The 47,775-nt window shown below is 68.9% G+C and carries 45 protein-coding genes (1 of these 45 only partly in view); 18 read left to right on the top strand and 27 right to left on the bottom strand.

All coding sequences use genetic code 11. The features are described from left to right. The 3 genes from AC1RDS_RS14005 to fahA all read left to right on the top strand — a co-directional run. Positions 1–810 carry the 3' portion of a porin gene (locus tag AC1RDS_RS14005; RefSeq protein ID WP_017404929.1) on the top strand. 327 nt of this gene lie to the left of the window's left edge, so only the last 810 of its 1,137 coding nucleotides appear in the window; its start codon lies beyond the left edge, outside the window; the stop codon is at positions 808–810. A gap of 95 nt (positions 811–905) precedes the next feature. Beyond that, entirely contained in the window at positions 906–2,192 is a 1,287-nt protein-coding gene (hmgA, locus tag AC1RDS_RS14010; protein ID WP_026062256.1) for a homogentisate 1,2-dioxygenase, read from the top strand. Next, complete coding sequence (gene fahA / locus AC1RDS_RS14015; RefSeq protein ID WP_017404927.1) at positions 2,189–3,511, top strand: fumarylacetoacetase; 1,323 nt, start codon at positions 2,189–2,191, stop codon at positions 3,509–3,511. Before hmgA ends, fahA begins: the two co-directional genes overlap by 4 nt. A 55-nt stretch (positions 3,512–3,566) precedes the next feature. Here the strand turns inward: fahA and AC1RDS_RS14020 are convergent, their stop codons facing one another. The 3 genes from AC1RDS_RS14020 to AC1RDS_RS14030 all read right to left on the bottom strand — a co-directional run bounded on the left by AC1RDS_RS14020 (position 3,567) and on the right by AC1RDS_RS14030 (position 6,678). Further along, a complete protein-coding gene (locus AC1RDS_RS14020) occupies positions 3,567–3,863 on the bottom strand; it encodes a hypothetical protein (RefSeq protein WP_017404926.1) in 297 nt (98 codons plus the stop codon). A 405-nt stretch (positions 3,864–4,268) separates the two neighbouring features. Then, the gene (locus AC1RDS_RS14025; protein WP_026062255.1) at positions 4,269–5,435 is read right to left on the bottom strand and encodes an ABC transporter substrate-binding protein; all 1,167 of its coding nucleotides are present in this window, start codon (positions 5,433–5,435) and stop codon (positions 4,269–4,271) included. A gap of 331 nt (positions 5,436–5,766) precedes the next feature. Beyond that, positions 5,767–6,678 (bottom strand): LysR substrate-binding domain-containing protein, encoded by a 912-nt coding sequence (locus AC1RDS_RS14030; RefSeq protein ID WP_017404924.1) that lies wholly within the window; start codon positions 6,676–6,678, stop codon positions 5,767–5,769. 125 nt (positions 6,679–6,803) lie between these two features. Between AC1RDS_RS14030 and AC1RDS_RS14035 the strand changes: the two genes are divergently transcribed. The 9 genes from AC1RDS_RS14035 to AC1RDS_RS14075 all read left to right on the top strand — a co-directional run bounded on the left by AC1RDS_RS14035 (position 6,804) and on the right by AC1RDS_RS14075 (position 14,493). After that, positions 6,804–7,463 carry a substrate-binding domain-containing protein gene (locus AC1RDS_RS14035; RefSeq protein ID WP_017404923.1) on the top strand — a complete coding sequence of 220 codons (660 nt, stop codon included), beginning with the start codon at positions 6,804–6,806 and terminating at the stop codon, positions 7,461–7,463. A gap of 33 nt (positions 7,464–7,496) precedes the next feature. After that, positions 7,497–8,531 carry an amidohydrolase family protein gene (locus AC1RDS_RS14040; protein ID WP_059400368.1) on the top strand — a complete coding sequence of 345 codons (1,035 nt, stop codon included), beginning with the start codon at positions 7,497–7,499 and terminating at the stop codon, positions 8,529–8,531. Position 8,532: 1 nt separating this feature from the next. Then, on the top strand, positions 8,533–9,216 hold the full coding sequence (gene ligK / locus AC1RDS_RS14045) for a 4-carboxy-4-hydroxy-2-oxoadipate aldolase/oxaloacetate decarboxylase (RefSeq protein ID WP_059400367.1): 684 nt from the start codon (positions 8,533–8,535) through the stop codon (positions 9,214–9,216). An 11-nt stretch (positions 9,217–9,227) separates the two neighbouring features. After that, positions 9,228–10,160, top strand: a complete 933-nt coding sequence (locus tag AC1RDS_RS14050) for a DUF1932 domain-containing protein (protein WP_017407889.1) — start codon at positions 9,228–9,230, stop codon at positions 10,158–10,160. Continuing rightward, the gene (locus tag AC1RDS_RS14055) at positions 10,157–11,077 is read left to right on the top strand and encodes an amidohydrolase family protein (protein WP_059400366.1); all 921 of its coding nucleotides are present in this window, start codon (positions 10,157–10,159) and stop codon (positions 11,075–11,077) included. Before AC1RDS_RS14050 ends, AC1RDS_RS14055 begins: the two co-directional genes overlap by 4 nt. Positions 11,078–11,089: 12 nt before the next feature. Next, positions 11,090–11,539, top strand: coding sequence for a protocatechuate 4,5-dioxygenase subunit alpha (ligA, locus tag AC1RDS_RS14060; protein ID WP_059400365.1), 450 nt, complete (start codon positions 11,090–11,092; stop codon positions 11,537–11,539). Position 11,540: 1 nt separating this feature from the next. Further along, positions 11,541–12,413 (top strand): class III extradiol dioxygenase subunit beta, encoded by an 873-nt coding sequence (locus AC1RDS_RS14065; protein WP_059400364.1) that lies wholly within the window; start codon positions 11,541–11,543, stop codon positions 12,411–12,413. Between the two features lie 40 nt (positions 12,414–12,453). Further along, positions 12,454–13,413 carry a Gfo/Idh/MocA family oxidoreductase gene (locus AC1RDS_RS14070; protein WP_059400363.1) on the top strand — a complete coding sequence of 320 codons (960 nt, stop codon included), beginning with the start codon at positions 12,454–12,456 and terminating at the stop codon, positions 13,411–13,413. Positions 13,414–13,491: 78 nt separating this feature from the next. Continuing rightward, entirely contained in the window at positions 13,492–14,493 is a 1,002-nt protein-coding gene (locus tag AC1RDS_RS14075; RefSeq protein WP_017404468.1) for an aldo/keto reductase, read from the top strand. A gap of 155 nt (positions 14,494–14,648) precedes the next feature. Here AC1RDS_RS14075 and AC1RDS_RS14080 read toward each other — a convergent pair whose 3' ends face one another. From AC1RDS_RS14080 to AC1RDS_RS14105, 6 genes are all read right to left on the bottom strand, one after another. Continuing rightward, positions 14,649–15,386: a maleate cis-trans isomerase family protein gene (locus AC1RDS_RS14080; RefSeq protein WP_017404467.1), complete on the bottom strand. Its 738-nt coding sequence runs from the start codon at positions 15,384–15,386 to the stop codon at positions 14,649–14,651. A gap of 13 nt (positions 15,387–15,399) precedes the next feature. Further along, positions 15,400–16,401 carry a Bug family tripartite tricarboxylate transporter substrate binding protein gene (locus AC1RDS_RS14085; protein WP_017404466.1) on the bottom strand — a complete coding sequence of 334 codons (1,002 nt, stop codon included), beginning with the start codon at positions 16,399–16,401 and terminating at the stop codon, positions 15,400–15,402. A 55-nt stretch (positions 16,402–16,456) separates the two neighbouring features. After that, positions 16,457–17,248 (bottom strand): amidohydrolase family protein, encoded by a 792-nt coding sequence (locus AC1RDS_RS14090; protein WP_017404465.1) that lies wholly within the window; start codon positions 17,246–17,248, stop codon positions 16,457–16,459. Between the two features lie 119 nt (positions 17,249–17,367). Then, a complete protein-coding gene (locus tag AC1RDS_RS14095) occupies positions 17,368–17,892 on the bottom strand; it encodes a cupin domain-containing protein (RefSeq protein ID WP_017404464.1) in 525 nt (174 codons plus the stop codon). Between the two features lie 21 nt (positions 17,893–17,913). Continuing rightward, a complete protein-coding gene (locus tag AC1RDS_RS14100; protein WP_492227109.1) occupies positions 17,914–18,891 on the bottom strand; it encodes a Bug family tripartite tricarboxylate transporter substrate binding protein in 978 nt (325 codons plus the stop codon). Between the two features lie 908 nt (positions 18,892–19,799). Then, the gene (locus tag AC1RDS_RS14105; protein ID WP_026062147.1) at positions 19,800–20,921 is read right to left on the bottom strand and encodes a porin; all 1,122 of its coding nucleotides are present in this window, start codon (positions 20,919–20,921) and stop codon (positions 19,800–19,802) included. Positions 20,922–21,847: 926 nt separating this feature from the next. Here AC1RDS_RS14105 and AC1RDS_RS14110 point away from each other — a divergent pair. The 4 genes from AC1RDS_RS14110 (at position 21,848) to AC1RDS_RS14125 (ending at position 27,785) form a co-directional block, all read left to right on the top strand. Further along, positions 21,848–22,840 (top strand): Bug family tripartite tricarboxylate transporter substrate binding protein, encoded by a 993-nt coding sequence (locus tag AC1RDS_RS14110; RefSeq protein ID WP_026062146.1) that lies wholly within the window; start codon positions 21,848–21,850, stop codon positions 22,838–22,840. 12 nt (positions 22,841–22,852) lie between these two features. Beyond that, positions 22,853–24,661, top strand: a complete 1,809-nt coding sequence (locus AC1RDS_RS14115; RefSeq protein WP_059400360.1) for a thiamine pyrophosphate-binding protein — start codon at positions 22,853–22,855, stop codon at positions 24,659–24,661. After that, entirely contained in the window at positions 24,658–26,160 is a 1,503-nt protein-coding gene (locus tag AC1RDS_RS14120; RefSeq protein ID WP_017404458.1) for an aldehyde dehydrogenase family protein, read from the top strand. The genes AC1RDS_RS14115 and AC1RDS_RS14120 overlap by 4 nt, the downstream gene beginning before the upstream one ends. Before the next feature lie 575 nt (positions 26,161–26,735). Further along, on the top strand, positions 26,736–27,785 hold the full coding sequence (locus AC1RDS_RS14125; protein ID WP_199227645.1) for an alpha/beta fold hydrolase: 1,050 nt from the start codon (positions 26,736–26,738) through the stop codon (positions 27,783–27,785). A gap of 16 nt (positions 27,786–27,801) precedes the next feature. Here AC1RDS_RS14125 and AC1RDS_RS14130 read toward each other — a convergent pair whose 3' ends face one another. Both AC1RDS_RS14130 and AC1RDS_RS14135 read right to left on the bottom strand, forming a co-directional pair. Further along, positions 27,802–27,957: an aminotransferase class IV gene (locus AC1RDS_RS14130; RefSeq protein ID WP_158276426.1), complete on the bottom strand. Its 156-nt coding sequence runs from the start codon at positions 27,955–27,957 to the stop codon at positions 27,802–27,804. A gap of 171 nt (positions 27,958–28,128) precedes the next feature. Further along, entirely contained in the window at positions 28,129–29,412 is a 1,284-nt protein-coding gene (locus AC1RDS_RS14135) for a citrate/2-methylcitrate synthase (protein ID WP_017404455.1), read from the bottom strand. Between the two features lie 162 nt (positions 29,413–29,574). On the opposite strand from AC1RDS_RS14135, the gene AC1RDS_RS14140 reads away from it, so the two are divergent. Next, complete coding sequence (locus AC1RDS_RS14140; protein WP_492227110.1) at positions 29,575–29,838, top strand: hypothetical protein; 264 nt, start codon at positions 29,575–29,577, stop codon at positions 29,836–29,838. Here AC1RDS_RS14140 and AC1RDS_RS14145 read toward each other — a convergent pair. The 10 genes from AC1RDS_RS14145 to AC1RDS_RS14190 all read right to left on the bottom strand — a co-directional run bounded on the left by AC1RDS_RS14145 (position 29,817) and on the right by AC1RDS_RS14190 (position 40,426). Next, positions 29,817–30,320 carry a MarR family winged helix-turn-helix transcriptional regulator gene (locus AC1RDS_RS14145; protein ID WP_204731832.1) on the bottom strand — a complete coding sequence of 168 codons (504 nt, stop codon included), beginning with the start codon at positions 30,318–30,320 and terminating at the stop codon, positions 29,817–29,819. The genes AC1RDS_RS14140 and AC1RDS_RS14145 overlap by 22 nt on opposite strands. Positions 30,321–30,995: 675 nt before the next feature. Continuing rightward, positions 30,996–32,165 carry an alpha-hydroxy acid oxidase gene (locus AC1RDS_RS14150; RefSeq protein WP_059400358.1) on the bottom strand — a complete coding sequence of 390 codons (1,170 nt, stop codon included), beginning with the start codon at positions 32,163–32,165 and terminating at the stop codon, positions 30,996–30,998. Positions 32,166–32,174: 9 nt separating this feature from the next. After that, complete coding sequence (locus AC1RDS_RS14155; RefSeq protein ID WP_026062140.1) at positions 32,175–33,149, bottom strand: tripartite tricarboxylate transporter substrate binding protein; 975 nt, start codon at positions 33,147–33,149, stop codon at positions 32,175–32,177. A 179-nt stretch (positions 33,150–33,328) separates the two neighbouring features. Further along, positions 33,329–34,249, bottom strand: a complete 921-nt coding sequence (locus AC1RDS_RS14160) for a LysR family transcriptional regulator (RefSeq protein ID WP_017404440.1) — start codon at positions 34,247–34,249, stop codon at positions 33,329–33,331. A gap of 185 nt (positions 34,250–34,434) precedes the next feature. Then, a complete protein-coding gene (locus AC1RDS_RS14165) occupies positions 34,435–35,613 on the bottom strand; it encodes a Gfo/Idh/MocA family protein (RefSeq protein ID WP_026062141.1) in 1,179 nt (392 codons plus the stop codon). After that, the gene (locus tag AC1RDS_RS14170) at positions 35,610–36,587 is read right to left on the bottom strand and encodes a PDR/VanB family oxidoreductase (protein WP_017404442.1); all 978 of its coding nucleotides are present in this window, start codon (positions 36,585–36,587) and stop codon (positions 35,610–35,612) included. The genes AC1RDS_RS14165 and AC1RDS_RS14170 overlap by 4 nt, the downstream gene beginning before the upstream one ends. A gap of 9 nt (positions 36,588–36,596) precedes the next feature. Next, positions 36,597–37,574 carry a Bug family tripartite tricarboxylate transporter substrate binding protein gene (locus tag AC1RDS_RS14175; protein WP_017404443.1) on the bottom strand — a complete coding sequence of 326 codons (978 nt, stop codon included), beginning with the start codon at positions 37,572–37,574 and terminating at the stop codon, positions 36,597–36,599. 32 nt (positions 37,575–37,606) lie between these two features. After that, positions 37,607–38,596: an ABC transporter substrate-binding protein gene (locus AC1RDS_RS14180; RefSeq protein WP_026062142.1), complete on the bottom strand. Its 990-nt coding sequence runs from the start codon at positions 38,594–38,596 to the stop codon at positions 37,607–37,609. A 4-nt stretch (positions 38,597–38,600) separates the two neighbouring features. Further along, a complete protein-coding gene (locus tag AC1RDS_RS14185; protein WP_148748456.1) occupies positions 38,601–39,920 on the bottom strand; it encodes a Rieske 2Fe-2S domain-containing protein in 1,320 nt (439 codons plus the stop codon). Between the two features lie 44 nt (positions 39,921–39,964). Then, positions 39,965–40,426 carry a bacteriohemerythrin gene (locus AC1RDS_RS14190; protein WP_088167133.1) on the bottom strand — a complete coding sequence of 154 codons (462 nt, stop codon included), beginning with the start codon at positions 40,424–40,426 and terminating at the stop codon, positions 39,965–39,967. A gap of 362 nt (positions 40,427–40,788) precedes the next feature. Here AC1RDS_RS14190 and nadC point away from each other — a divergent pair, with 362 nt between their 5' ends. Further along, positions 40,789–41,646: a carboxylating nicotinate-nucleotide diphosphorylase gene (gene nadC, locus AC1RDS_RS14195; RefSeq protein WP_103738775.1), complete on the top strand. Its 858-nt coding sequence runs from the start codon at positions 40,789–40,791 to the stop codon at positions 41,644–41,646. Positions 41,647–41,746: 100 nt separating this feature from the next. Here the strand turns inward: nadC and AC1RDS_RS14200 are convergent, their stop codons facing one another. The 6 genes from AC1RDS_RS14200 to AC1RDS_RS14225 form a co-directional block, all read right to left on the bottom strand. Next, positions 41,747–42,802: a zinc-dependent alcohol dehydrogenase family protein gene (locus AC1RDS_RS14200; protein WP_017404448.1), complete on the bottom strand. Its 1,056-nt coding sequence runs from the start codon at positions 42,800–42,802 to the stop codon at positions 41,747–41,749. Between the two features lie 47 nt (positions 42,803–42,849). After that, positions 42,850–44,364 (bottom strand): aldehyde dehydrogenase, encoded by a 1,515-nt coding sequence (locus AC1RDS_RS14205; protein WP_227472697.1) that lies wholly within the window; start codon positions 44,362–44,364, stop codon positions 42,850–42,852. 104 nt (positions 44,365–44,468) lie between these two features. After that, positions 44,469–45,653 carry an ABC transporter substrate-binding protein gene (locus tag AC1RDS_RS14210; RefSeq protein ID WP_017404450.1) on the bottom strand — a complete coding sequence of 395 codons (1,185 nt, stop codon included), beginning with the start codon at positions 45,651–45,653 and terminating at the stop codon, positions 44,469–44,471. Between the two features lie 69 nt (positions 45,654–45,722). Next, a complete protein-coding gene (locus AC1RDS_RS14215; protein ID WP_017404451.1) occupies positions 45,723–46,427 on the bottom strand; it encodes an ABC transporter ATP-binding protein in 705 nt (234 codons plus the stop codon). Beyond that, positions 46,424–47,182, bottom strand: a complete 759-nt coding sequence (locus AC1RDS_RS14220; protein ID WP_017404452.1) for an ABC transporter ATP-binding protein — start codon at positions 47,180–47,182, stop codon at positions 46,424–46,426. Before AC1RDS_RS14220 ends, AC1RDS_RS14215 begins: the two co-directional genes overlap by 4 nt. Beyond that, positions 47,179–47,775: branched-chain amino acid ABC transporter permease (locus AC1RDS_RS14225; protein WP_492227111.1), on the bottom strand; the 597-nt coding region annotated here is incomplete at its 5' end. The genes AC1RDS_RS14220 and AC1RDS_RS14225, both read right to left, overlap by 4 nt.

Below are 47,775 nucleotides of genomic sequence, written 5' to 3' on the forward strand. Positions count from 1 at the left end.
AGCACCGCCTGGGGCACCGTGACGGCCGGGCGCCTGCCGACGCCCTACTACGTGGCCCAGTCCGGCGTCGACGCCTTCTCGTGGATGGGCAGCGGCGGGCATCTGGCCATCACGCGCAGCACCGACGCGACCCGCCAGCTGCTGCCCCTGGCCGTCAGCGCCCGCTTCGACAACGCGGTGGGCTACGTGACGCCCAGGCTGGGACCGCTGACGTTTCGCGCCATGGCCGCGGCCGGGGAGAATCAGCCCACCATTGGACGCGCCTACAGCGCCTCGGCGACCTACCGCAACGGTCCGGTCGACGCGGTGCTGGCCTGGGCACGACAGCAGGGCGCGGACAACGCGAACGGCCGGATCGACGCCGTCGTCGCCGGGGGCAGCTACGACTTCGGCGCCGCCAAGATCTTCGCGGGCTACACCGCGGAAAAGAACAGCTGCGGCACCTGCACCGGCGCGCTCGCCCGCGCCCAGGGCGTCACGGGCGCCGCGGCCAGCGAGTTCCGCCTGATCAACCTCGGGGCCCGCGTGCCCTTCGGTGCCTTCACCGCCATCGTGCAGGCCGTGCGGATTTCCGACCGCTCGGCCTACGCGGCGGCCACCGGCCAACGGGACGCCACATGGCTGGCCATCGGCGGCGAATACACGCTCTCCAAGCGCACGATGGCCTATGCCTCGCTGGGCGCGGTCGGCAACCAGAACGGCTCGCGCTACGCGCTGGGTTCCGGATCGGCCCAGCAGCCCGCAGGGCTCGGGGGAGCGGGCGACCACCGTTCCACCACGCTCACACTGGGCATGCGCCACGCGTTCTGAACAGACACGGCAGACGCCCAGGTCGTGCGCTCAGGCGCCTGCGTGGCGCAGGAGCGCCGCCGCATGTTGAATCAAACCAAGGACAGGCCATCGCCATGACTGAACCACAACCCGCCTACCAGACCGGCATGTGCAACGAGTTCGCCACCGAAGCCCTCCCCGGGGCGCTCCCCCATGGGCGCAACTCCCCGCAGCGCGCGCCGTACGGCCTGTACGCCGAGCAGCTCTCCGGCACGGCGTTCACCGCGCCGCGCCACGCCAACCGCCGCGCCTGGCTCTACCGCATCCGGCCTTCGACGCTGCACCATCCTTTCGCCCTCGTGGATGCGGGACGGTGGACGAGCCGGGCCGGCGACGGCCCCGTGACGCCCAACCAGCTGCGCTGGGACCCGCTTCCTATGCCCGAGCGGCCGACGGACTTCATCGAGGGCATGACGACGATGGCGTGCAACGCGTCCTGCGCGGTCCACCTCTATGCCGCCAACCGGTCGATGGAGACGCGGTTCCTGTACGACGCCGACGCGGAGCTGCTCCTCGTGCCCCAGGCTGGTCGCCTCGAGCTGGCAACGGAAATGGGCCGTCTGCAGCTCGAGCCCCAGGAGATCGCCGTGATCCCCCGGGGCGTGCGCTTCCAGGTGCGGCTGCTGGACGCCCAGGCGCGGGGCTACGTGTGCGAGAACTTCGGCGCCGCCCTCAAGCTGCCGGACCTCGGTGTCATCGGCTCCAACGGGCTGGCGAATCCCCGGGACTTCTGCACGCCGGTCGCGGCCTACGAAGACCGCGAAGGCGACTTCGAGCTGGTCGCGCGCTTCCAGGGAAACCTGTGGAGCGCGCGCATCGGCCACAGCCCGCTCGACGTGGTCGCCTGGCATGGCAACCACGCGCCCTACAAGTACGACCTGCGGCGGTTCAACACCATCGGCTCGATCAGCTACGACCATCCCGATCCGTCCATCTTCCTGGTGCTGCAGTCCGTCAGCGACACCCCGGGCGTCGACACCATCGACTTCGTGGTGTTCCCGCCGCGCATCCTCGTGGCCCAGAACACGTTCCGGCCGCCCTGGTACCACCGTAACGTCGCGAGCGAGTTCATGGGGCTGATCCACGGGGCCTACGACGCCAAGGCCGAGGGCTTCGTGCCCGGCGGCGCGTCCCTGCACAACTGCATGAGCGCGCACGGACCGGATGCCGACACCTTCGCCAAGGCCAGTGCCGCTGACACCTCCCGGCCGGACTACCTCACCGAGACGATGGCCTTCATGTTCGAGTCGTGCGACGTCTTCAGGCCGACGACGTTCGCCCTGGAGACCGCCCAGCTGCAGGAGGACTATTTCCGCTGCTGGCAGAACCTCGGGAAGCACTTCGATCCGGCGCGGCCATGACGCGGGTGAACGAAACCCACGCGCCGGACCTGCGCAGCTGGGTCGGGTCCGCGAACGAGGACACGACGGATTTCCCGATCCAGAATTTGCCCTTCGGCGTCTTCCGCCGGCGCGGCTCCTCCGGGCCGTTTGGGGGCGGCGTGGCCATCGGGGACCAGATCCTCGACCTGGCCGCCGCGGCCGCCAGCGGCGCACTCGCCGGCGATGCGCGGGATGCCGCGGTGGCCGCCTCGCGCAAGCGCCTCAACGACTTCATGGCCATGGGGCCCGCCGCGTGGTCGGCGCTGCGCCTGGCGCTCTCGCGCGCGCTGCGCACGGGAGCCACGGAGCGCGGCAGGTTGGAGGGATGCCTTCTTGCCCAGCGCTCGGCCGAATACGCCCTGCCCGCGGCCATCGGCGACTACACCGACTTCTACATCGGCATCCACCATGCCACCGCCGTCGGCCGGTTGTTCCGGCCGGACGCACCGCTGCTTCCGAACTACAAATGGGTTCCCATCGGGTACCACGGCCGCAGTTCCTCCGTGGTCGTCAGCGGCGAACCGATCTACCGCCCGCTCGGCCAGAGCAGGGCCGAGGCCGGCGACCCGGAATTCGGTCCGAGCAGGCGCCTGGACTACGAACTGGAGCTCGGTTTCCTGGTGGGCCCGGGCAACCGGCGCGGCGAGCCCATTGCCATCGGCAGCGCCGAGAGCCACCTGTTCGGGGTCGCGCTGTTCAACGATTGGTCGGCGCGCGACATCCAGCCCTGGGAGTACCAGCCGCTGGGGCCCTTCCTGTCCAAGAACTTCGGCAGCACGCTCGCCCCGTGGGTCGTGACATTTGAGGCGCTGGCGCCGTTCCGGGCCGCTTGTCCGCGTGCGCCCGGCGACCCCGAGCCATTGCCCTATCTGAATTCCGAACGGAACCGGGCCAGCGGCTCGGTCGATGTGCAGCTCGAGGTGCTGCTCCAGACCGAGGCGATGGCCCGGTCGGGCCTGCTGCCAGCGCGCCTGTCGCGCTCGAGCTTCGTGGAGGCCGCCTACTGGACCCCCGCCCAGCTCGTGGCCCACCACACGGTCGGCGGCTGCAACCTCGCGCCTGGCGACCTGCTCGGATCGGGCACGCTGTCCGGGCCACATCCAGAACAGGCCGGCTCGCTCCTCGAGCGGACTGCCGGTGGACGGCAGGCCATCGCCCTGCCCTCGGGCGAGCACAGAACCTTCCTGGAGGACGGCGACACCGTCATCCTGCGCGCCTGGTGCGAACGCAGCGGAGCGCGACGCATCGGCTTCGGCGCATGCGCCAGCACCATCCACGCGCCGAAGCGCGCACCCTAGCCTCGCCGCGCGCTGCCCTGCACTGCCAAGCTGGCACCCGGGCGCGTCCTGCAATTCAGCGGCGAGGCAGGTTGGGACACTCGCTGACCGGCGTCGTGTGCCCGGCCGCCAGGCGCTGCGCGCATGCCGGCGCGTGGTCGCAGAACGTGCACCGGACTTCCGCCGCCCGGGTCGCCGGCAGGTCGTCCTGGGTCCTTGCCGCCTGCACCTGACGCCGGGCGGTGAACTTCCGCAGTTCCAGCGCGCCGGGATGCCGGAGCCTCCACCACTCGGGTTGCAGGTTCAGCCACAGCAGCGTGGCCGCACCGCCAAGAAGCGTCAAAATCACGAGAATCCCCAGAAGCTTGTCCATGATCGTTCCTTTCTGCCATCGTCGGCGGATGCAGGCTGGGCGGCCCTGCAGGTTCTGCCGTCTCCGCAGGCGCAGGCGATTTTTTGTTAGTCGCCTAACTATTAATCTAGGCCTGCCGCGGCCGGCCGTCAACCGCCGCGGGCGGCGTCCTGGACGAATGTTGATCTCGCGCAAACCCGGACGCACCCGCGCCGCCCTCCGACGCGGGGGATCCGCGGGTACGGCCGGAAGCGATCCACCGCTGCGGCCCTCCTCTCCCGCCGGCGGATGTCGTGCGCCGCAGACCCATCCGCGCCCCGAGGCACATGCAGGTACGGCCGGGGCACATGGCCGGTCGCTCCACGCGCGGCGGCGCGGCCGCCAATGCGCAGCGGCGCTGGGATCCGAGCCGTCCCGGCCGCGTACTCAGCGCAGCATGCGTCCGTTGTGCGTCATCACCAGGATGTCGGCCACGTCGATGCCGCTGGCGATCTTTCCCTCGGTCGGCGCGGAGAAGGAGACGCCGCCGAGGGACACCCCCTGCATCGCGCGCAGGGTGGCCTGGAGCGCGGGGCGCGTCAGCCCGGGTGCGCGCCGCAGGCCTTCCAGCAGCACCTGCGCGTTGATGTAGCCTTCGAACGAACTGAGGGACAGCCGGTCGTAGTTCCGGGCCTTCATCGCTGCCTGGTATTCGCGCGCCAGGGGAAGCAGCGTCGCATAGGGGTTCGGCACGACGCTGGAGAAGGCCGTGCCAACCGCATCGGCGCCCACTTGCTCCCACACCGAGCGCTCATCGACCGTGGAAAGGCAGACCATCTGCGCCCACAGTTTCGTCGCCACCTTGGCGCGGATGGCGGCGATCCCGGTCGCGGTCACGCCACCGACCACTACTACGTCGGCGCCGCTGCGCTCGATGCTCCGCGCCTGCTCGGTGTAGTCGGTGGCGTCCCGCGCATAGGGCACGGCGGCGACGAGCGGCAGTCCCTGCGCCTTCAGCACCGACTCGAACTGCGCGCGGAACGCCGTGCCCGAGTTGTCGGTCGCGTGCAGCACGGCGAAGCGGCTCCGGCCAATGGTGGGAAACAACGCGGCGATCGCGCGGGTCTCCGCGTCGAACGTCGCTCGCACATGGGTGACGATCTCGGTCCCCGGGCGGCGGAATGCATCGTTTCCGTGCAGCACGCCGACGATCGGCACGCCCGCGCGGGTCGCCGCCGGAATGGCGGCGCCGATGATCGGGCCGCCGAACAAAGAGGTCACCGCGACGACGGATTCCCTTGCCGCCAGCGACCCGATGGCCTCGACGGTCTTCTCGGCCTGGTACCCGTTGTCGATGGCCAGGAGCTTGACGGGCTGCCCCCGGATCCCTCCAGCGCGGTTCGCCTGTTCGAGCGCTCCGTCCACGCCCTGCCTGATCATCTCGGCCTGGCGCGCCTGTCCTCCCTGCAAAGGAAGCAGCATCGCGATCTGGATCTCGCGCGCCGCCGCCCGCGCTCGGAACGGCAATCCGACGGCCGCCGCTGCGAGCACCCCTCCGATGCACGAAAAGGTGCGGCGCCGCGCTCGGTCGGTACCCGTAGGTTCAGTGTTCATTGTCTGCCTCTCTCCATCATTGGTGCGCGCGATCGGTGCCGCAGCCCCACGCCGGCCGGTCGCGCTGACTTTTTGCGAGGCGACTCTAAACACTTTGTCGCGCGCTTGATAGATTGAGTCTCAGTCAATGTGAGTCCGCCGCGCGGGTGCGACTTCCGCACGGACAGAGGCCTGCATCGCCGGGCGGGGTACTGCCCGCATGCGTCCTGCATCTCGCCGAGGGCGGCTGCGCCGCACCGGGCCATATGCGCCGAAAGGCCGTGGCCTGCAAGGCTGTCACCACGGACGGCCCGGCGGGCATCGGACACGCCGAGCCGGGCCGACCGGGCCTTCACGCCGGCCGGAGGACTTCGGAGACCGTCAGCCGCACCAGGTCCAGCGTGGTCTTCTGGACCTGCGTGGCGGGGCGTTGCAGGCTGGTCGCCAGGGACAGCGCTATGCGCAGCGGCGGCGCACCGATGACCTGGGCGCTGTAGGCAGAAGGAACAGGCGAATTGAGCAGCGCGTTGCGCGGCAGCACCGCGTACCCGGCCCCGTCGGCCACCATGTCCAGGATGGCGGCGACCCCGTCGATCTCCAGCGCGATCTCGGGCCGGCAGCCGATGAGCGCCATCTCGGCTTCCACGTGCATGCGGATCGCGTTGGGGCGCGAGGGAATGACCAGCGGCAGCCGCGCGAGCTCGGCGAGCGCGATGGGGCCGGGCGGCGGGTCCTCGGCCAGCCCGCGCGGGCGGGCGCGCACGAGCAGCAGATCCTCGTCCATGAGGTGCGACACATCCACATCGCGCACCGGCTGGCCGTTGTAGAGCACGACGATGTCCAGGCGACCGCTGACCAGTCCTCTCAGGAGTTCGCTCGAAAGCCCTTCGCTGATCGAGAGCCGAGCCTCCGGCAATTCCTTGCGGAAGGCGCGCATGAGCGGCACCGCCATCGCGCGCGCCACGCTGCTGGGCAGCCCGATGGCGACGGCGCCCGAGACGCCGCCGCGCAGGCGCTCCATGTCCTCCCGCGCCCGGGCCATCTGGTGCAGGATGCCCCGCCCATGGTCGACCAGCAACCGGCCCGCCTCCGTGGGCGTGACGCCGCGGCCATTGCGCACCAGCAGGTTCTGGCGCAGCTCCACCTCCAGCAGGCGCACCTGCCGGCTCAGGGCCGACTGGGCCATGCCGAGGGCCGCCGCGGCATGGGTGAAGCTGCCCATTTCGGCGACCCGCACAAAGTACTCGAGCTGCTTCAGATCCATCGACAAATGAGATATCTGGTAGACCAATCCGCCACTTCTTGTATAGCTGGAATTGCAGCAGAATACCCCAAAATACTTAGCCACCAAACAATCCTATGAATGCTCCGCTTCGTGGAATCTCCTCCATGGCCACCCGCCAGGTGTTGGCCGAGCTGCTGGCCGCCTACGAGCAGCAGACCGGCCAGCGCGCAGCCATCGAGGCCGTGGGCGGCGTGGACGCGGCCAAGCGGGTGCAGGCCGGCGAGGCTTTCGACGTGGTGGTGCTTGCCTCTGACGCCATCGACAAGCTCATCGCGGCCGGCGCCGTCGTGGCCGGCAGCAGGACCGACTGGGTGCGCTCCGGCGTGGCCGTGGCGGTGCGCGCGGGCGCGCCGCTGCCCGACATCGGCTCGGAAGACGCAGTGCGCAGTGCCGTGCTGGCCGCGCGCAGCATCAGCTATTCCACCGGCCCGAGCGGCGTGGCGCTGGCGAAACTGTTCGAGCGCTGGGGCATTGCCGACCAGGTGGCCGGCCGCATGGTGCAGGCCCCGCCCGGCGTGCCCGTGGGCTCCCTGGTGGCACGTGGCGATGTGGAGCTCGGCTTCCAGCAACTGAGCGAGCTGCTGCACGTGGAGGGCATCACCATCGTGGGCCCGCTGCCGCCTGCGATCCAGATCACCACCATTTTTTCATCGGGCGTCGCTGCCTCCAGCCAGCAGCCCGAGGCCGCCAAGGCGCTGCTCGACTTCTTCGCATCGCCAGCGGCGGCCGAAGCCAAGCAACGCCAGGGCATGGACCCTGCCTGAACCCGAACACCAAGATCCAAGGAGCACAACGCAATGAGCCTCATCATCGACTGCCATGGCCACTACACCACGGCACCCAAGGCGCTGGAGAACTGGCGCAACCAGCAGATCGCCGGCATCAAGGACCCGGCCGCCATGCCCAAGGTCGCCGATTTGCAGATCAGCGACGACGAGCTGCGCGAGTCCATCGAGACCAACCAGCTGCGCCTGATGAAGGAGCGCGGCAGCGACATCACGCTGTTCTCGCCGCGCGCCAGTTTCATGGCCCACCACATCGGCGACTTCAATGTCTCCAGCACCTGGGCGGCCATCTGCAACGAGCTGTGCCACCGCGTCTCCACCCTGTTCCCCGACAACTTCGTGCCCGTGGCCATGCTGCCGCAAAGCCCCGGGGTGGACCCCGCGACCTGCATCCCCGAGCTGGAGAAGTGCGTCAAGGAATACGGCGCGGTGGGCATCAACCTCAACCCCGACCCCTCGGGCGGCCACTGGACCAGCCCGCCGCTGACCGACCGCCACTGGTACCCCATCTACGAGAAGATGGTGGAGTACGACCTGCCCGCCATGATCCACGTGAGCACCAGCTGCAACGCGTGCTTCCACACCACGGGCGCGCACTACCTGAACGCCGACACCACGGCCTTCATGCAGTGCATCCAGGGCGACCTGTTCAAGGACTTCCCCACGCTCAAGTTCCTGATCCCGCACGGCGGCGGTGCCGTGCCCTACCACTGGGGCCGTTTCCGCGGCCTGGCGCAGGAGATGAAGAAGCCCCTGCTCGAAGACCACCTGCTGAACAACATCTTCTTCGACACCTGCGTGTACCACCAGCCGGGCATCGACCTGCTGAACACCGTGATCCCGGTGAAGAACGTGCTGTTCGCCTCCGAAATGATCGGCGCGGTGCGCGGCATCGACCCCACCACCGGCCACTACTACGACGACACCAAGCGCTACATCGAAGCGTCGAAGATCCTGAGCGGCGACGACAAGCACCAGATCTACGAAGGCAATGTGCGCCGCGTGTTCTCCCGACTCGATTCACGACTGAAGGCAAAGGGGCTCTGACATGTACGAATTAGGCGTTGTCTACCGCAACATCACCCGCGCCGATCGCGCAGCCGCTGACGGCCTGGCTGCCCTCGGCTCGGCTACCGTGCACGAGGCCATGGGCCGCGTGGGCCTGCTCAAGCCCTACATGCGCCCCATCTACGGCGGCCAGCAGGTCAGCGGCACAGCCGTCACCGTGCTGCTGCAGCCCGGCGACAACTGGATGATGCACGTGGCGGCCGAGCAGATCCAGCCCGGCGACGTGGTGGTGGCGGCCGTCACCTCCGAATGCACCGATGGCTATTTCGGCGACCTGCTGGCCACCTCGTTCCAGGCGCGCGGTGCGCGGGCGCTCATCATCGACGCCGGCGTGCGCGACGTGAAGACCCTGCAGGAGATGAATTTCCCCGTGTGGAGCCGCGCCATTTCCAGCAAGGGCACGATCAAGGCCACGCTGGGCTCGGTCAACATCCCGGTGGTGTGCGCCGGCATGTGGGTCACGCCGGGCGACGTGATCGTGGCCGACGACGATGGCGTGGTCTGCGTGCCCGCCGCGCGCGCCGCCGAGACGCTCGAGGCCGCGCGCAAGCGCGAGAGCTTCGAGGGCGAGAAACGCGCCAAGCTCGCCTCGGGCGTGCTCGGCCTGGATATGTACAACATGCGCCCCGGGCTCGAAAAGGCCGGGCTGCGCTACATCGACTGAGGACCTACGCCATGCCCATCCCCGCATCGGCGCAGGACTGGCACATCGGCCTCGTCGGCTACGGCGAGGTCGGCCGCATTCTCTGCGAGGACCTGCGCGCCCAGGGGCTGCGCGTCTCGGCCTACGACCGCAAGCTCGGCGGTGCGCTACAACGGCCCTTGTTGGAGCACGCGCGGGCCCATGGCGTCGAGTTGCTCGACAGCCACGCCCGGCTCGCGGCCACTGCCGACTTCGTGATCAGCGCCGTCACCGCCAGCCAGACGCTGGACGTGGCCCGGGCGTGCGCTCCGCAGGTGCGCAAGGAAGCCTTCTATCTGGACTTCAACTCGGCCTCCCCGGGTGCCAAGCAGGCGGCCGGCGCGCTGATTGATGCGGCCGGTGCCCGGTACGTCGAAGGCGCGGTGATGACCAGCATTCCACCTTACCGCATCAAGGTCCCGCTGCTGCTGGGCGGCGCCTCGGCCAGGGCGCTGGCCGAGGCCATCGCGCCGCTGGGCTTCGTCGCCAAGGTCGTCAGCGACCGGCTGGGCGTGGCCTCGGCCACCAAGATGTGCCGCAGCGTGATGGTCAAGGGCCTGGAGGCGATGGTGATCGAGAGCTTCACGGCCGCGCGGCACTACGGCGTGGAGGACGCGGTCATCGCCTCGCTCCAGGAGACCTTTCCCGGCATCGACTGGGAGAAGCAGGGCGCCTATTTCTTCCAGCGCGTGATCGAGCATGGCCGCCGCCGCAGCGAGGAGATGCACGAGTCCGCGAACACGGTGCGCGAAGCGGGCATGCCCGCCTTCTCCGCGCAGGGCACAGCCGAGCGCCAGGCCTGGATGGCGGACCGCGCGGACGCCGGGTCGTTCGGCGAACGCGGCGCTCCGGGATTCGCGCGCGCCGCCGACTGGCGCGCCGAGGCCGACCGCCTGTTGCAATCTCTCAAGGAACCCACCGCATGAGCACTTTCACGAAAACCCCAGGCTGGCTCGACTGGTACGCCGGACCCAGCAAGCCCCGCTTCCAGGTGCCGCCCGGCAGCGTGGACGCGCACTGCCACGTGTTCGGCCCGGGCGCGGAGTTCCCCTACGCGCCCGAGCGCAAGTACACGCCCTGCGATGCCTCGAAGCACGAGCTGTACGCGCTGCGCGACCACCTGGGCTTTGCCCGCAACGTGGTGGTGCAGGCCACCTGCCACGGCGCCGACAACCGCGCCATGGTCGATGCCTGCCTGTCCAGCGGTGGCAAGGCGCGCGGCGTGGCCACGGTCAAGCGCTCGGTGACCGATGAAGAATTGCAGGCCCTGCACGCCGCCGGTGTGCGCGGCGTGCGCTTCAACTTCGTCAAGCGCCTGGTGGACTTCACGCCCAAGGACGAGCTGCTGGAGATCGCCGGCCGCATCGCCAAGCTCGGCTGGCATGTGGTGATCTACTTCGAGGCGGTGGACCTGCCCGAGCTGTGGGATTTCTTCACGGCCTTGCCTACCACCGTGGTGGTGGACCACATGGGCCGGCCCGACGTGACCAAGCCCATCGATGGGCCCGAGTTCGAGCTGTTCCTGAAGTTCATGCGCCAGCACCCCAACGTGTGGAGCAAGGTCAGTTGCCCCGAGCGCCTGTCGGTCACCGGGCCGAAGGCGCTCAACGGCGAGCAGGCGGCCTACCAGGACGTGGTGCCGTTCGCGCGAAAGGTGGTGGAGGAGTTCCCCGACCGCGTGCTCTGGGGCACCGACTGGCCGCACCCCAACCTCAAGGACCACATGCCCGACGACGGCCTGCTGGTGGACTTCATCCCCCACATCGCGCCCACGGCCGAGCTGCAAAAGAAGCTGCTCGTGGACAACCCCATGCGCCTGTATTGGCCCGAAGAGGCGAAGTAAGGAGAGCGCGCCATGTCCCTCGACAAACCCTACCTCGACGTGCCCGGCACCATCATCTTCGATGCCGAGCAGTCCCGCAAAGGCTACTGGCTCAACCAGTTCTGCATGTCGCTGATGAAGGCAGAGAACCGCGAGCGCTTCAAGGCCGACGAGCGCGCCTACCTCGACGAATGGGCCATGACCGAGGAACAGAAGCAGGCCGTGCTGGCCCGCGACCTCAACTGGTGCATGCGCACGGGCGGCAACATCTACTTCCTGGCCAAGATCGGCGCCACCGACGGCAAGAGCTTCCAGCAGATGGCCGGCAGCATGACCGGCATGACCGAGGAGGAATACCGCAACATGATGGTCGGTGGCGGCCGCTCCCCGGAGGGCAACCGTTTTCTCGGCGAGGACGGCGACGCCCAGCCGCAACACCAACCCCAAGGCAAGGCCGGCCATAAAACCACGGGCAGCAACTGACATGGCCAAGATCACCGCATCCGTCTACACCTCCCACGTGCCCGCCATCGGCGCCGCCATCGATCTGGGCAAGACCCAGGAACCGTACTGGCAGCCGCTGTTCGCGGGCTACGACTTCTCCAAGGAATGGGAAAAGGCCCAGAAGCCCGACGTGGTGTTCCTGGTCTTCAACGACCACGCCACCGCGTTCAGCCTGGACATGATCCCGACCTTCGCCATCGGTACGGCCGCCGAGTACCAGCCCGCCGACGAAGGCTGGGGCCCGCGCCCTGTGCCCGCCGTCCACGGCCATCCGGCGCTGGCGGCGCACATCGCGCAGTCCGTCATCCAGGACGACTTCGACCTCACCATCGTCAACAAGATGGACGTGGACCACGGCCTCACCGTGCCGCTGTCGCTGATGTTCGGTCAGCCCCCCCAGTCCGACTATCGCTGGCCCTGCAAGGTCATCCCGTTCGCCGTCAACGTGGTGCAGTACCCCGTGCCCTCGGGCAACCGCTGCTTCCAGCTGGGCAAGGCGATCCGCAAGGCCATCGAGTCGTTCGACGAAGACCTCAACGTGCAGATCTGGGGCACGGGCGGCATGAGCCACCAGCTGCAGGGCCCGCGCGCCGGCCTCATCAACAAGGACTGGGACAACCGGTTCCTGGACCGCCTCATCGCCGAGCCCGCCGAGCTGGCCAAGGTGCCGCACATCGAATACGTGCGCGAGGCCGGCAGCGAAGGCATCGAGCTGGTGATGTGGCTCATCGCCCGCGGCGCCATGGCCGACGTCGCTGGCGGACCTGCGCCCAAGGTGGTGTACCGCTTCTTCCATGTGCCCGCCAGCAACACCGCGGTGGGCCACCTGATCCTGGAGAATCAGCCCGCCTGAGGCTGGCTGATTTCGAATCAACCCGTAAAGGACCCCCACCATGACCATCAAAGTAGCCCTGGCCGGCGCCGGCGCCTTCGGCATCAAGCACCTGGACGGCATCAAGAACATCGACGGTGTCGAAGTCGTCTCCCTCGTCAGCCGCGACCTGGCCAAGACCCGGGAAGTGGCCGACAAGTATGGCATCCAGCACGTGACCACCAAGCTCGAAGACAGCCTGGCCATCAAGGAAGTGGACGCGGTGATCCTCTGCACCCCCACGCAGATGCATGCCAGCCAGTCCATCGCCTGCCTGGAAGCCGGCAAGCACGTGCAGGTCGAGATCCCGCTGTGCGACGTGCTGGCCGACGGCGAGAAGGTCGCCGCCCTGCAGAAGCAGACCGGCCTCGTCGCCATGTGCGGCCACACCCGCCGCTTCAACCCCAGCCACCAGTACGTGCACAAGAAGATCAAGGCGGGCGAGTTCAATATCCAGCAGATGGATGTGCAGACGTTCTTCTTCCGCCGCACCAACATGAACGCGCTGGGCCAGCCGCGCAGCTGGACCGACCACCTGCTGTGGCACCACGCCGCCCACACCGTGGACCTGTTCGCCTACCAGGCCGGCAGCCCGATCGTGAAGGCCAACGCGATCCAGGGCCCGATTCACAAGGAGCTGGGCATCGCGATGGACATGAGCATCCAGCTGCAGGCAGCCAACGGCGCCATCTGCACGCTCAGCCTCTCGTTCAACAACGACGGCCCGCTGGGCACCTTCTTCCGCTACATCGGCGACACCGCCACCTACATCGCGCGCTACGACGACCTGGTGCAGTCGCACAGCAAGGGCCCCGAGACGCCGGTGGACGTGAGCCAGGTCGACGTGAGCATGAACGGCATCGAGCTGCAGGACCGCGAGTTCTTCGCCGCGATCAAGGAAGGCCGGGAGCCCAATGCCAGCGTGGCACAGGTCCTGCCGTGCTACCAGGTGCTGAACGGCCTGGAACGGCAACTCAACTGAGTCCGCGCCATTTGGCACTGTATCGTTTCCACTGCCTGCACGGCAAGCGCCGCGGGCGTTCTTCCTGGGAGAAGCGCAATGCAGACACGCACCCTCGGCCCATTCGAAGTCAGCGCCATCGGTCTGGGCTGCATGAACCTCTCGCACGCCTACGGCGCGCCCGTCTCCGCCGACACGGGTGAGCGCGTGCTGCTGGCGGCGCTGGATGCCGGCGTGACGCTGTTCGACACGGCGGCGCTGTACGGCTTCGGTGCCAACGAGGAGTTGGTGGGCCGCGTCCTCCGGCCCCATCGCCAGCGCATCACCCTGTGCAGCAAGGGCGGCATGGCCGGCGTGAAGGGCGAGGACGGCGTGACGCGCCGCGTGATCGACGGCCGCCCCGCCACGCTGCGCAGCAACTGCGAGGACAGCCTGCGCCGCCTGGGCACCGACGTGATCGACCTGTACTACCTGCACCGCTGGGACAAGCAGGTGCCCATCGAGGACTCGGTGGGCGAGCTGTCGCGGCTGGTCGCGGCAGGCAAGGTGCGGGCCATCGGCCTGTCGGAGGTCTCCGCCGCCACATTGCACCGCGCGCACGCCGTGCACCCCGTCGCCGCCGTGCAGACCGAGTACTCGCTGTGGACGCGCAACCCGGAGATCGCGGTGCTCGACGCGTGCCGCGAGCTGGGCGCGGCCTTCGTTGCCTTCAGTCCCCTGGCGCGCGGCTTCCTCTGCGGCGAACTCGTGGACGTGGGTGCGCTCCACGAGAAGGACATCCGCCGCGCCATGCCGCGCTTCGCGCCCGAGGCCTACGCGGCCAACCTGAAGCTGCTGGACGGCTACCGCAGGATCGCGCGGGACGCGGGCTGCACCCCGGCACAGCTGGCCCTGGCCTGGCTGCTGCACCAGGGCGGCCACATCGTCCCCATTCCCGGCACCACGAGCGTGGAACACCTGCTGGACGACCTGGGCGCCGCCAACATGCGGCTGCACGCCGCGGTGATCGAGCGGCTGAACGTTCTGATCAACGAACTTACCGTGGTCGGCCAGCGCTACAGCGCGCAGAGCGCGAACGAGGTCGACACCGAAGCCTTCTGAACCGCGAAGGCCCCTGGCGTCCGCGAGCCCGCCTTCGCGGTGTTGCGGGCGCCCTGCTGCCGGTTCCACACGGTGCGAGGGCAGGAATGCCCAGGCGCGAGGTTGTGAGGTTCACCCCGCCCTCCTCCGGCGGTCGGGCCGCGCCCCGGACCGCGTCAGGGTGCTCCGGCGCGGGCCAGCAGGCGGCCGTAGCCTGGAACCCCCGGCAGCGCGCCAAGCTTGCGCATGCAGTACCAGGCCACCGCCGTGTTGCTCGTGACGACGGGCCGTCCCAGGGAACGCTCCAGGGCCTCGATGGTCTCGGCCGTCCGCACGGTGGTGCAACTGAGGACGTATGCGTCCGCCCGCGCATGGGCATGGCGCGTGGCGAACGCATGCCACGCCTGCGGCGCGATGGCCATCATCTCGCGGCCGGTGCGGCAATCCAGGCCGGCGTTGCCGAGGATCTCGAATCCATGCTCGGCGAAGTAAGCCGCCTCCCGGTCATTGACGGCCGCCGTGTACGGGGAGAGCAGCACCACGCGCCGCGCGGGCAGGGCCTGCAGCGCCGCCACCAGGGCCTGCGACGTGGCCACGCAGGGCAGCCCAGTCGCGGACTGGATGCGCGCGAGAATCGACGCCTCCAGCTCGGTGCTGTAGGTCGACACGGCGGTGCAATGGAACACCACGATGTCGACGCCCGCGTCCGCGAGCAGCTCGGCCGCCGGCTCGACATCCCGGGCCATGCCCAGCAGGCTCGCCTCCGAACTGTCCACGAGCTTCAGCCGCGTGACCGCGATGGCGATGTCGGCGGGAAGCATCGCGCGCAGTTGCGGCTCGGCGGCCTGGTTCACGGAGGGCAGCAGCACGCCGATGCGCCCGCCCGATCCGTAGTCGAGTGCTGGGGCGGTCATGCCGATGCGCCCTTCAGTTCAGCTTGAGCCCGAGCTCCTTGATCAGGGGCGCGTACTTGGCGGTCTCCCGCCGGATGGTCTCGTCCATCTCCTCGGGCGTGGTGCCCGCCGTCTCCAGACCGAACACCATGAGCTGGTCCCTGACTTCCTTGCGCTGCACGACCTCCACAACGTCCTTGTGGATCTTGTCGATGATCGCCCGCGGCGTGCCGGCGGGCGCGGACAGTGCATTCCACATCAACAGTTCGTAGCCCTTGAGCCCGGCCTCCGCCAGCGTCGGCACGTCGGGCAAGGCCGCGGAGCGGACCGGACCCGTCGTGGCCAGTGCACGGATCTTCCCGGACTGGATGTGCGGGACATTGGCGGCGATGCCGTCGAAGCTGACCTCGACGTCCCCCGAGAGCATTCCTTTGACGACCTCCGAGGCGCCGCGGTACGGCACCTGGACCAGCTTGATCCCGCTCTGCCGCGTGAACATCTCGCCTGCGAGCTGTGTGGACGTGGTGCTGGAGCCGTAGTTGATGCTGCCGGGCTGGGCCCGGGCGGCAGCCACCAGGTCGGCCACCGCCCTGAAGGGTGTCCGGTCGGTTGCGGTGAGCACCAGGGACTGGCGGGCGACGATCGAGATGGACGCGAAGTCCTTGATCGGATCGTAGGGCAGCCGCGAATACAGCGCCGGGTTCAGCGTGTAGGTCGAATCCAGGGGCATGAACAAGGTGTAGCCGTCGGGCGCGGCCCGGGCGGCCTCCTGCGCCGCGATCAGCGTGTTGGCCCCGCCCTTGTTGTCGACGACGACGGGCTGGCGCCACTTTTCGGACAGGCGTTGCGCGATCGCTCGGCCCAGCACGTCGGCGGGCCCACCGGCCGGGAAGGGCACGATCAGACGCACCGGCCTGGCGGGGAAGCTGGCCGCGGCCTGCGCCTGCGCAGCGGCGGGGAGGACCGGTAGCAGCAGCATCGGGACGAGCAGCGTGGCGCGCTGCGCCGCGCGGCGCAGCAGATGGAACATGGGCATGGGTGTCTCCTCTTTCTTTTGATCGCAGGGGGTCGGCGGCGCCGGGGCGGGCCGCTCAGAACCCGTACAACTGCTCGGGGTTGCGCACCAGGATCTGGTGGCGCTGTGCTCCGTCGGGCACCCAGGTCAGCATCTGGTCCAGCAGGTCCGTGGTGTTGGGCATCTCGCCCTTGAACGAGACGTGCGGCCAGTCGCTGGCCCATACCAGGCGGTCCGGCCGGGCGGCCAGCAGCGCCTGGACGTAGGGCACCATGTCCTCGTAGGGCGGAGGCAGCGCCGACATCCGGTAGCCGCAGGACAGCTTGACCCAGCACCGCCCCGTGTTCACCAGCCTCAGCAGCGCCTGGAAGCCAGGCTGCCCCACGCCGTCTCCCGGCCTGAGCGAGCCCATGTGGTCGATCACGACGTCGGTGGGCAGTTCGCGCAGGGTGGGCTCCATCTCGGCCAGCGGAGCTCGGCCCTGGTCATCCATGACGTGGAGCTGCACATGCCAACCCAGGCGGGCGATGCGCGCCGCCAGCGCGGGCATCTCGGCCAGCGGGACGGCACCTGCATGGCCGATGTTGTAGCGCACTCCCCGCACGCCGGCTTCGTGCAGGCGGTCCAGTTCGGCATCCTGCACCTCGGCCCGCAGCGCGACGATGACGCGCGCCGGCCGGCCCAGCTCGGCCACCGCCTCCAGGTGCCGCCGGTTGTCGGTGCCATAGCCGCTGGGCTGCACGAGCACCAGGCGCTCGACGCCCAGGGTGTCGTGCAGCGCGCGCAGCCGCGCCGGCAAGGCGTCGGGCACATCGAAGGCGCGCGTCGCGGCCACGGGATAGCGGTCGGCGGGGCCATAGACATGCACATGGCAATCCGCGGTCCCCGGCGGGCAGATCAGCCTGGGCTTGCGGGGAGCGGGATCGGGAGGCTGGCACAGCGGAATCTCCGCGGAAGCTCGCGCGCTCGTTGCAGGCGACGGGCCGCTCATTCGAAGATCCGATCCTCGTGCAGCACCACGGGCACTTCCTTGTTCTTCTCGGAATAGCCATCGAAGGGCTTGCCCTCCAGGTCGATGCGCGCGAGCACGTCGCTGTCGGGGTCGATGTGCGCGCCGATGCGCAGCATGACGAGTTCCTCGCGGTCTTCCTTGGCGTGGAACCAGTAGAAGGTGCCGGCCGGCAGCAGCACGCAATCGTTCCTGCCTGCCTCGCGCGTCTCGCCATTCGGCCCGTGGAACACCGCGCCGCCCTGCAGGATGACGAACACGTGGTCCTCGTTGGAATGCGCGTGGATCTCGTTCTCGCCACCGCTCGCGTAGGTCTTGAGCACCACGTTCATGTAGCGCGACGCGCCGAGGACCTGGTTGGTGCGGCCCTGCTTCGGCAACTGGGTCCGGATGTGGAAGAAGCTGGGCTGGCCCGGCTTGTTCAGGCGCGCCATCTCCGCGCGCCACTCCGCGGCGCTGTTGACGATCGGGGCGAAGCTGTGGCTGGGGCTGTTCGTGGTCATGGTGAATCTCCTTCGTGAATGTCAATCGATCCTGATGCCGGCTTCCGCGATGACGGGACGCCACCTCGCGGCCTCCGAGGCGATGAAGCTGCGCAGCGCCTGCGGCGAGCTGGCGTCGGCCAGCAGCCCGGCGCCCAGGAGCTTCTCCTGCACGTCCTTGGACGCGAGGGCTTGCGTCAGCGCGCGGTTGAGCTCGTCCACCACCGCAGCGGGCGTGCCCTTGGGCGCCAGCAACGCCATCCACACGTCGATGTCGGGCAGCTTGATCCCCACATCGGCCATCGATGGCACGTTGGGCAGCGTGGGGATGGGCTTGGCGCTCAGGCGCGCGAGCGGCCGCAGCGTGCCCTTCTCGAAATGGGGCATGGCGGTCGTGATGCCGTCGATGGTGAACGTGACGTCCTTGGTCAGCAGGCTCTGGGTCGTGCCCGCGCTGCCCTTGTAGGGCACCGAGACCACCTCCTTGCCCAGCGTGCGCTTGAGCAGCTCGCCGGAGAGCTGGGACGTGAAGGTGCCGAAGCCATAGCTCATTGCGGCGGCGCCGGCCTTGGACTGCGCGAGCAGCGCCTGCATGGACTGGGGTCCGGCCTGGTGGGTCATGACCACCAGGGGCGTGGTGGCCACCTTGCCGATCGGCTCGAAATCCTGGACGGGATCGTAGGGCAGCTTGGCGTAGAGGTACTGGTTCATCACCAGCGTGTTGTCGATGGCCATCAGCAGCGTGTAGCCGTCCGGCGCCGCCTTCGCGACGGCATCGGCGCCAATGATGGTGTTGGCGCCCGGCTTGTTGTCCACCACGATCGGCTGGCGCATCAACTCGCCCATACGCTGCCCGACGACGCGGGCCAGCAGGTCGGGGGGACCGCCGGCGGGGAACGGTACGATCATCCGGATCGGCCGGCTGGGATAGTCACGGGAAGCTGGTGCTTGTGCGTGCACCGGAATGGCGGCGCAAATGAGCGACACGGCGAGGGCCGCGGCGACCTGGAAGGTTTTCATGGGGTGTCTCCTGGGCGGTTGTCGATATCCGCGATTCGTTGTCGCGGACGATTTGTTGACCGCTGTCAATTCTGGGGGGCCGGTGCGTGCCCGGCAACGCAGGCTGGCCTATTCGCTGTATCGAAGAAATGAATTCGCCATGCTCCGCGCCTTTCGGAGGTCTCCGCCGTCGTCGGCGGTGGCCGGCCACAAAGGGACGCGTCGCCCTCCAGGGGCATGGGCCAGGCGTTCACGCCACGCGGCGCGCGGGCGACGACCGCCAGCATGGTCACCGCTGGGTGCAGGCACGGTTGCACGAAGCGCAGTTCGTGCTCGACATCAACGCGGACCGGTTCGGCGCTCCGGAGATCCTGGTCCTGCCCTTGCCCGCCGCGCTTGCCTGGCAGCGGGCGAGCGCATCCGCATCGCTGAGCACTAGGCCGAAGCGCAACGTGCAGTCCTGCGCGAGAAGGCGCCCGCCGTCGCTCAAAGCCCGGGCGGCGCGGCCGAACGGCACGCGCCAGCGCATCCGACGGTCCCGGGGATCGGCGGTCCGGGAGAGTCCATGTTCAGTGACTGCACGGACGACGCGACGGGCCCTCGGCCGCGGCGCGCGCTCACCAGGCCACCGCGCGAGCCGATCAAGGCGGCGCCGCCGCTCCGGGGCGCAGCTCCAAGCAGGCTCCTTGTGCCGCCCCCAATGCGCGCCACCTTGGCCACCGCCTCGGGCGCGGGACGGTCGGCCCGACCTCGCGCGGGAGACGATGCCCTTGCCCACCTTCTCGGCGCTTTCCCCGGGCAGGCGCCCGTGCACAAAAAAAGGCGCCGGGTTGCCCCGGCACCAAACCTTGGAGATAACAATGCGGGGATCCCGGCGCCCAGCCACCGCGGCCCATCGCGGGGCCGCAGCGGCGTGCCGCCGGTCGCCATCAAAAGTTGTGACGGACCCCCATGTAGATGTTGCGGGAGCTGCCGCTGGACGAGCCGACCAGCATGGCCGGGGCCTGGGCAGTGCCGGTGCCCAGCACGTACTGCGACCCGTTCTTGTTGCTGATCTGTCCCACGCCGAAGTACAGGCGCGTCCTCTTGGACAGGTCGTAGTCGCCGCCAAGCGAGATCCAGTTCGCGTCCCGGTTGCCCGTCAACGCCGTGTAGTCGGACCGGTCGTTGACGCGGGTGAACTGGGCAACGGCCGTGAACTGTCCGAACGGCACGCGCACGCCGAGGTTGGTCAGCCGGAATTCGCTCGTCGAAGCACCGGGCATGCGGGCGATTGCCCCGGTGCAGGTCGCGCAGGAGTTCTTCTCCACCGTCATGCCCAGGAAGAACTTGGCGAAGCGGGCGTCGTAGGAGCCGCCAACCACCATCGCCGAGACCTTGCCCGCAGCATCGTCCGGCCCCTCCTGCCGCTGGAAGCCCGCATTGAGGTCGAAGCCCCCGGCCTGGTAGCGCGCGGATGCGCCGTACCCGCGTCCGATCGTCGTCGAGTTCTCGCCGAAGGAGTACTGGCCGCGGAACTCGATGCCGCCCCAGCGCGGGGACACGTAGTTGACCGCGTTGTCCTGCCGCGCCGACACCCCCATCGGCAGCACCTGGCGCTGCGTGGTGGGGCTGACGTTTCTGGTGAGCGCGAGCAGCCCGCCGGCGCCTTCCCAGACGAAGGCGTCCACACTGCTCTGGACCATGTAGTACGGAGTGGGAATACGGCCCATCTGCAGCGTGCCGAACCGCGCATCGCTCAGGCCGACCGACGCCTCGCGCCCGAACGCGCGACCGCCTTGGCCGAGCGTGCCGTCGTCGAGGTTGATGCCCATCTCGAGGCGGAAGACGGCGGCAAGCCCTCCTCCCAAGTCCTCCACGCCGCGAAAACCCAGGTTGCTCCCCGCACTTCCGCCCGATACCAGCCGATTGACACTCGAGCCCCCCGATCTCGGCGAGTCCATCCCGGCATCCACCCGCCCATACATGGTCACGCTGCTCTGGGCATTGGCTGCGCCGCAAACGCACAGCAGCGCGGCGCATGCAACCGCATGCTTGGCCATTCCGTTCATAGTTGTCTCCTTCGTTGAACTTGGGGCTTGGCCCCGATTCCTCTTCTTCACATTGCGCCTGGCGTCTCATGGGAAAGCTCCACGCGCAGCCCGCCAAAGACCACATCGTTCGATGACTCGCGGGTTCATCGTGGTTCCTCCGGCTCGTTCAGTATAGATAGACGCCTAATCTTTTTGATAGTCGCCTAATCAAATTTTCCGGATTCAGAACGCCCGGCTGTGGCGGGCGTGCGACGCTTTCACGCCTGACCCGTTGGTGGCCGCGAAACACTGGCAGAGACCATCCCGCACGGCATCGGAACCAACCCGGATTGATTGGATGATCAATGCCTCGCGCCGGACTCCGCAGCATCCCGTCGGGTTCGAATCCCGTTGTCGCCGCAAGGAGCAATGGACGAACGAAGACGGTGCAACGTCGATTCACAACCGATGGGGTGCCTGGCCAGCGAGCCAGTCGCGCGCCGGCCTCTGCCCGCCGTTCACGGGCACGCGGGCACGTCCGCCAGCGGCGTTCTTCCAAGTTCCACGCGCTGCTTATCGGGCCATCGCCGGCCCGCTGCACCGGTGCGCGAGACCGTGGTCACCGTGCAGCGGCACACGGACATGCGGACCGGTTGTCAGGACAGTGCGGCGTCTTCACCAATGCCCGCGAGGCACGATGGAAGCCGAGCGCATTGGCCATGCGGGCGCACAGCGCACCTCCGGGCGCGAGAGCCCTGCGCACCCTGGAGGACAGGATGGCCACCGGGCGGCGCCGGTTGAACCATCGATCAACCTCGGGATGAACCCTAGCTCGCCACGCGGGCTGCCACGCCGCGTTGCTTCTTCATAGGTTGACCGCGCATTCAAGCTTGATGCACATCAACCTTGTTCCTAGGATCGGGATCTTCTTAGGGCACGTGTAGTTGCCTGCAACCGGAGACACCATGAAGAATCCATCAAGCCCCACTCGGCGCTCGCTGCTCGCGGCCGCCGCCATGATCGCCGCAGGCTTCGGCCACTCGGCCATCGCACAAGAGAACTATCCCACCAAGCCGGTCACCCTCATCGTGCCCTTCACTCCCGGCGGGAGCAACGACGTCATCGCCCGCGTGATCGGCCAGCGGCTCAGCCAGATCTGGAACCAGCCGGTCATCGTGGACAACAAGGCAGGCGCGGCCGGAAGCATCGGGACCGACCACGTGGCCAAGGCCCCTGCGGACGGCTACAAGCTGCTGATCACCAACAACAACACCATGTCCATCAATCCGGTGCTGTTGCCGAAGACGCCGTACGCCGTCGCGCGCGATTTCGCCCAGGTCACGCAACTCGGCGCGGTGCCGGTCGTGCTGGTAGCGAACTCGAACGTGAAGGCCACGACCGTGAAGGAACTCGTGGCGCTCGCGAAGGCCACTCCGGGCAAGCTCACTTATGCCTCGTCGGGCTCCGGCAGCCCGCAGCATCTGTCCGCGGAGCTCTTCAAGGCGATGACGGGCACCGACATCACCCACGTCCCCTACAAGGGCGCGGCGCCGGCCATCACCGACATGCTGGCCGGGCAGGTCGATCTGCAGTTCGGTGCCATCAACTCGCTGCTGCCGCACATCCGCACCGGGAAGCTGCGCGCGCTCGCCGTGGGTGGCACCCGGCGCGCCAGCCTGCTGGCCGATGTCCCGACCATGGCCGAGGCCGGCCTGCCCCAGTACGACAGCGAGATCTGGCTCGGCCTGGCGGCCCCCGCGGGGACCCCTGCGGCGGTCATCAAGCGGATCAACGCCGATGTCACCAAGATCCTGAACGAGCCCGAGGTGAAGGAGAAGCTCGCCGAGCAGGGTATCGAGACGCGGCCGAGCACGCCGCAGGAGATGACCAAGCTCGTCGAGAAGGACACCGCGCGGTGGGCGAGCGTCATCAAGAGCGCGGGCATCAAGGCCGATTGAGCGGAGCACCCATTGAATTCGAAGCAAGCCATTCCTTTGCGCCGCGACATTCCCGCAGCGGGCGCCGGCGCCGGCAGCCTGTGGGCCAGCGACGCCATCGCGGAGATGATCCGCGCGCTCGACATCCCCTATGTCCTCCTGAACCCCGGGTCGAGCTTCCGCGGTCTGCACGACAGCCTGGTGAACCACCTCGGCAACATCGACCCGCAGATGCTGGTCGTGCTCCATGAGGAGCATGCCGTCGCGATCGCCCATGGCTACGCGAAGGTCGCCGGAAAGCCGCTGGCGGCGATCGTTCACAGCAACGTGGGCCTGATGCACGCGTCCATGGCGATCTTCAACGCCTGGGTGGACCGCGTGCCCGTGTTGGTCCTGGGCGCGACGGGCCCGGTCGATGCGGCCAAGCGGCGCCCCTGGATCGACTGGATGCACACCGCGCAGGACCAGGGCGCGCTGGTGCGCGACTTCAGCAAGTGGGACGCGCAGCCGGCTTCCGTCGCCGCGTCGTACGAGGCGCTGCTGCGGGCCAAGCAGATCGCGCTGACCGCACCCGCCGGCCCCACCTACGTGTGCTTCGATGTCTCGCTGCAGGAGACGCGCATCGATGCGATCCCGGCGCTGCCGGACGTCAGCCGCTACCAGGTTCCCTCCCCCGCCGTGCCGGGCAGCGATGAGCTGGCCAGAGCCGCAGCGCTGCTGTCCTCCGCGGCCCGCCCGGTCATTCTGATGGGGCGGGTCTCCAGGTCTAGCGAGGGCTGGCGCCAGCGCATCGAGCTGGCCGAGAAGCTGAATGCGCAGGTCCTTACGGACCTGCGCGCCGGCGCATCGTTCCCCACCGACCATCCGCTGCACGCGGCCGTGCCGGGCGTCTTCCTGACCCCGGACGCGGCCGCCACGCTGCGCGCCGCCGACGTCGTGCTGAGCCTGGACTGGTACGACCTGAACGGCACGCTGCAGCAGGCGTGGCGCAACGAGAGCGTCGGCGCCAAGGTGATCCAGGTCTCGCTCGACCACTACAGCCACCGGGGCTGGAGCATGGACCACCAGGGCCTGCCGCCGGTGGACGTGTTCATGCCGGTGGAGCCGGACGTCGCCGTGCCCCTTCTCTGCGCTGCCTGCACCGAGCGCCCTTCGGCCCTCCAGGCCCCGAAGAGCCCGATGGCCATGCCCCCGGTTCCGCAAGACGGGACGATCAGCATCGCGATGGTCGCCGACGCCCTGCGCCGGGCCGCGGGCACGCAGCCCATCACCCTGATCCGTGTGCCACTGGGCTGGAGCGGCGAGATGGGCCACTTCCGCGATCCGCTGGACTACCTGGGCATGGACGGCGGCGCCGGCATCGGCTCCGGGCCGGGCATGGCCGTCGGCGCCGCGCTGGCGCTGCGTGGAACCGACCGACTGCCCGTGCTGATGACCGGCGACGGCGACTACCTGATGGGCATGACAGCACTGTGGACCGCCGCCAATGCTGGCGTTCCCCTGCTTACCATCGTCTGCAACAACCGGTCGTTCTTCAACGACGAGCTGCACCAGGAGCGGGTGGCCCGCGATCGCGACCGCCCGGTGCAGAACCGGTGGATCGGGCAGCGCATCGGAGATCCGGACCCCGATCTGGCCGCGCTCGCGCGCGGGCTCGGGCTGCAGGGCCTCGGACCGACGGACAGCCCGTCGGAGCTCGACGAGGTCCTGGCCCGCGCCGTCGCTGCGGTGCGCGATGGAGCGACCGTCGTCGTCGACGTGCACGTCACGCCGGGCTACAGCGCCGCGATGGCCTCCGGCATGACCCGCTCCCATGAGGACCAGGAAGGAGGCCAGCCATGACAGCGGCCCCCATCGTCCTGCCGGACAGCGGCGACCTGAGCCCCTACGTCCAGCGAGTCCTGCCCCGGTCGAGCGGGCTGTTCTGGGACGGCCGCTGGCATGAAGGAGCGGACCAGGCGATCGCGACCTTCAACCCGTCCACGGGCGAGCGTCTGGCCGACGTGACCTCGGCGGGTTCGGCGGAGGTCGACGCCGCGGTCGCCTCGGCGAAGGCCGCCTTCCCGGCCTGGGCCGAGACCCCGCCCCTGCAGCGCGCGGCGCTGCTGCGGGAGGCCGCGCGCCGCGTGCGGCTGCATTCGCGGGAACTGGCGCTGCTGGACGCCGCCAACTGCGGCAATCCCGTGCGCGCCATGCAGATGGACGCGGAGATCGCGGCCACCCAGCTGGACTATTTCGCGGGGCTGGTGCTCGAGATCAAGGGCGAGACCATCCCGACCGCGAACGGCGCGCTGAACTACACGCTCAGGGAGCCGCTCGGCCCCGTCGCACGGATCTTCCCGTTCAACCACCCGTTCATGTTCGCGGCAGGCAAGATCGCCGCGCCGCTCGCGGCGGGCAACACGGTCATCCTCAAGCCGCCGGAACAGGCGCCGCTGTCGACCATCCGGCTGATGGAGATCCTGGACGGCCTGTTCCCCCCGGGGGTGCTGAACTGCATCGCTGGCGGACGCGAGACGGGTGCCGCGCTGTCCGCGCACCCGGATGTGGCCGCCGTCGCGCTTATCGGAAGCGTCGGCGCCGGCAAGGCCGTGCTGCGGTCCGCCGCGGACACGATGAAGCGCACCTTGCTGGAGCTGGGCGGCAAGAACGCGATGGTCATCTATCCCGACGCGGACCTGCGCAGCGCGGTGGAGGGGGCCGTGCGCGGCATGAACTTCACGTGGTGCGGGCAGTCGTGCGGCTCCACGAGCCGCCTGTACGTGCACCGCTCCCTGCACGATGAATTCATGCAGCGCATGGCCGAGGAACTGGCGCGCAAACACCGGCCCGGCATCGCGACCCACCTGGACACGACGATGGGCGCACTGGCGAGCCGCGCCCAGTACGACCGCGCGCTGCACTACATCCAGGCCGGCATCGACGAGGGCGCCGTGCTCCTGACCGGCGGCCACGCGGCGCGCGATGCGCAGCTGAAGGACGGCCTGTTCATCGAGCCGACCATCTTCACGGGCGTGCGGCCCGACATGCGGATCGCGCGCGAGGAGATCTTCGGCCCCGTGCTCTCGGTGTTTTCCTGGGACGACGAGGACCGGATGCTGGTCGAGGTCAATGGCACGGAGCTCGGACTGACGGCCTCGGTGTGGACCACGAGCCTGAACACCGGCCTGCGCGCCGCCAAGCGGATCCAGTCGGGCTACGTGTGGGTCAACGAGTGTTCGGTGCACATCCCTGGCGCGCCGTTCGGCGGCTACAAGCAGTCCGGCGTCGGCAGGGAGGAGTCCAAGGAGGAACTGCTGGAGTTCACGCAGCTCAAGAACGTCAACGTGAAGCTCGGCTAGAGACCATGGTTGCTCGATAGGTTGCCAAGAGGCTCGTCGTCGGCATCGTGGATTGCGCGCTTTCGTGTACCGGGCAAGATGCGACGCGCTCTCCAGCCACGATCCGTATGAACACAGGTCTTCCTTCGCCTGTCGAGCGACCACCCTGTCCAGCGCCCGGCCCGCCGGAATGCTAAAGGGGCCCGCGCCATGCGGAACGCTGGTTCCGCCGCGCCCATCCACCGTACGGCCTGCCCCCAAGCGCAACTCGCATATCGCCTCGGGAAATCTCTCCTGCGAGTAGCCGGCCAGGTCGCTCCTCGAGCCCATCGACATCTGCGGCATGACGACGCAACACAGCTCCTCGAGGTCTGGGGCCAGGGCGTCGCTCCGCCCACGTTCAGTGAGGAGGTGCAGGTGCTGTCGCGGCGGCTGGACAGCGCACAACAGGGTTCGCCCCAGCTTTCATATTGTTAGTCGATTAACAATAATGGTCGGCATGGCCTGGCCGCGCTGGGCCGTCCTCGCCAGACGCTCCGGCGACCGTCCTGCACTGCCAGAGTCGATGCCAATGCCACAGAGAACCAGGAGACAAGATGCACAACACGCCCCCCGCCTCCCGCCGGAGGTTCTTCCGCACCAGTGCTGGCATGGGTGCCGTCCTAGCCGCGGCCACCAGCACCGGCGCCTCCGGCGCCAGCACGCCCCCCCACGCCGCCGTGCGGGTGCGCAGCGGCTTTGTGGCCGGTCCTTCGACCTACTACGAGGTTCTGGAGCCGGTCGCGAAGACCCGCAAGCCGCCCATGGTGCTGATCCACGGCGGGGCGCACACCGGCTCCTGCTACATGGCGACCGCCGATGGCCGCCCGGGCTGGGCGCCCTTCTTCGCAGCCCAGGGCTACCAGGTGGTGGTCCCTGACTGGGCAGGCACCGGTCGCAGCGGCTACATCCCCTACGACGACCTGTCGGGCGAGACGGTCGTGAAGGGCCTTGGCAAGGTGCTGGCCACGCTGGACCGCCCGGCGATCGTCATGACGCATTCGATGTCGGGCCCCTTCGGCTGGAAGCTGCTCGAACTCTTCGGCGACCGCATCGTCTCCCTGGTGGCAATCGCACCTGGCGGGCCGGCCAACGTCAGCGCGCCGACCGAGTTCCTGTCCAGCACGTCGGACGACGTGGAAGTCCGCTTGGCACCCGGCGCTCCGGTGCTCAAGCTCAGCCGCAAGCTGCCCTTCGTTGCCGAACCGGGCTGGGCCACGAAGAAGCTGGTCGGCAGCAGCACGCGCTTCCCGCGCGAGCACCTGGACAGCTACCTGGCCAGCCTGACCGTCATTCCGCCCCGCCTGCTGCTAGAGCGGGTGAACTATGAGAACAGCGCGCCCCGTGTGACCGACCCCTCGGGCTACAAGGGCAAGCGCGTGGCCCTGATCATGGGCACCAACGACGCGGACCACACGGCCGCCATCGACAAGCCCATCGTCGACTGGCTGAACGACATCGGGGCGCGCGCGGAATTCATTCCGCTGGGCGACCGGGGCATCCAGGGCAACGGCCACATGATGATGATGGAGAGCAACAGCGACCAGTTGGCAGCCGGTATTGCCGCCTGGCTGCAGACCGGCAAATTCAGCGCCTCGGCGTCCTAGTACCTCCGGGCAGTGCTCAGGCCAACTCCGCCGTGATCCAGCGGCGCAGGCTGTTGGAGTAGGCCAGGTCGGTGACGCGCGGCAGGTCTTCCACCCGCACCATGCCCTCTTCCAACCACCACCGCGCGGACGCACCGCTTAGCAGGCGGCAGCGCAAATGCGGAGTGGCCATCGCCGTCATCGGGGCTGCCCCTCGCAAAGAGGGAGACGCACGAGTTCGCAGCGGCAGGCCGGTTGCCGCGGGCCCGCAATGCCCGGCGTCCAGTCCGCTCCTCCAGAGGATCGCCTCTCGGCTCCGAGCGACACAGGGCGGCGCTAGCGACGCGCACGGGCCCTGCCACGCTCATGGGCGGGGGACGTAACGGGCGCGCGGCCGCCAGAGGCCGGTCACGCCGCGCTGCTCCTGCACATGCGCAGCCCAGCCGGCCATGCGCGCCACCAGGAAGAAGACCGCTGCCGACCAGACGGGAAGCCGGAGCGCCCGCACCAGGCAGACGACGGCGAACTCATGCCTTGGATGGTCCGCGAGATTCTCCTTCGCCCAACCGACGAAGTCGGCGACCTGTCGCATGTTGAAGGAGTCGTCAGCCAGTTCGGTGGCGATGGCGAGCAGGTGCTTCGCGCGCGGGTCGCCGCCCAGGTAGAGCGGATGCGTGAAGCCGGGGATCCGCTGCGCCCGCTGGTGCAGGCGCAGGGCCTTGTCGCGCAGCGCCGTCGCGGACGGCCTTGCGGTGAGGAACCGGTCCACGACCGCATAGTGCCCGGCGATCTCGGTCCCGGCGCTTGCGCAGATGCCCACGGCAATGCAGTCGAAAAGGTTCGCGCCTCCCGAGGCAGCCGCCCGGACGGCCAGGGTGCCCGGCGGCAGTTCGTGGTCCGCGAGGAGCACGAGCAGCGCGTTCACCGCGCGGATCCGCGCTGGCGTGGTTTCGCATCCGAAGGACCGGATCAGCGTCGAAGCGATCGATTCGGAGCGCTCCGGCAGCGTCAGCGCGCGGGCCGGGCCGACGCATCCCAGCGCTTGCGCCACGGCACAGATCAGCAAGCGCGCCTCTTGCACGACGCCCGCGTCCAGACCCCCACCGCCCGACATCCTGCGGCTGCGCTCCAACTGGAGAGCCAGCATCGCGAGCGATCCGTACACGCGGTGAGGATCGGTACCGTGCAGTATCCGCAAACCGGCCTCGCGGGCCAGTGCCTGGTCGCGCGGAGGGATTCTCCAGGCGCCGGCCCTCGCGACATCGAGAGGAGCGCCCCAGAGCAATTCGCAGACCCGCTCGAACGGAACGCCTTGCCGCGCGAGGTCGCAGGCCAAGTAGCCCCGGTAGGCTGGACCCGCCTCGGTGATTTCCGTGATACCGCTGCTGACGATGGGCGGCCCATGGTCCATCGCACCGGCTGCCGCCGCGGCATGGCCTGCACGGGCGGCCGCGCGCGCCATGACCCGTTCGATGTCCGAGCGGCTGTACAGGTGCGCCTTCGTTCCGGGCTGGGGCACGCTGCGGATGGCCCCCCTGCTCACATAGGCGTAGAGCGTCTGCGGGCGGACGCCCAGAAGGGCAAGACTGGCTTTCGCATCCAGGAAATCCGGCTGCCGGCACGACGTGGGATCGGGGCATGTGCTCATGTGGGCTCCGCGCGATTCCAGCGTTCGACGGCACGTAAATCCCGAAACCGCGCTATGTCTCCGTAGGTCTAATCATTAGGTCTCTAATTATCTCACAGGCTGCCAGGCAGAAGACGGCGGCACTGGCCCGGCGGGTTCCGGCGTGCGTTCCATGGGGCATCCATGCCACTCGCCTGTGGCGCGCGGGGTCCACTGGGTGGCATCGTCGACTCGTCGACCCACATCGAGACCGATGCGGCGCGGCTGGCCGCTCGGGCGCACTGCGCCGCGGCTGGCCGCTCGGGCGCACTGCGCCGCGGCGGGACCGATGCATTTGAGGGATTGGGGAGAGCGTGGCACTGCCGCGAGGCGCGGTGCGCTTCCATGGCGCGCCGCACCCAGGGCGCGGCCATCGGCAGCGCGGGCTACGGTCTTGCGGATGACTGAGCGGCGCCTGTCCGCTTCGGATCATCCTGAATGCACTCGTCGCTCGCCAGGTTGTCGATGATCTTCAGCAGCGAGCGCCGCACGATGCTGATGTGGGCATCCGTCAGGGATCTGATGGCGAGCGCGTTGACCTCCTCGGCCAAGGGCACGAGCTTCGCCTTGAGGCGCTTGCCCGCCGGCGTCAGGAAAACGTAGATGCTCTTGCGGTTGTCGGGACGCTGCTTTCGCAGGACGTACCCGAGCTCCTCCATGGCCTTCAGGGCGATCGCCGTGGTGGGCGCCATCACACCGGCCTCCGCGCTCAGTTCTGCCTGGGTGAGCCCATCCTTCTCCCAGAGAATCCGCAGGAAGGTCCAATGGCCGAGTTGGACGTCGTGGCGCGCAAGACGGGTCTGCAGCGATCGAAGAAAGGAGCGCGTCGCGTCCTTCACCAGATGCGCTAAACGGTCGTCGGGAACGTCCTCATGCCAGTGCTGCAGCATACGGCTCGCTACCTCCGCCGACTCTTTCCCTGCCTTTTTTGCCAATTTTCATTCCTCAATGCATCCCAACGGACGCTCTGCCCGGCCGACCCCCTGCAAGACAGCGGCGATCGGCGTACATGAACGAGCCGACGGACACGAAGAAGCGGGAGGAGGTTGAAAAGGTGCTGCCCAGGCCAAGCGGACCGCACAAATATAGCACCGTACATTCTGCTGTTCTCAGTAGGCGGCATGCTGATCCAGATCACAAAACCATGCGGTTGCACGGGCAATGCCGGGACGATGCCCAACGCCTTCGTTCTGGCAGGCCATAGACTTTTCGCCCCGCGTCGCACGCTTGGCACCAGGCTACGCGCGCACTTCGGCGCGTCAACCTTCAGCGAGCGGCTTCCCGTCCGCTCGAGACAGCGGCGGCCGATTGGCTTCAGCGCCCCGCTCCGCGGCTGCGCCGCCCGGGATGCGCGTGCGGGAGTTGCGCACCTCTTGACCAGACCACGGTGCCTGCGACACGCGGCCCGCAGCTTGCGCCTGCGGGTATCGCGAACTGCCGGTCCCGGCGGCATCACCGCCCCCGCCGAGGAGGTCTATGCCGCCCCTGCCAAGGGGCCTGTGCCGCCGATGCTGCTTCGGTCCTTCTCCGGCGCCGGCCGGGAAACTGCAGTTTTTCCCGCCGCGTCATGCCGGCTGCAGGCCAACGTGCTGGTGCCCCAGCGCGTCCACCGAGTCCACCCCCAACAAGCCCATGACGCGGTCCGTCTCCTGCAGGAGGATCTCGAGCGCGCGACTTGCGCCGGCCTCCCCCGCCGCAGCCACGCCGTACAGGGGCGCCCGGCCCAGCAGCACGCCGCGCGCGCCAAGGGCGAGGGCCTTGACGATGTCGGAGCCCCGCCGAAAGCCGCTGTCGACCAGGACGGGCATGCCCCCGGCAGCGGCGGCGACCGAGGGCAGCATGTCCAGCGTGGCGGGCAAGCCGTCAAGGCTGCGCCCGCCATGGTTGGACACCACGACGGCGTCCGCCCCATGGGAGGCGGCCAGGCGCGTGTCGTCCGCGGTGAGGATGCCCTTGACCACCAAGGGGCCCGCCCACTGCGAGCGAAGCCAGGCGACATCCTCCCAGCTGTAGAACGGATTGCGCTGCGCGCGGGTATAGGCGGCCAGCGCGTACGCGTCGGAGCCCGGTGGCAGGAACTCAGCCAGGTTCTCGAAGCGCGGCATGCCGCGGGCGAACCATGTGGAAACGACCCATCGCGGATGGGTCGCCGCGTCCCAGACGATGCGCGGAGAGAAATGCAGTGCATGGGCGAATCGGTTCCGCACATCCCGCTCACGGTTGCCCGGGATCAGCGAATCGACCGTGACCATGAGCGCGCAGTAGCCGGCCGTGTGTGCGCGCGCCAGCAGCCTGGTCGCGACCTCGCGTCCGCCCCACGGATAGAGCTGGAAGAACTTGGGTCCAGCCGATGCCCTGGCCACGGCCTCGATGTCGTTGTTCGAGCCGGCGGACAGCGAGAACGCCACGCCCGCCGCTGCGGCCGCGCGCGCCAGCATGAGGTCCGCGTCCGGCACGTAGATGCCGTTGAGGCCCGTCGGCCCGATCATGAAGGGCGCCGCGAGCCGCTGCCCGAACAGCGTGATGGACAGGTCGCGCGAGCCCTTGCCCGTGACCATCCGCGGCAGGAGGTGATAGCGGTCGAAGGCGGCGCGGTTGCGCCGCAGCGTCACTTCGTCCTCCGCGCCGCCTTCCAGGTAGTCCCAGATCACCTGCGGCAGCCGCCTCTTGGCCAGCCGGCGGAGATCCTCGATGTTGACGACCGACGGAGGCTGCAGTTTGCGGTGTGAATGCATGCGCCTCGCCTACTCCGCGCGGATTCCCGCCGCCTGGATGATCGGCCGCCAGCGCGCGATCTCGCTGGTGATCAGGTCCATGAACATCTGCGGCGGCCCGGGCGTGACGTCGACGCCCTGCGATTGCAGGCTCGCGCGCGTGGAAGGGTCGGCCAGGGCCTTGTTCAGCGCCGCGGTCAGCTTGGCGACGACCGTGTCGGGCGTGCCCGCCGGCGCCATGATCCCGTACCAGGCGCTGGCTTCCACGCCGGGCAGCCCGGCCTCGCCGGGGGTCGGCACGTCCGGCAGGGCCGGGGAGCGCTTCTCGCCCATGACGGCCAGCGCCTTCACGCGGCCGGCCTGGATCTGCGGCAACGCCGACACGAGCGGCTCGAAGATCACCTGGATCTGGCCGGCGATGAGGTCCGTGATGGATCCCGCGCTGCCCTTGTAGGGCACATGCGTCATCTGGATGCCCGTGCGCAGCTTGAATAGCTCGCCCGCCAGGTGATGGGCGGAACCCGTGCCGCTCGAGCCGTAGTTCACGGCGGTGGGCTGGGCCTTGGCGCGCTCGACCAGGTCGCGCAGCGACCCCGCCGGGAAGGCCTTGTTCGCAATCGCCACGAGGGGCATCATGCCGATCTGCCCCACCGGCCGGAAATCCTTCACGGGATCAAACGGGAGCTTGTCGTACATGCTCGCCGCATAGGCGTGCGCCGAGGGCGTCACGATCAGCGTGTAGCCGTCGGCCGGAGACTTCGCGACGATGCCGGCCGCGAGCGTGCCGGCGGCCCCGCCCCGGTTCTCGACGATTACGGGCTGCCCCAGCGAATCCCCCATCTGCTGGATGAGCGACCTGGCGATCACGTCCGTGGGGCCGCCGGCCGGCGCGCCCACGAACAGGCGGATCGGCTTCGTGGGGTAGGCGGCGCTCTGCGCCTGGGCGCTCGGCTGCAGCTGCAAGGCCAGGCTCGCGACGACGAGCGACAGCATGCGAAATCTCATGAGGTATCTCCTGAATGGTTCTTGGAAGCGGAAAGGATCCCGGCGCTTGCGCCCGGCCGGGTGCCTCCGGGGCGATCCCGGATGCTCGGTCCAGCGGACTGGCCCGCCGACCTGGGAACAAGCGAAGCGCCGCCCGCGGCACGCGTGGGGAAGGTGGCCGGCTGCATGACGGCACGCTCCTAGTCAAGCACCCGCCTCTGCAGCGTGTCCCGCACCAGTGTCCGCAGCCAGCGGTGCGCCGGATCCTCGTGCTGGCGCCTGTGCCATATCTGGATCACCTCCACGCTGGGCGATGCGAACGGCAGCGGCAGGGCCGCGATGCCTTCCTTGCCCTCGAACGCGCCGGCGAGGTCCATGGGAATGATGGCCGTCAGGCCGGTCTGCGGGATGATGGTCAGCAGGCCGAGGTAGTGGGGAATCGTGGCCACCACGTTGCGGTGGATACCCATCGCGGCCATGGCCTTCTCGATGACCTCCTGGCTGCGGCCTTCCGTTCGCACTGCGATGTGGAGCGCCGACTGGAAGGAAGCGAGGTCCAGCTCGCCGCGCGCGGCGAATTCCTTGTTGCCCGTGATGCACATGAACCCGCTGTTGCGCAGGAGCCGCTGCTGGAAGACGCCGCCGTTCTTAATGTCGGGGAAGTACCCGATCGCGAGATCGACGCCCCCCGATTCCAGCCCCTCCTCCAGCTTCTCCACGATCGGCGAGACCGTCCGCAGCCGCACGCACGGCGCCTGCTTGCGCACGGCATTGATCACCATCGGCAGATAGCAGGTCTCGCCGACATCCGTCATGCAGATCGTGAACAGGCGCGACGAGGTGCGCAGGTCCAGCGCCACCTTGGAGAAGATCTGGCGGCGTGCCAGCTCGAGGGCCTGGCGGATGGGCTCCGCGACTTCCAGCGCCTTTGCCGTCGGCTGCATCTCGTTCTTGACGCGCACGAACATGGGGTCGTCGAACGCCTTGCGCATCTTCGACAGCGCGTGGCTCATCGAGGGCTGGCTCAGCTGCAGCCGCTCGCCGGCCTTGGAGACGCTGCGGGTCTCCATGAGCGCCTCGAAGACGACGAGCAAATTGAGGTCCTCGTGGGACGGTTGCATCTTGGCCTACCCTTTGGCTGGATCGATGGGAATCTCCCCGGTCTGGCGCGGCGCGCCATGAAACCCGGGCCGCCGCGAGGTGCGGGCCGTGGCGCCTGGACCGCCCCCGGCGGCCCGCACGCGCCGGTGCCTTCTCCGGCCACGGCCTGCACGCGGAGCGCCACGGCGCACGCAAGGGCGCCGCCTCAGCGCAGCAGCTCCACGTCCTTGCCCGAGCCCGCCGACTCGAGCAGCGCCAGGCACACCTCCAGCGTGGAGCGCGCCCATTCGCCGTCATGCAGCGGCGCGGTCCCGTTCACCACGGCCTCGTACAGTTCGTCGATGACCTCGAAGCGGGGCACCGCGGGCCGGCCCAGCGGCCGCCGCTCCTTCGTGAGGTCCCCGTACACGCAGACGCTGTCGGGCAACGGACGGATATCGCCGCGCTCGCAGGACACCACGACCGGCCCGAAATGCTGGTGCCACGCCGGCGGCGCGCCCGCGGACGCGGGCACGTAGCCGGGCCCGCCATAGGTGCCGGCCGCCTTCAGGCGCGCCTCCTCCTCCGGCGAACCCACGGTCGCCAGCTTGCGGCGCGCGGCGCCGTACGCCTCGGGCGACTTCTCGGCGCCCATCTCGCCGATCCAGCCGCACCATTCGTCCGAGTCGAAGTGCCCGTAGCCGTTGTAGCTGACGCTGGCGAACGCCCCGCCCTCGAACCACAGCAGGGCCGAATAGGCGCCCTGGGTCGGGCGCCTGGGGTCCCAGTCGCCTGTGATCGCGCGCACCCGGCTGACCCGCGTGCCGGCCAGCAGGCGCACGATGTCGACCTGGTGGGCGGCCTGGCTGAACACCACGCCGCCGCCCTCCTCCGTGCGCAGCTCCTCGGGACGCCGCGGCCGGTAGAGGAAGTCGGTGTAGTTGAGCGCGTGGATCATGCGCACCCGCCCGAACTCACCGCCCAGGGCGATCTCGCGCGCGCGCAGGTACGGCGTGTCGAAGCTGTGGCAGTGGCCGACGATGAGGTGCACGCCGGCGTCCCGGCAGTCCCGGATCATCGCGTTGCAGTCGCCGAGGGACAGCGCCATGGGCTTTTCCACGAGCACGTGCTTGCCGTGCCGGGCGGCGATGCGCGCCTGCTCCGCGTGGAACTGGTGCGGGCTGGCGATGTAGATCGCCTCGACGTCCGGGTTGGACGCCAGGCCCTCGATGTCCGGGTACACCGGCGCATCGAAGTCGCTCGCGAAGCGCTCGCGCGCCGGCTCGCGCGGGTCGCAGGCCGCCACCAGCCGCACGCGCGCGTCGCGCTGGAGCGTGGGCAGCATGAGCGTGAAGGCGCGGCCGAGTCCGGCGACGCCGAGTCGAAGTGGGCGGCCGGCGTTCACAGGTCGATCACCAGTTCGTCGGACTTGGCCCGGGAGACGCAGATCATGATCTGGCTGTCCATCTCCTCGGGCAGCAGCACCATGTCTCGGTGGTCGGCCTCGCCGCTCAGCAGCTTCGTGCGGCAGGTGCCGCAGGTGCCGCTCTCGCACGAGGACGCCGCGTTGCAGCCGTGCTCGTGGAGGACCGACAGGATGGACTTGCCGACGGGCACCTCGAACGCCGCGCCTGAGCTGGCCAGCTTCACCAAGAAGGGCTTGTCGTCGGGCCGCACGCCCCCGCCCTCGTTGAAGCTCTCGAAGTGCACGTTGGCCGGCGACCAGTGGCCCGTCATGTCGCGCACCGCCTCCATCAGCGCGCGCGGGCCGCAGCAGTACACGTGGGCCGTGTTGGGCTTCTCCAGCACCGGCCAGAGGTCGAAGGCGCGCGCGGGGTCCCCGTGGCTGTGGTGGATCCGCACGCGGCTCTTGAGCTCGGGGGCGCCGAGCTCCTCGCGGAAGGCCGCAGTCTCGGGAAAGCGCGTCAGGTAGATGAGCTTCCACGGTGCCGGCGGCAGTTCGCCGAACGAGCGGATCATGGACAGGATCGGGGTGATGCCGATGCCGCCCGCGACGAAGAGGTAGCCCTTGGCGTTCTCGACCAGCGGGAAGGCATTCGAAGGCAGCGACGTGGGCAGCGTATCGCCCTCATGCAGTTCCTCGTGCATGGAGAGCGAGCCGCCCTGCCCCTCCGGATCGCGCTTGACGGCGATGACGTAGCGGTGGCGCTCCGCGGGATCGTTGCACAGCGAATACTTGCGCAGCATGCCATTGGGGGCCTGGACCTTGACGTGCGATCCCGGCGTGAACGGCGGCAGCTCGCTGCCATCGGGCTGTACCAGCTCGAAGCTGCGGATGTCGCGCGCCACGTCGAGGATCCGCGCCACGCGCAACGGCATCTGCGTGTCGGAATGGGTTTGGGGTGTGGTGAGCGTCATGACGCGCGACTACTCGGCCTTCAGCTGCGCCCGCGCGGCGGCGTCGGTCACCTGGGCCTTCTCTGCACGCAGCGCCCGCGCGAGCTGTTCGGGCGTTCCGCCCGCCGGGTCGACGCCCGCAGTGCGCAGCTGCTCGATGACCTCGGGGACCTTCACGATCCTGTTGATCTCGGCATTGACCTTGGAGATGACCTCGCTCGGCGTACCGGTCTTCGCCAACACCGCGACCGTGAATGCGAAATCGAAGCCGGGGATCTTTTCCGCCAGGGTAGGCATCTGCGGTGCCAGCGGGGAACGCGTCGTCGAATTGGTGGCCAGAAGGCGCGCCTGGCCCGACTTGACGAAGCCCATGAGCGACGGCGGCGAAGCGAACACCATGTCCACCTGTCCGCCGATCATCGCGGGGACCGAGACGGCGCTGCCCCTGAACGGAATGTGCGTCATCGAGATGCCCAGGCTTGCATTCATCGCCTCCATCGTCAGGTGGTGGATGCTGCCGTTGCCGGCGGAGCCGTAGTTGAGGCCCCCTGGCTTCGCCTTGGCCAGCGCGACGAGTTCGTCCAGCGTGTTCGCCTTGACGTTCGCGTTGACGGCGAGGAACAGCGGGGCCTTGCCGACGAGGGCGATCGGCACGAAGTCGTTGGCCGCGTCGTAGGTGATCTTCTTGTTGATCAACGGCGTGATCGACAGCATCGGCCCATCGGTCACCAGCAGCGTGTAGCCGTCAGCCGGGGACTGCAGGATCGCGGAGGCGGCGACCGAGCCACCCGCACCGGGCCGGTTGTCGACGTAGACCGCCTGCCCCAGCGTATCGCCCAGCGACTTGGCGATGATGCGCGCCACCGTGTCGGGAAGGCCGCCGGCGGCATAGGGAACGACGAGCTTGATGGCGCGGCTCGGATAGGCCTGGGCATGGGCCAGGGAGCCGAATGCGAGTTGGGCGATGCAGGCCAGGCCAACCAGCCAGGCGGGGATCTTGTGCTTCATGGTGGGTGTCTCCAGTTGTGGGTGGTGCGGGATCAGATGCTGTAGGTCTCGTAGGTCGCGGGGTGGAAGAGCTCGCTGACCGGCACGTGGCGCGATGACAGGCCCTGCTCGTAGTGGGCCCGCACGAAGGTCTCCAGCGTCCTGGCCGAGGCCGCCACGCCGTACGACCAGAAGTCGTCCCCCATCGCCTCGCGGGCAGCCTGCAGCTGCTCCTCGACGAAGGGCAGCGTGACCTTGGTGGCCGAGGTGTCCGACAGCAGCTCCAGCGCGGCGGCCTTGGACTGGGTGAAGGCCTTGACGAGCGCGGCGGGAAGCCAGGGGTGCTTGGCGGCGAGTTCCTTCCTGACGGCCGCCACGTGCATGATCGGGAACACGCCCGTGCGCCGGTAGTAGTCCTTGGCCACCGCGGTCGGGTCGTCGAACAGCCAGCCGATGTTCGGGTTGGCGAGCGCCGACCGGCTCGGCGGGCGCGGCGCCATGAAGCCATCGATCTCCCCGCGGTCGAGCATCTGCGAGATCGTCGCCCCCTCGGGCGCCTGCTCGATCCGGACGTCGTCCGGCAGCTGCAGCTTGACCTTCTCGGGCCGCCCCGGCGTCTCGATGCCCCCGCGCACCCAGGTCACGTCGGAGGGGCGCACGCCGAAGTCGTCCTGCAGGATCGCGCGCGCCCACACGTTGGCGGTGAGCTGGTATTCGGGCAAGCCGATGCGCTTGCCCTTCAGGTCGGCCGGCTCGCGGATGCGGTCCTTGCGCACGTAGATCGACGTGTGCCGGAACGCCCGCGAGAGAAACACCGGTAGCGCGATGTAAGGGCACTCGCCCCGCGAGTGCTTCACCAGGTAGCTGGAGAACGAGAGCTCGGTGATGTCGAAATCGACGCTACGCATCGCCCGGAAGAACATCTCCTCGGGATTGAGGAGCATGTACACGGGATCGACGCCGTCGATCTGAACGCGGCCGTCGAACAGCGCGCGGGTGCGGTCGTAGTCGCCCATGGCGACGGAGAGTTGGAGTTTGCTCACGGGATCAGGACTTCACGGAATAGGAGGGTTCGAACTCGGGACGGTTTTCGCCGTCCAGCCAGACATAGCGGGTCTCGTAGGTGCGCCAGTCGGTCGTCTTGGGGACGATGGCCTGGAAGGAGCAGACGGCCGGCGTGGCCGCCTCGGCGCCGGTGCCGATGGCAGGCGCCCCCTGGTCGAAGGCTTGCACGGCCTCGAGCATCTGCTTGCGGAATTCCACGATCGCCAAGTCGCTGGCGCCCAGACGGTCATGCGTGCGGTCGGCGATGGCGCCCATGGTCAGCCACATCGCCACGTCCTGGTTCGGGAAGCCGGTGATGCCCGTGAAGTTGCCGGCCTTCATGGCGTTGCGGTCCTGCCAGAACTTGTTCGCCTCGTTGCGCAGGGGGCGGTAGTTCTGGTCCAGGTCGACACCCACCGTCTGGCGCAGGAACTTGCGCCAGGTGTCGGTCTCCGGCGTCTGCGACGGGTGGCCCCAGGCGATGAAATAGAACGCCGTGCTCGTGTCGTCCATCGGCACGTTGATGTTGGCCACGTTGTAGAGGTTGTTGGGCGGGATCAGGGCCGTGGCCGGTGCCACGAACACCGTCGAGCGCACGTAGTCGTTCTCCGCGGCGTTCGTGATCGGGCGGCGCAGCGCGGCATAGCGGAAGCCGAAGCCGGTGCGCTGCACCTGCATGCGCGGCGCCTTGTCGGTGGACGGGCGCAGCCAGGTCTTGTCCGTGGCCTTCGCGCCGTCCACGCGCGCAGGAACCATGTCGGAGGAGTGAAGGCTGGAGCTGTGCGCGGAGTCGATGGCACCCTCGAGGATCTGCGCCCAGTTGCACGGCAGCAGCACTTTCGCGATGCTCACCCGCGTGTCCGCCGTCGGCGCCCACGGCGGCGGCTGGAATTCGGGCATGGTCTCCTTGGGCCCCATGTAGGCCCACACCATGCCAGCCCATTCCTTGGTGGGGTACGCGGTGTGCTTGACCTTGTCGACCATGCCGCTCGAAGCCGGCTCGGAAGCCATCTCCAGCACGTTCCCGTCGACGTCCATCTTCCAGCCGTGGTAGAGGCAGCGAAGCCCTCCCTCCTCGTTGCGGCCGTAGACCAGCGACGCGCGACGGTGGGGACAGTACTCATCCATGACGCCGACCCGGCCGTCGCTGTCGCGGAAGACCACAAGGTCCTCGCCGAACGCCCGCGCCTTCACCGGCGTGCCGTCGGGTTCGCTCACCTCTTCCACGAGGCAGATGGGCATCCAGTGGCGGCGCATCAGGCGTCCCATCGGGGCGTCGCCTTCGACGCGGCAAAGCAGTTCGTTCTCTTCGTGAGTCATCATGATGTCATCTCATCTCTAGTGGTGGTTGCTTCAGGGGGGTTGAACTAGCAGGCCAGGGCGGCCTCGGGCTTTCGGCCCACGCGCAGCACCACGGGCTTGGCGCCGTGCTGCAGCTTGCAGAGCCAATGGGTGAGTGCCGAGTCGAGGTGCTGGACGTGGGGCGGAAACCAGGCCGCCAGCTCGTCCGCCACGCGGCGGGCCACCTCGACCTCCCCGCGCGCCAGGCGGGCACGCACGCCGCGCAGCGTGGACAGCACCGCTTCGTGCTCGCTGATGTGGCAGTCGCGCGGCGGAAACGCCGTCGTGCGCATCAACTCGTTCTCGGCCGCGAAGTGCGAGGCCGCATGCTGGAGCACCGCGTCCAGCGCCTGCGCCATCTCGGGCGCGGCGGCGCACCGCATGCGCTCGATCAGCTCGGCCAGTTGCTCGTGCTCGCCATCGATCGCCGCATGCCCGAGCAGTAGCGAGTCTGACCAGATCGGCGCCGAGGTTTCAGTGGGGTTCATGGCGGGGAATGCGGGCACCGTCTGGCGGTGCCCCGTTTTGTTAGTCGCCTAATGATTTTAGGGGCACACGTTGATCCGGGCAACGGTTTTCCCTACGGGGTTTCCCTAGAATCATTTGGTCTCTAATAATTTTGTAAACTCGGACTCGATGTGTACGCATGGCGGTGCGTGTGCGTGCGTGCGCACCGGTTCGGCCGACGGGCAAACGTCTCCTCCAGTCGCGCGCATGAGCGAGGTGAGGCCGCAAGCCATGCTCCGGCGCCGGTGGCCCCGGTGGCTGGCGCTCCGCCGGCCCACGCAAGCACAGGCGGCACGGCCGCGCCGGGACGCGGCCTCCCCAGGATGAACAAAAAGGATTGAACGTGAGTGAGAGAGAGTTTCTGAAGCAGGTGCACCAGGACGTCGAGCGTGCCTTGGACGAGGATGTCGGCCCGGGAGACCTGACCGCGGAACTGGTCCCGGCGACCGCCCGCGCCACGGCCACCATCACGTGCCGCCAGGCGGCGGTCGTCTGCGGCCGGCCCTGGGTCGAGGAGATACTGCACCGCCTGGCGCCGACGGCGCGGGCCGACTGGCGCGTACCCGATGGCGGCACCTGCGTGCCCGGGCAGGCCGTCGTGGTGATCGAAGGCGTGGCGCGCGAGCTCCTCACCGCGGAGCGCACCTGCCTGAATTTCCTGCAGACGCTCAGCGGCGTGGCGACCAAGACCGCCCGCTATGTCAAGGTGGTCGAAGGCACGCGCGCGGCCGTCCTAGATACGCGCAAGACCATCCCCGGCCTGCGCGCCGCGCAAAAGTACGCCGTGCGCTGCGGCGGCGGCCAGAACCACCGGATGGGCCTGTACGACGCCGTCCTGATCAAGGAGAACCACATCGCGGCAGCGGGCGGCCTGACGGCCGCGTTCCGCGCGGCGCAGGCGCTCAAGGGCCGCGTGGCCTTCATCCAGGTGGAGGTCGAGACGCTGCGGCAGTTGCAGGAAGCGCTCGACGCGGGCGTGGACATGGTGCTGCTGGACAACATGCCCCTGGAGACCGTCCGTGAAGCGGTGCGGCTGGCCCAGGGCCGCTGCAGCCTGGAGGTCTCCGGCGGCGTCACCTTCGAGACGCTGCGGGCCTACGCGGAGACCGGCGTCGACCGCATCTCCGTGGGCGCGCTGATCAAGGACGTGACGGCCGTCGACTTCTCGATGCGCTTCAGCGAGCGGCCGCTGGAGGCCTGAGCCGGGACCGCGTCGCGTCGGCGCGCATGCCGGCGACCGGACGGGCCCGTGCGCCGGGCCGTGGCCCGCATACGCCCCCGGTACCGGCGCCCCGCCGCCATCAGAGCAGGAACACGCCCTTGCCGCCCACGCCCTGGTCGAACAGCCGGTAGGCCTCCTCGGCCCGGTCCAGCGTCCAGCGGTGGGTGTACAGCTGGCCGACGTCGAGCCCCTTGGCGGCGACGAAGGCGGCGCACTCGGCCTGGCCGGTCGTCGAGAACGTCCACGACCCCATGACCGTCATCTGGCGGCGCAGCAGCTCCGGACTGACGTTGATGCGCACCTCGCCGCCCTCGCCGACGAAGCAGCAGGTCCCCCAGGTCTTGGCCGCACGGATGGCCGCGCTGCGCGCGGATGCCGCCCCCGAGGTCTCCAGCGACTTGTCGACGCCCTGCCCGCCGGTCAGCTCCAGGATGGCTTCTGCGACATCGCCGTCGCCCGACGGGGCGAAGGCCACGTCGGCGCCCAGTCGGCGTGCGTGCTCGAGCCGCTGCTCGTTCGTGTCGATGGCGATGACGCGCGCATTCATGGCCCGCGCGAACTGCGTGGCCGACAGGCCGACGGGCCCCTGCCCGAAGATGGCGATGGTGTCTGCCGCGGACAGGTGCATGCGCCGCAGCGCCTGGTAGGCGGTGCCGGTTCCGCAGGCGATCGCCGCGCCGGCCTCGAAGCTCAGCGAATCCGGCAGCGTGACCACGGTGTTCGCCGGCACCTTCAGGTAGGGCGCGTGGCCGCCGTCGTCGTTGTTGCCGTACACGCGCACCATCGGCTGGACGTTGCGGCACAGCTGCTGCCAGCCGGTGCGGCAGTGCGCGCAGGCGTTGCAGCCCTGGTAGTGGTGCACCATGACCCGCTGCCCGACCCGCGCGAGCTGCGCCGGCACGGCCGAACCGACCGCGCAGACGATGCCCGCGGGCTCGTGGCCGGCGATGGGCGGGCGGCCGATCAGCGATGGCATGTAGGCAGGCTGGTCCAGCGGCCTGCGGTAGTTCTGCAGGTCGGTGCCGCACATGCCGGACGCCTTCATCTCGATGACGACGTCCAGCGGCCCGGGCGTCGGGTCCGGCACCTCGAGGTACTCGATCTTGCGGTTCCCGGGAAATACGACACCTCTCATCGTGGCTCCTATGCGATGGATCTGTGGCTGTGCGGCCGGGAGGGTGCCTAGGCCTTGAAGGCGAACGGGTCGCGCACCTCGTCGCCGAGCTCGCACCAGACGCTCTTGGTCTGCAGGTAGTGGTTCACGGCCTCGGTGCCGTTGACGCGCCCGATTCCGCTGGACTTGTAGCCGCCGAAGGGCGAATTGAAGGCCAGCGTGCGGTAGGTGTTGAGCCAGACCGTTCCCGCCTCGAGCCGCCGCGCCATCAGGTGCGCGCGCCGGAAGTCCTTGGTCCACACCCCCGCGGCCAGCCCGAACTCCGAATCGTTGGCCAGGGCGAGGACCTCGTCGTCGTCTTCGAAGGGCATGACCGCGAGGACCGGCCCGAAGACCTCCTTGCAGATCACCGGATTGGCCGCATCCGCCCCGCCCAGGATCGTGGGCGCGAAGAAGTAGCCGCCGTCGAAGCCTGGCACCGCCAGGCGTTCGCCCCCGCAGAGCACGCTGGCCCCTGCGGCCACGGCCTCGCGCACGATGGCCTGGTCCTTGTCCAGCTGGGCCTTGCTCGCGACGGGCCCCATCTGGGTGGCCTGCGCCAGCGGGTCGCCGACCGCGATCCGGCCCGCCCGCCGCACCAGGCGGGAGACCAGTTCGTCGTAGATGCGGCGGTGGATGTAGGCGCGCGAGCCCGCCACGCAGGTCTGGCCCGCCGCCGCGAAGATCCCGGCCAGCACCCCGATTTCCGCGCGGTCGATGTCGGCGTCCTCGAAGACGATGTTCGGGCTCTTGCCGCCCAGCTCGAGCGTGCACGGGACGAGCTTCCTGCCCGCCTCGGCGGCGATGGCCCGTCCCACGTCCGTGCTGCCGATGAAGGAGATCTTGCGGACCTGCGGGTGTCCGACGAGCGCCTCCCCGGTTTCCCTCAGCCCCGTCACGACGTTGAGGACGCCGGGGGGGATGCCGACGCTTTCCGCCAGCCGGGCGATCTCGATCGCCGAGGCCGACGTCACCTCGCTGGGCTTGACGACGATGGTGTTGCCCGCGGCGAGCGCGGGCGCGGCCGACTCGATCATCAGCAGCGTCGGAGAGTTCCAGGGCACGATGACGGCCACCACGCCCAGGGGCTCCTTGAGCGTGTAGTTGAGCACCGACGTCTGCGCGACCGGAATGACCGCGCCCTCGATCTTGTCGGCCATGCCGCCGAAGTAGCAGAGCCAGTCGCGCACGATGCGCGCCTGGGTCTGCATCTCCGAGGCCAGCTTGCCGTTCTGCGTCGCCTCGAGCGCGCCGATGTGCATCGCGTTCTCCGCGATCGCGTCGCCCCAGCGCATCAGCAGCCGGCCGCGCTCGGTCGCGGACATGCGGGACCAGGGGCCGCGGAATGCCTTGGCGGCCGCCGTCACCGCCCGGTCCACCTGGTCGGCGCCGGCGATGGCGAAGTCGCCCCAGCGCCGCCCGGTCGTGGGGTTGAAGGACTCGAAGGTACGTCCCGGCTCGGCCGCGACGGCCTCGCCGGCAATGTGCAGGCCGTAGCTGCGGGCGCCCATCTCGTGATTCGGCAGCGAAGTTGACTGCGACATGGTGGCTCGGATCCTCTTTCTGAACAAACGGGGTGGACACGGGCGGCCCTTGCGGGGGCGCGCCGCGCGGCGGCGCCACCCGACCGGGCACGGCCGCCTCTCGCCTACAGCGGACAAGCCGCCAGGTGCGGATCGGCCGTGCCCTCGAGCACGACCTCCTTGGACTTGAGGCTCCAGACGGGTCCGCTTCCATCGACTTCGACCGCGACGAACCGGTCGACCGGGAAGCCGTTCTTTCCGATCCGGTACTGGACCCCGCGAACGGACCGGTAGGCCGCCTTGCGCAGCGCCGCGCTCAGCTTCGCGGCTTCCTTGGTGTTGCCGCCCAGTTCGTCCACGGCGGCCTTCAGCTGCGTGACCATGTCGTAGGACGTCGCGGCGTAGTTCGACGGCAGGCGGCCGTACTTGGCATTGAATTCCTTGACGAAGCGCTTGTTCTCGGCGTTGTCCAGGTCCGCCGCCCAGAAGTCGGCTGTTTCCGAGCCAAGCACGCCCTTCACGCCCGCGGCCTGCAGGCTCGGCAGGTTGAGCTGGTCCAGCGTGAAGGCCGTGAAGAGCTTGGTCTTGCCGGCCAGGCCCGACTGGTCGAACTGCCGCGCGAAGGCAGCGCCCGCGGCACCCGGGTAGAAGGCGAACAAAGCATCGGCGCCGGACGCCCTCACCTTGCTCAGCTCCGCGGAAAAGTCGAGCTGCGGATCGTCGCCCCACCGGGTCATGTCCGCACCGACCACCTCGCCCGTGTACACGCGCCGCACGGCCTGGAGGAAGTCCTTGCCCGCGGTGTAGTTCGGGGCCATGAAGTACAGCTTCTTGGCGCCGCGCAGGTTCATGAGCTTGCCCACCGCCATCGGCAGCACGTCGTTCTGCGCGTGCATCGCGATGAAGTTCTCGTAGCACAGCTTGCCCGCGATGTCCGACGGGCCGGCATTGACGCTGACCACGACCTTGCCGGCATCGACGATCGGCTTGCGCGAGGCCAGCAGCACGTTGCTCCAGATGTAACCGCCCAGCACGTCGACGCCGTCCTGCTGGATCAGCTTCTGCGTCTTCTGGCGCCCCAGCTCGGGCTTGAGCCCGTCGTCCTCGTAGACGATCTCGACCTTGCGCCCACCCATGCTGCCGCCGATGTGCTCGACCCCCAGGTTGACCGCATCGACCACGTCCCGGCCGATGACCGCGCCGCCGCCGGTCAGCGTCGTCACGACCCCGATCTTGATCGGCGGCGTCTGCGCGCCGGCCGGAGCGGCCATGGCGGCAGCCAGCGCCAGAAAAATGCCCAGTATCTTCATTTCATCGTCTCCTTTGATGGAACAAGCAAAGCGGATGGGGATGGGGATGGGCCGGCGCCACGGCGCGGGTCACACGGCCATGAGCCCCGAGATCCTTTCCAGGTCGGACTCGACGTCCTTGGCGGTCCCCGTCCATTTGATGCGGCCGCGCTCCATGACGTAGAAGCGGTCCGCCAGATGCACGAGCTTCTTGAGGTGCTTGTCGACGATGAGGATCGCCAGGCCCGTGCGGCGCAGATCGGCCAGGCACCGCCAGATCTGCTCCCGGATCAAGGGCGCCAGCCCTTCGGTGGCTTCGTCCAGGATGAGCAGGCGGGGATTCGTCATCAGCGCGCGTCCGATGGCCAGCATCTGCTGCTCACCGCCCGACAGCAAGTTTCCGGCGGCAAGGCGGCGCTCGTGCAGCTTCGGGAAGATCTCGTAGACGCGATCCACAGTCCATGGCGCGGCCCCCGCGGTCCGGCTGGCCGCCGTCGCCATGAGGTTCTCGTGCAGGGACAGGTTGGGAAAGATGTGCCGTCCCTCGGGCACGAGGCCCACGCCCAGCCGCGCGATCTGGTCGGCCGCCAGGCCGGTGATGTCGACGCCCTGGAACGTGACGTTCCCGCCCTTCTTCGGAAGCAGCCCCAGGATGCTGTGCACCGTGGTCGTCTTTCCCATGCCGTTGCGGCCCATGAGGCACACCACCTCGCCCTCTCCGATGGACAGGTCCACGTCGAAGAGCACGCGGTTGGCGCCGTAGCCGCCCGAGAGACGTTGAACGCTGAGCGTCATAGATCATCCCCCAGGTAGGCGTTGCGAACATCCGGGTTGGCGCGGATCTCCGCGGGCGTGCCGGTGGCCAGCACCGTGCCGCCCACCAGGACCGTGACCCGGTCAGCCAGCCCGAAGACCGCATCCATGTCGTGCTCCACCAGGATGATGGTGGTCTTGCCTTTCAGGCGGGCCAAGTGCTGGGTCATCTCCAGTCCTTCCTCGTGCCCCAGCCCGGCCATGGGCTCGTCGAGCAGCACGATCGCGGGGTCGCCGGCCATGGCCAGCGCGAACTCGAGCAGGCGCTGCTCGCCATGACTCAGGCTCTCGACCAGCGCCCCTGCCCTGCCGTGCATGCCCACGCTGCGCAGCAGTTCATGCGCGCGCGCTTGCAGCGGGGCGTCGCGCTGGATCGAGCGCCAGAAGCTGAAGGCGTGCCCGTCCTGGGCCAGGATCGCCAGCACGGCGTTCTGCAGCACGGACATGCTCCGGGCCAGCGCCGTGATCTGGAAGGACCGCGAGATGCCCCTGCGGGCCCGCTGCGCCGGAGACAGGCCCGTGATGTCCTGATCGTGAAGAAGGATGCGCCCGCGGTCCGGCCGCAGGGCCCCGAACAGCTGGCTGATCAGCGTCGTCTTGCCCGCCCCGTTGGGGCCGATCAGGGCATGGATCTCGCCCTTGCGGATGTCCAGCGACACGTCCCGGGTGGCGACGACGCCACCGAAGGCCTTGAACAGCCCGTCCATGGCCAGCACCGGTGCGACGGCGGCGCTCATGCCGAACCTCCCTTGGTTCCCAGCAGCAGGCTGGCCAGCCCCCGGCGCCCGCCGCTCACCGCGACGATCAGGAAGGCTCCGAACCAGAACTCCCAGTAGGCAGTCTTGCTGCCCAGCAGCTGCTCGATGAGCACGAACGCGGCCGCCCCCAGGACCGGGCCGCAGGCCGTCCCGCTGCCGCCGAGCACGACCATGAACATGAGCGCCGCGGACAGCTTCCAGCTCGTGAGGTCGGGCGTCACGAAGCTGGTGAGGTTGGCGTTCAGGAACCCGGCCAAGCCGCAGACCGCCGCGGCGAGCACGAAAGCCGCCAGCCGGTAGCGATCGACACTGAAGCCCGACGCCTCCACGCGCTGCTCGCTCTGGTTCGCGGCCGCCAGGACCAAGCCGAAGCGCGAACCCTTGATGCGCACGAACCCGAGCGAGGCGAGCGCCAGGGCGCCCAGGGAGGCGAAGTACAGGACGGGCCGGCTGCCCAGGTCCAGCCCCCCGGAGAACACGCTCGACCCGGTGATCGGGGTCTCCTCGTTTTCAGTGCAATAAGTGACGGTACGCAAAGCTAGCACTGGCGCGGGGGTGGTCTGGGTAGACCG

The organism is Acidovorax sp. GW823-FHT02H02, assembly GCF_058797075.1.

Bases quoted from the DNA above. Each gene is read 5' to 3' on its own strand.
- hmgA (WP_026062256.1), top strand. From the start codon at position 906: ATGACTGAACCACAACCCGCCTACCAGACCGGCATGTGCAACGAGTTC.
- fahA (WP_017404927.1), top strand. From the start codon at position 2,189: ATGACGCGGGTGAACGAAACCCACGCGCCGGACCTGCGCAGCTGGGTC.
- AC1RDS_RS14020 (WP_017404926.1), bottom strand. From the start codon at position 3,863: ATGGACAAGCTTCTGGGGATTCTCGTGATTTTGACGCTTCTTGGCGGT.
- AC1RDS_RS14025 (WP_026062255.1), bottom strand. From the start codon at position 5,435: ATGAACACTGAACCTACGGGTACCGACCGAGCGCGGCGCCGCACCTTT.
- AC1RDS_RS14030 (WP_017404924.1), bottom strand. From the start codon at position 6,678: ATGGATCTGAAGCAGCTCGAGTACTTTGTGCGGGTCGCCGAAATGGGC.
- AC1RDS_RS14035 (WP_017404923.1), top strand. From the start codon at position 6,804: ATGGCCACCCGCCAGGTGTTGGCCGAGCTGCTGGCCGCCTACGAGCAG.
- AC1RDS_RS14040 (WP_059400368.1), top strand. From the start codon at position 7,497: ATGAGCCTCATCATCGACTGCCATGGCCACTACACCACGGCACCCAAG.
- ligK (WP_059400367.1), top strand. From the start codon at position 8,533: ATGTACGAATTAGGCGTTGTCTACCGCAACATCACCCGCGCCGATCGC.
- AC1RDS_RS14050 (WP_017407889.1), top strand. From the start codon at position 9,228: ATGCCCATCCCCGCATCGGCGCAGGACTGGCACATCGGCCTCGTCGGC.
- AC1RDS_RS14055 (WP_059400366.1), top strand. From the start codon at position 10,157: ATGAGCACTTTCACGAAAACCCCAGGCTGGCTCGACTGGTACGCCGGA.
- ligA (WP_059400365.1), top strand. From the start codon at position 11,090: ATGTCCCTCGACAAACCCTACCTCGACGTGCCCGGCACCATCATCTTC.
- AC1RDS_RS14065 (WP_059400364.1), top strand. From the start codon at position 11,541: ATGGCCAAGATCACCGCATCCGTCTACACCTCCCACGTGCCCGCCATC.
- AC1RDS_RS14070 (WP_059400363.1), top strand. From the start codon at position 12,454: ATGACCATCAAAGTAGCCCTGGCCGGCGCCGGCGCCTTCGGCATCAAG.
- AC1RDS_RS14075 (WP_017404468.1), top strand. From the start codon at position 13,492: ATGCAGACACGCACCCTCGGCCCATTCGAAGTCAGCGCCATCGGTCTG.
- AC1RDS_RS14080 (WP_017404467.1), bottom strand. From the start codon at position 15,386: ATGACCGCCCCAGCACTCGACTACGGATCGGGCGGGCGCATCGGCGTG.
- AC1RDS_RS14085 (WP_017404466.1), bottom strand. From the start codon at position 16,401: ATGCCCATGTTCCATCTGCTGCGCCGCGCGGCGCAGCGCGCCACGCTG.
- AC1RDS_RS14095 (WP_017404464.1), bottom strand. From the start codon at position 17,892: ATGACCACGAACAGCCCCAGCCACAGCTTCGCCCCGATCGTCAACAGC.
- AC1RDS_RS14100 (WP_492227109.1), bottom strand. From the start codon at position 18,891: ATGAAAACCTTCCAGGTCGCCGCGGCCCTCGCCGTGTCGCTCATTTGC.
- AC1RDS_RS14105 (WP_026062147.1), bottom strand. From the start codon at position 20,921: ATGAACGGAATGGCCAAGCATGCGGTTGCATGCGCCGCGCTGCTGTGC.
- AC1RDS_RS14110 (WP_026062146.1), top strand. From the start codon at position 21,848: ATGAAGAATCCATCAAGCCCCACTCGGCGCTCGCTGCTCGCGGCCGCC.
- AC1RDS_RS14120 (WP_017404458.1), top strand. From the start codon at position 24,658: ATGACAGCGGCCCCCATCGTCCTGCCGGACAGCGGCGACCTGAGCCCC.
- AC1RDS_RS14125 (WP_199227645.1), top strand. From the start codon at position 26,736: ATGCACAACACGCCCCCCGCCTCCCGCCGGAGGTTCTTCCGCACCAGT.
- AC1RDS_RS14130 (WP_158276426.1), bottom strand. From the start codon at position 27,957: ATGGCCACTCCGCATTTGCGCTGCCGCCTGCTAAGCGGTGCGTCCGCG.
- AC1RDS_RS14135 (WP_017404455.1), bottom strand. From the start codon at position 29,412: ATGAGCACATGCCCCGATCCCACGTCGTGCCGGCAGCCGGATTTCCTG.
- AC1RDS_RS14140 (WP_492227110.1), top strand. From the start codon at position 29,575: ATGCCACTCGCCTGTGGCGCGCGGGGTCCACTGGGTGGCATCGTCGAC.
- AC1RDS_RS14145 (WP_204731832.1), bottom strand. From the start codon at position 30,320: ATGCTGCAGCACTGGCATGAGGACGTTCCCGACGACCGTTTAGCGCAT.
- AC1RDS_RS14150 (WP_059400358.1), bottom strand. From the start codon at position 32,165: ATGCATTCACACCGCAAACTGCAGCCTCCGTCGGTCGTCAACATCGAG.
- AC1RDS_RS14155 (WP_026062140.1), bottom strand. From the start codon at position 33,149: ATGAGATTTCGCATGCTGTCGCTCGTCGTCGCGAGCCTGGCCTTGCAG.
- AC1RDS_RS14160 (WP_017404440.1), bottom strand. From the start codon at position 34,249: ATGCAACCGTCCCACGAGGACCTCAATTTGCTCGTCGTCTTCGAGGCG.
- AC1RDS_RS14170 (WP_017404442.1), bottom strand. From the start codon at position 36,587: ATGACGCTCACCACACCCCAAACCCATTCCGACACGCAGATGCCGTTG.
- AC1RDS_RS14175 (WP_017404443.1), bottom strand. From the start codon at position 37,574: ATGAAGCACAAGATCCCCGCCTGGCTGGTTGGCCTGGCCTGCATCGCC.
- AC1RDS_RS14185 (WP_148748456.1), bottom strand. From the start codon at position 39,920: ATGATGACTCACGAAGAGAACGAACTGCTTTGCCGCGTCGAAGGCGAC.
- AC1RDS_RS14190 (WP_088167133.1), bottom strand. From the start codon at position 40,426: ATGAACCCCACTGAAACCTCGGCGCCGATCTGGTCAGACTCGCTACTG.
- AC1RDS_RS14200 (WP_017404448.1), bottom strand. From the start codon at position 42,802: ATGAGAGGTGTCGTATTTCCCGGGAACCGCAAGATCGAGTACCTCGAG.
- AC1RDS_RS14205 (WP_227472697.1), bottom strand. From the start codon at position 44,364: ATGTCGCAGTCAACTTCGCTGCCGAATCACGAGATGGGCGCCCGCAGC.
- AC1RDS_RS14210 (WP_017404450.1), bottom strand. From the start codon at position 45,653: ATGAAGATACTGGGCATTTTTCTGGCGCTGGCTGCCGCCATGGCCGCT.
- AC1RDS_RS14215 (WP_017404451.1), bottom strand. From the start codon at position 46,427: ATGACGCTCAGCGTTCAACGTCTCTCGGGCGGCTACGGCGCCAACCGC.
- AC1RDS_RS14220 (WP_017404452.1), bottom strand. From the start codon at position 47,182: ATGAGCGCCGCCGTCGCACCGGTGCTGGCCATGGACGGGCTGTTCAAG.